The 57,671-nt window shown below is 54.5% G+C and carries 49 protein-coding genes (1 of these 49 running past the window's edge); 42 read left to right on the top strand and 7 right to left on the bottom strand.

Going from position 1 to position 57,671, the window contains the following annotated elements; translation table 11 throughout:
- The 3 genes from G516_RS0103215 to G516_RS0103205 all read left to right on the top strand — a co-directional run.
- Nucleotides 1–408, top strand: the 3' end of a protein-coding gene (locus G516_RS0103215) for a cupin domain-containing carboxymuconolactone decarboxylase family protein (RefSeq protein WP_028292443.1). The gene continues 756 nt to the left of window position 1, outside the view; the window shows 408 of its 1,164 coding nt (coding positions 757–1,164); its start codon lies beyond the left edge, outside the window; its stop codon occupies nt 406–408.
- A gap of 146 nt (nt 409–554) precedes the next feature.
- Nucleotides 555–1,175 carry a hypothetical protein gene (locus G516_RS0103210; RefSeq protein WP_245582598.1) on the top strand — a complete coding sequence of 207 codons (621 nt, stop codon included), beginning with the start codon at nt 555–557 and terminating at the stop codon, nt 1,173–1,175.
- A 164-nt stretch (nt 1,176–1,339) separates the two neighbouring features.
- On the top strand, nt 1,340–1,738 hold the full coding sequence (locus G516_RS0103205) for a YqaA family protein (protein ID WP_036534271.1): 399 nt from the start codon (nt 1,340–1,342) through the stop codon (nt 1,736–1,738).
- Between the two features lie 340 nt (nt 1,739–2,078).
- Here the strand turns inward: G516_RS0103205 and pabB are convergent, their stop codons facing one another.
- Complete coding sequence (gene pabB / locus G516_RS20815; RefSeq protein WP_156878931.1) at nt 2,079–3,431, bottom strand: aminodeoxychorismate synthase component I; 1,353 nt, start codon at nt 3,429–3,431, stop codon at nt 2,079–2,081.
- Between the two features lie 172 nt (nt 3,432–3,603).
- On the opposite strand from pabB, the gene G516_RS0103195 reads away from it, so the two are divergent.
- On the top strand, nt 3,604–4,452 hold the full coding sequence (locus G516_RS0103195) for an alpha/beta fold hydrolase (RefSeq protein ID WP_028292440.1): 849 nt from the start codon (nt 3,604–3,606) through the stop codon (nt 4,450–4,452).
- 285 nt (nt 4,453–4,737) lie between these two features.
- On the opposite strand, the gene ppsR is transcribed toward G516_RS0103195, so the two are convergent.
- The gene (ppsR, locus tag G516_RS0103190) at nt 4,738–5,556 is read right to left on the bottom strand and encodes a posphoenolpyruvate synthetase regulatory kinase/phosphorylase PpsR (RefSeq protein WP_028292439.1); all 819 of its coding nucleotides are present in this window, start codon (nt 5,554–5,556) and stop codon (nt 4,738–4,740) included.
- Nucleotides 5,557–5,903: 347 nt separating this feature from the next.
- Between ppsR and ppsA the strand changes: the two genes are divergently transcribed.
- The 4 genes from ppsA (at nt 5,904) to G516_RS0103170 (ending at nt 10,703) form a co-directional block, all read left to right on the top strand.
- Nucleotides 5,904–8,270: a phosphoenolpyruvate synthase gene (ppsA, locus tag G516_RS0103185; protein WP_028292438.1), complete on the top strand. Its 2,367-nt coding sequence runs from the start codon at nt 5,904–5,906 to the stop codon at nt 8,268–8,270.
- Between the two features lie 92 nt (nt 8,271–8,362).
- Nucleotides 8,363–9,355 (top strand): alpha/beta fold hydrolase, encoded by a 993-nt coding sequence (locus tag G516_RS0103180; protein WP_028292437.1) that lies wholly within the window; start codon nt 8,363–8,365, stop codon nt 9,353–9,355.
- A 178-nt stretch (nt 9,356–9,533) separates the two neighbouring features.
- Nucleotides 9,534–10,028, top strand: a complete 495-nt coding sequence (gene rraA, locus G516_RS0103175; protein WP_028292436.1) for a ribonuclease E activity regulator RraA — start codon at nt 9,534–9,536, stop codon at nt 10,026–10,028.
- A gap of 126 nt (nt 10,029–10,154) precedes the next feature.
- Nucleotides 10,155–10,703: a hypothetical protein gene (locus G516_RS0103170; protein ID WP_156878930.1), complete on the top strand. Its 549-nt coding sequence runs from the start codon at nt 10,155–10,157 to the stop codon at nt 10,701–10,703.
- A gap of 39 nt (nt 10,704–10,742) precedes the next feature.
- On the opposite strand, the gene cbiB is transcribed toward G516_RS0103170, so the two are convergent.
- Nucleotides 10,743–11,690, bottom strand: a complete 948-nt coding sequence (gene cbiB, locus G516_RS0103165; RefSeq protein ID WP_028292434.1) for an adenosylcobinamide-phosphate synthase CbiB — start codon at nt 11,688–11,690, stop codon at nt 10,743–10,745.
- A gap of 273 nt (nt 11,691–11,963) precedes the next feature.
- Here cbiB and G516_RS0103160 point away from each other — a divergent pair, with 273 nt between their 5' ends.
- From G516_RS0103160 to prpF, 6 genes are all read left to right on the top strand, one after another.
- Nucleotides 11,964–13,172, top strand: coding sequence for an MFS transporter (locus G516_RS0103160; RefSeq protein ID WP_036534264.1), 1,209 nt, complete (start codon nt 11,964–11,966; stop codon nt 13,170–13,172).
- 376 nt (nt 13,173–13,548) lie between these two features.
- Entirely contained in the window at nt 13,549–14,211 is a 663-nt protein-coding gene (locus G516_RS0103155; RefSeq protein WP_036534260.1) for a GntR family transcriptional regulator, read from the top strand.
- A 15-nt stretch (nt 14,212–14,226) separates the two neighbouring features.
- Nucleotides 14,227–15,108 (top strand): methylisocitrate lyase, encoded by an 882-nt coding sequence (prpB, locus tag G516_RS0103150; protein WP_028292431.1) that lies wholly within the window; start codon nt 14,227–14,229, stop codon nt 15,106–15,108.
- 235 nt (nt 15,109–15,343) lie between these two features.
- Nucleotides 15,344–16,477: a bifunctional 2-methylcitrate synthase/citrate synthase gene (prpC, locus tag G516_RS0103145; RefSeq protein WP_028292430.1), complete on the top strand. Its 1,134-nt coding sequence runs from the start codon at nt 15,344–15,346 to the stop codon at nt 16,475–16,477.
- 432 nt (nt 16,478–16,909) lie between these two features.
- Entirely contained in the window at nt 16,910–19,537 is a 2,628-nt protein-coding gene (gene acnD, locus G516_RS0103140; RefSeq protein ID WP_028292429.1) for a Fe/S-dependent 2-methylisocitrate dehydratase AcnD, read from the top strand.
- 334 nt (nt 19,538–19,871) lie between these two features.
- The gene (gene prpF / locus G516_RS0103135) at nt 19,872–21,071 is read left to right on the top strand and encodes a 2-methylaconitate cis-trans isomerase PrpF (protein WP_028292428.1); all 1,200 of its coding nucleotides are present in this window, start codon (nt 19,872–19,874) and stop codon (nt 21,069–21,071) included.
- Nucleotides 21,072–21,359: 288 nt separating this feature from the next.
- Here prpF and G516_RS0103130 read toward each other — a convergent pair whose 3' ends face one another.
- From G516_RS0103130 to G516_RS24850, 4 genes are all read right to left on the bottom strand, one after another.
- Nucleotides 21,360–24,848: an ATP-binding protein gene (locus G516_RS0103130; RefSeq protein WP_028292427.1), complete on the bottom strand. Its 3,489-nt coding sequence runs from the start codon at nt 24,846–24,848 to the stop codon at nt 21,360–21,362.
- Nucleotides 24,849–24,868: 20 nt separating this feature from the next.
- Nucleotides 24,869–25,915, bottom strand: coding sequence for an HD domain-containing phosphohydrolase (locus G516_RS0103125; RefSeq protein ID WP_028292426.1), 1,047 nt, complete (start codon nt 25,913–25,915; stop codon nt 24,869–24,871).
- 320 nt (nt 25,916–26,235) lie between these two features.
- A complete protein-coding gene (gene rne / locus G516_RS20810; protein ID WP_036534255.1) occupies nt 26,236–29,706 on the bottom strand; it encodes a ribonuclease E in 3,471 nt (1,156 codons plus the stop codon).
- 122 nt (nt 29,707–29,828) lie between these two features.
- The gene (locus tag G516_RS24850; RefSeq protein WP_169449489.1) at nt 29,829–30,359 is read right to left on the bottom strand and encodes a hypothetical protein; all 531 of its coding nucleotides are present in this window, start codon (nt 30,357–30,359) and stop codon (nt 29,829–29,831) included.
- Nucleotides 30,360–30,389: 30 nt separating this feature from the next.
- Here G516_RS24850 and G516_RS0103115 point away from each other — a divergent pair, with 30 nt between their 5' ends.
- From G516_RS0103115 to cas2e, 28 genes are all read left to right on the top strand, one after another.
- Entirely contained in the window at nt 30,390–31,358 is a 969-nt protein-coding gene (locus G516_RS0103115; protein WP_028292425.1) for an RluA family pseudouridine synthase, read from the top strand.
- Complete coding sequence (locus G516_RS0103110; RefSeq protein ID WP_028292424.1) at nt 31,348–31,998, top strand: HAD family hydrolase; 651 nt, start codon at nt 31,348–31,350, stop codon at nt 31,996–31,998. Before G516_RS0103115 ends, G516_RS0103110 begins: the two co-directional genes overlap by 11 nt.
- Nucleotides 31,999–32,045: 47 nt before the next feature.
- Nucleotides 32,046–32,999 carry a S49 family peptidase gene (locus G516_RS0103105; protein ID WP_245582597.1) on the top strand — a complete coding sequence of 318 codons (954 nt, stop codon included), beginning with the start codon at nt 32,046–32,048 and terminating at the stop codon, nt 32,997–32,999.
- An 89-nt stretch (nt 33,000–33,088) separates the two neighbouring features.
- Nucleotides 33,089–33,610 (top strand): YceD family protein, encoded by a 522-nt coding sequence (locus G516_RS24250; protein ID WP_028292422.1) that lies wholly within the window; start codon nt 33,089–33,091, stop codon nt 33,608–33,610.
- Nucleotides 33,611–33,624: 14 nt separating this feature from the next.
- Entirely contained in the window at nt 33,625–33,810 is a 186-nt protein-coding gene (gene rpmF, locus G516_RS0103095; protein ID WP_028292421.1) for a 50S ribosomal protein L32, read from the top strand.
- Nucleotides 33,776–34,822, top strand: a complete 1,047-nt coding sequence (plsX, locus tag G516_RS0103090; RefSeq protein ID WP_156878929.1) for a phosphate acyltransferase PlsX — start codon at nt 33,776–33,778, stop codon at nt 34,820–34,822. Before rpmF ends, plsX begins: the two co-directional genes overlap by 35 nt.
- Before the next feature lie 183 nt (nt 34,823–35,005).
- A complete protein-coding gene (gene fabD / locus G516_RS0103085) occupies nt 35,006–35,944 on the top strand; it encodes an ACP S-malonyltransferase (protein WP_028292419.1) in 939 nt (312 codons plus the stop codon).
- A 4-nt stretch (nt 35,945–35,948) separates the two neighbouring features.
- Nucleotides 35,949–36,689 carry a 3-oxoacyl-ACP reductase FabG gene (gene fabG, locus G516_RS0103080; RefSeq protein WP_028292418.1) on the top strand — a complete coding sequence of 247 codons (741 nt, stop codon included), beginning with the start codon at nt 35,949–35,951 and terminating at the stop codon, nt 36,687–36,689.
- 41 nt (nt 36,690–36,730) lie between these two features.
- Nucleotides 36,731–36,964, top strand: a complete 234-nt coding sequence (acpP, locus tag G516_RS0103075; protein WP_028292417.1) for an acyl carrier protein — start codon at nt 36,731–36,733, stop codon at nt 36,962–36,964.
- A gap of 74 nt (nt 36,965–37,038) precedes the next feature.
- Nucleotides 37,039–38,280: a beta-ketoacyl-ACP synthase II gene (fabF, locus tag G516_RS0103070; protein WP_028292416.1), complete on the top strand. Its 1,242-nt coding sequence runs from the start codon at nt 37,039–37,041 to the stop codon at nt 38,278–38,280.
- Nucleotides 38,281–38,285: 5 nt separating this feature from the next.
- Nucleotides 38,286–39,149 (top strand): aminodeoxychorismate lyase, encoded by an 864-nt coding sequence (gene pabC, locus G516_RS20805; protein WP_169449488.1) that lies wholly within the window; start codon nt 38,286–38,288, stop codon nt 39,147–39,149.
- The gene (gene mltG / locus G516_RS0103060; RefSeq protein ID WP_028292415.1) at nt 39,146–40,222 is read left to right on the top strand and encodes an endolytic transglycosylase MltG; all 1,077 of its coding nucleotides are present in this window, start codon (nt 39,146–39,148) and stop codon (nt 40,220–40,222) included. The genes pabC and mltG overlap by 4 nt, the downstream gene beginning before the upstream one ends.
- Nucleotides 40,219–40,869, top strand: coding sequence for a dTMP kinase (gene tmk, locus G516_RS0103055; RefSeq protein ID WP_028292414.1), 651 nt, complete (start codon nt 40,219–40,221; stop codon nt 40,867–40,869). Before mltG ends, tmk begins: the two co-directional genes overlap by 4 nt.
- Before the next feature lie 4 nt (nt 40,870–40,873).
- A complete protein-coding gene (holB, locus tag G516_RS23675; RefSeq protein WP_051218887.1) occupies nt 40,874–41,887 on the top strand; it encodes a DNA polymerase III subunit delta' in 1,014 nt (337 codons plus the stop codon).
- Complete coding sequence (locus tag G516_RS0103045; RefSeq protein WP_028292413.1) at nt 41,887–42,231, top strand: PilZ domain-containing protein; 345 nt, start codon at nt 41,887–41,889, stop codon at nt 42,229–42,231. The genes holB and G516_RS0103045 overlap by 1 nt, the downstream gene beginning before the upstream one ends.
- Nucleotides 42,232–42,522: 291 nt before the next feature.
- A complete protein-coding gene (locus G516_RS0103040; protein ID WP_036534245.1) occupies nt 42,523–45,420 on the top strand; it encodes an insulinase family protein in 2,898 nt (965 codons plus the stop codon).
- A 102-nt stretch (nt 45,421–45,522) separates the two neighbouring features.
- Nucleotides 45,523–45,882, top strand: coding sequence for a VanZ family protein (locus tag G516_RS23670; protein WP_051218886.1), 360 nt, complete (start codon nt 45,523–45,525; stop codon nt 45,880–45,882).
- A 399-nt stretch (nt 45,883–46,281) separates the two neighbouring features.
- Nucleotides 46,282–49,050 (top strand): CRISPR-associated helicase/endonuclease Cas3, encoded by a 2,769-nt coding sequence (locus tag G516_RS0103030; RefSeq protein WP_084644830.1) that lies wholly within the window; start codon nt 46,282–46,284, stop codon nt 49,048–49,050.
- A 328-nt stretch (nt 49,051–49,378) separates the two neighbouring features.
- A complete protein-coding gene (locus G516_RS20790) occupies nt 49,379–49,870 on the top strand; it encodes a hypothetical protein (protein ID WP_051218883.1) in 492 nt (163 codons plus the stop codon).
- A 494-nt stretch (nt 49,871–50,364) separates the two neighbouring features.
- Nucleotides 50,365–52,074: a type I-E CRISPR-associated protein Cse1/CasA gene (gene casA / locus G516_RS0103015; protein WP_245582596.1), complete on the top strand. Its 1,710-nt coding sequence runs from the start codon at nt 50,365–50,367 to the stop codon at nt 52,072–52,074.
- Nucleotides 52,075–52,199: 125 nt separating this feature from the next.
- Nucleotides 52,200–52,820: a type I-E CRISPR-associated protein Cse2/CasB gene (gene casB, locus G516_RS0103010; protein WP_028292409.1), complete on the top strand. Its 621-nt coding sequence runs from the start codon at nt 52,200–52,202 to the stop codon at nt 52,818–52,820.
- Nucleotides 52,821–52,838: 18 nt separating this feature from the next.
- Nucleotides 52,839–53,903 (top strand): type I-E CRISPR-associated protein Cas7/Cse4/CasC, encoded by a 1,065-nt coding sequence (cas7e, locus tag G516_RS0103005; protein WP_028292408.1) that lies wholly within the window; start codon nt 52,839–52,841, stop codon nt 53,901–53,903.
- A 1-nt stretch (nt 53,904) separates the two neighbouring features.
- Nucleotides 53,905–54,693, top strand: a complete 789-nt coding sequence (cas5e, locus tag G516_RS0103000) for a type I-E CRISPR-associated protein Cas5/CasD (protein WP_036534240.1) — start codon at nt 53,905–53,907, stop codon at nt 54,691–54,693.
- Nucleotides 54,693–55,448 carry a type I-E CRISPR-associated protein Cas6/Cse3/CasE gene (gene cas6e, locus G516_RS0102995; protein ID WP_028292406.1) on the top strand — a complete coding sequence of 252 codons (756 nt, stop codon included), beginning with the start codon at nt 54,693–54,695 and terminating at the stop codon, nt 55,446–55,448. Before cas5e ends, cas6e begins: the two co-directional genes overlap by 1 nt.
- A 57-nt stretch (nt 55,449–55,505) precedes the next feature.
- Complete coding sequence (locus tag G516_RS0102990) at nt 55,506–55,838, top strand: type II toxin-antitoxin system RelE/ParE family toxin (RefSeq protein ID WP_036534235.1); 333 nt, start codon at nt 55,506–55,508, stop codon at nt 55,836–55,838.
- Complete coding sequence (locus G516_RS0102985) at nt 55,819–56,103, top strand: addiction module antidote protein (protein WP_028292404.1); 285 nt, start codon at nt 55,819–55,821, stop codon at nt 56,101–56,103. Before G516_RS0102990 ends, G516_RS0102985 begins: the two co-directional genes overlap by 20 nt.
- Before the next feature lie 35 nt (nt 56,104–56,138).
- The gene (cas1e, locus tag G516_RS0102980) at nt 56,139–57,059 is read left to right on the top strand and encodes a type I-E CRISPR-associated endonuclease Cas1e (protein ID WP_028292403.1); all 921 of its coding nucleotides are present in this window, start codon (nt 56,139–56,141) and stop codon (nt 57,057–57,059) included.
- A gap of 2 nt (nt 57,060–57,061) precedes the next feature.
- Nucleotides 57,062–57,355: a type I-E CRISPR-associated endoribonuclease Cas2e gene (gene cas2e / locus G516_RS0102975; RefSeq protein WP_028292402.1), complete on the top strand. Its 294-nt coding sequence runs from the start codon at nt 57,062–57,064 to the stop codon at nt 57,353–57,355.
- Nucleotides 57,356–57,671 lie beyond the last annotated feature (316 nt).

Here is a 57,671-nt window from a genome sequence, read left to right as displayed (position 1 = left end):
GCAAGTGGTATCAAGGACGAAACCGGCCCGGAAGCGGATGAACTGCCAGCGCCGGAAAAAGCTCAGCAGATTGGCACTCAGGTGCAAACCGATCTGGTTGGCCGCAAGGTCGAAGGGCCGTTGTTTGATTTCGCTCCGGTGGCCAATACTTTTCTGCAAAAGCACCTGTTTGGTGATGTATTCGCACGCGGGCTACTGACCATTCAGGAACGCGAGGTGCTAACTGTGTCGATTCTGTCGGCCATCGACGGTACCGATTCGCAACTGGGGTCACACATTGGTGCATCGCTGAATGTGGGGCTGACCAAAGACGAGCTGACACAGCTGGGCGAGTTCTTGGGTCACAGGGTATCGGCTTCAAACGGTGTACGCGTTGCCGCCGCGATTGAGGCGCGCAGCTCGCGTTAACGCCTGTGGGCTTAGGAAGCATTAGCATCCCCTCGACCAAACAGAACCGCAACGACCAAACAGAACCGCCACGATTTGTCGTAACCAAGCAGTTGCTACACAGGCCCTATGGTACATTGGCGGTTTGAAAAATCGTGCGGTGAATTATGGAAACCCAGGCCTCGAGCCAACTGATGCAACTGCTGCTTAGCAAGGAAGCCTTCAGCGTGATCAGCATTCTGTTTACGCTGGCGGGCTTTTATCCATATATACGCGGCACGTTAAGTGGTGTGGTGCGTCCCCATGTGTTTTCCTGGGTCATTTGGGCCATTACCACGCTGGTGGTGTTTGCCGCACAGCTGTACGACGGCGGTGGGGCAGGAGCCTGGCCCATTGGCATTTCCGGCGTGATTACGGTGTTTATTGCCTGGCTTGCGTGGGTTAAGCGTCAGAGCATTTCTATCACCCGTTCGGATCGCTGGTTCTTTGCGGCAGCGGTGTCGTCGTTGCCGATCTGGTTTGTCACGTCTGACCCCATGTGGGCGGTGATCGTACTGACGTTTGTCGACGTGCTGGCGTTTTGGCCAACGGCCCGCAAAATTACCGAAGACCCGTATTCCGAGTCGATGGTGTTTTTTGTGATGGGCGCGACTCGCAACGTGTTCGCCATTATGGCGCTGGAACACTATTCCATTACCACAGCCCTGTTCCCGGCAGCGATTGGCTCGGGCGCGGTGTTGATGATTCTGTTGATGCTGGCTTACCGACCCAAGCGGTCATTGGGTTAAATCTTTGGGTCTAGGTGTTAGGCCTGGATGTTAGGTTGAGGTTTTGGCGAGAGGTGTTGGGTTAAACTGACGCTTTTACCGATCACGAGCTTCTGTTGGACTTCTTCGACTGCCTTGGGCAACTAACGACTGCTTCATGCCTGTTGCCGCTCGGATACAGCGGCATGTTTCTATCCGCCTTGATTGCGGCAACGCTGCTGCCAATGGGCTCCGAGCTGATTCTGCTGGCACTGATGGATCAAGGGCTGTCGCCATGGTGGCTCTGGTGTTGGGCCACCGTTGGCAACGTCGGCGGCTCGATGATCAATTACCTGATTGGCTACTGGGCCGGAGCAAGCCGGGTGAACCATTGGCGTAATCAGCGCTGGTGGCTGCGCGCTAATAGCTGGTTCAACCAATACGGTTACGGCACCTTACTGTTGGCCTGGCTGCCGGTGATTGGTGACCCGCTCACCTTGCTGGCTGGGTTAGCACGGCTGAAGTGGTACTGGGTACTGTTGCTGGTGTTTGTGGGCAAGGCCGGACGCTATGCCTTGCTGGTGTTGGGATGGGGTGCTGTTTAGAGCGCTGCTCTTATCTGTAGGAGGGATTTCAATCCCGACTCGGCCGCTGTGGGCGGCTATTATTGTGACGTTGCCAATTCGCGGATAAATCCGCTCCTACACGAGCCTGCTTTTATTTGTAGGAGGGATTTCAATCCCGATTCGGTCGCTGTGGGTGACCGTTGTTGTGTCGGGTACCACGTCGTCGGTTACTACTTCGCGGATAAATCCGCTCCTACACAAGCCTGCCTTTATTTGTAGGAGGGATTTCAATCCCGATTCGGCCGCTGCGGGCGGCTGTTGATGGAAAACGATGCTACTTCGCGGATAAATCTGCTCCTACACAAGCCTGAGCGCTGATTTACAGCGGCGCATCCATAATGCGTTGCACCTTGTTGAAGATTTCCTCGTACTCCGACTCCGCCGTTGAGTCTTTCACCACGCCGCCGCCGCCCCAGCATTCTGCGCCTTTTTCGGTCGCAACGATGGAGCGAATCAGAATGTTGAAGTCGGCTACGCCGCTGTCGCTGAAATAGCCAAACGAGCCGCAGTAAAGCCCACGCTGGCTGTGTTCCAGTTCTTGAATCACTTCCATGGCACGCTTCTTTGGTGCGCCAGTGATTGAACCGCCGGGGAAGGCATTTAGCACCGCATCCAGTGGGGTCAGCGTTGGCTGCACTTCGGCACTGATGGTGCTGACCATGTGATGCACGTTGGCGTGGGATTCAATATCAAACAGCTTGTCGACGCTCACGCTGCCGGGCCGTGCAGATCGGCCCAAATCGTTGCGCAGCAGGTCGACAATCATCAGGTTTTCGGCCTGGTTCTTTTCACTGCTGGCCAGCCATTGTTTGTTGGCTTCGTCTTCTTCGACCGTTGCGCCACGGGGGGCGGTGCCCTTGATCGGGCTGGTGACAATGCGGTGTTCTTCCAGCTTCACAAAACGTTCCGGGCTGACGCTGAACAGGGTCAGGGCATCGGATTTGAAGTAGCAGGAAAACGGTGCATCGAAATGTTGCAGCAACTCTGTCGGGTTGCGTTCGGTCAGGTTGGCTTGGCTATGGAAAGGCATGGTCAGGTTTACCTGATACACATCGCCTGCGTTGATGTATTCCTGCACGCGATCGAACGCCTGTTCGTAACGCTGATCATCCCAACCCGGCTTCCAGCTGGTTGGTTCTACAGCCACGTGGGCCGAGGCATCCAGCGCCTGTTGCAGCTGGGAGGTGATGTTGGCCACTTCGCTTTCCGTCATCGCTTGCGGTGCTCGCAGCTCGCACTGGTCAGAATCCAGGTCCAGTAAAATGCTGAAGGCGTAGCGATTGAATTCGGCGTACGGCAGCGCAGTTGTCGAGGTATCTGACTCAGTAATTGCACTGTTGGGCAAACCGGATACGGTAAAACGCCCGGCATCGTAACTGAAATACCCCATCCAGCCGCTGATAAACCGCTCGTGTGGTGCAGTCAGTCCAAGCTGGGTATGAAACCCTTGTTGGCCAAGGTCAGCGGTGAGCGCATTCCAGTCAATTGATGAGCGAACACAGCGTTGTTGGGTTGGCGCAAACGCCAGTACCGCCCAGCGTTTCTGGTCGGCAGCGTGCTCTCGCGGATGGCCACTCAAGCCGCTGTACAGCAGCGCCGGAGCAGGCAAACGATGGCAGGCAAACAACAAGGCTTGGGCGGAAAAAGACAGGGACTGGCAAAAATAAGGCATCAGGCCAAACAACACCGAAAATTCAAGAAAGCGATCAAGCGCGCTATTATCCGCCCCCGTAAAGTATCTTCACAACCCCTCGGGCAACGATTGTGGCGGTAAATTGCTATCCGGAGTCGCAAGGCGTCGTTTTTATCCCACTTTATGTTCGAACCAGCAGTCAGGAACTCCCTTGGAAAAGCATCCCGTAAACGTATCCACCGCCAGCGCCGACCAGCACGCCGTCATTTACAAATGCCCGGATAACCGCAACGGCCGTAAGCTGATTTTGTTGCACGGCGCGGGCATCGCCGGTGAATTGACCTGGACCTACGTGGTGAACTACCTGCAAGGCTGGAGCGAAATTCTGGTGCCAGATCTTGCGGGCATGGGAGGTTCCACATTCAAAGGCGTGGATCAGCCGATGGCGCAGGATTACGCCCGCCAGATAGAGGAGCTGATCGACAAGTTGGATTGGTGGGACGCCGATATTGCCGGTTATTCGTTTGGCGGCACCGTGGTGGGTGAACTGCTGAAGACCCACAGCTTCCCGCTTATTTACTTGCTGGAACCGGCCTGGTTGGCGGGCAATGACGCTGAGCATCTGGTTGAACGGCAGGAGCGCTATGCCGGATTGAGCGAACGCTTTGGCGCCGGGGACGATGCCGCTTATATCGACTTTCTGAATGCGGTATCGCCTAATCGCCGTGCAAATGCGATGGCCGACAAGGTTGCAATCAAACGCCTGAAAACCAACGCCAATGGCTTGCGTCAGGCGCTGCATGCAGTTAGTGAATCGCTTGGCAGCCAGCAGGAGTATTACCTGAACTGGGTCTCCGAGATTCCGGGGCTGAGCATGGTGGGAGAGAACAGCTCGCCGGATATGTACGCACGCCAGCAACGGTTGGAGCAGGAAAGTGCGGATTGGGTGTCGCAGTTGATTCCCGGAGCCGACCATTCGTTGGTATTTACCCACCCGAAGCAAGTCGCCCGGTTGATGAATGATCGTTTGAGTATGTTATTGGCCGATTTGGGCGAGTGATTTTACACAGCGTGTAGGGCGTGAATGTTGTGGGAGGGAATTTGTTTCTTACAGCAGTGTAGGTCTGATAAAGACGCGAAGCGGCTGCCATCTGACGTGTTGTATTCGCTGGCGCTGCGGCGTTGGATGGCACATCGCTGCGCTCGTTTATCCAACCTGTGTTGGTGGTTATGTAGGAGGGAATTTATTCCCGATAAGACCATCGAGAGCAAGCTCTCTCCCACACAATACTGACTCCCGACTCCCGACTCCCGACTCCCGACTCCCGACTCCCGACATTATGAATCAGGACTGCAATCGGCGCTGAAGGCCGGTTTCGGCCAATATCCGGGTGGAGATTTCCTCTACCGATTTGTCGGTGGTGCTGATGTATTTGATTTGCTCGCGCTCGAACAGGGCTTCTACTTCATCCACTTCGTGATAACACTGCTTTAACGACGCATAACGGCTGTTAGCGCGGCGTTCGTGGCGGATCACGGCCAGGCGGTCGGGGTCGATGGTGAGGCCAAATAACTTGCTGCGAAACTGCTCCAGTACCTTGGGTAATTTCAGGTCGGCCATGTCTTCTTCGGTCAGCGGGTAGTTGGCCGCGCGAATGCCGTATTGCATCGCCAGGTACAGGCAGGTTGGGGTTTTGCCGCAGCGCGATACCCCCACCAGAATAACGTCGGCGTCGCGGTAGTGACGGGTACGGGCACCGTCGTCGTTGTCGAGGGCGAAGTTCACCGAATCGATACGCGACAGGTAGGCCGGTGTAAGCGCTGAGTGGGATTTGCCGACGCTGTACGATGACGATACACCTAACGCTTGTTCCATCTTGCCCAGAAAGGTATCGAAAATATCAATCTTCAAGCCGTTGGCCTGTTCGATGATTTTGCGCAAATCGGCGTTGATCACGGTATCGAAAATAAGCGCCTGATGGCCGCTTTCTTCCGCTTGTTTGTTGATTTGCTCTACCGCTTTCTGGGCTTTTTCAACGGAGTCGACGTACGGAAAAGTGACCCGTTCGAAGTCAATGGTATCGAACTGTGCCAGCAGGCTGTTGCCCAGCATTTCTGCGGTAATGCCGGTGCCATCGGAAATAAAGTAGGCGAAGCGCTTCATATGGAAATTTGCGAGTCCTGCACTTAGTATTACGCGCACTTGCGGCCGACAACGGATGGTTGTTGAGAGCACAATAAGCAGGCTGCGTAACGTTGAACACGGAATAGAACACCATTCATCCAGTGCGGACGGTTCCGGATGCATCATTGCCGGGGTTGGTCGCTCAAGGTTGTGTTCAGGGTGGCCTGCATCAAAAACGATGATAAAGCCGCAAGTACAATCGACACAAAACAAGAGCCCGGATTTGGTCTGCGCACTCTGTTGAGCACTCAGAGCCCCCAATGCAGACACGTCGCCCGATGGTTCCGAATGGCTTCTAAAACGCTCGATAGTACAGGAGAACAACGTTGACTGACTATGTACTTTGGTTTGATCAGGTAGGCATGGGCGATGTAGACCGTGTCGGTGGCAAGAATGCGTCACTGGGTGAAATGATCAGCCATTTGGCCAATGCGGGCGTGACCGTCCCCAATGGTTTTGCTACCACCGCCGATGCTTATCGTGAGTTTCTGGCTTACGAAGGATTGGCCGGGCGCATTAACGAAGCGCTGCAAAACCTCAATGTCGATGATGTTCGTCAACTGGCAGACGTCGGCAGCACCATCCGTAAGTGGATTCTGGATGCGCCACTGCCACCAAAGCTGGAAGAAGCCATTCGCCAGTCTTTTGAAAAATTGCAGGACGGCAACGCCAACATGGCCGTTGCGGTTCGTTCATCTGCTACCGCAGAAGACCTGCCGGACGCCTCGTTTGCCGGCCAGCAGGAAACCCACCTGAACATCGTTGGCGTTGAAAACGTCTTGCACGCTGTACGCGACGTGTTTGCTTCTTTGTTTAACGATCGTGCGATTGCCTACCGCGAGCATCAGGGCTTTGACCATGCCCAGATTGCCTTGTCGGCTGGCGTCCAGCGCATGGTGCGCAGTGAAACCGCATCCAGCGGTGTGATGTTCACCATTGATACCGAATCCGGCTTCGATCAGGTGGTGTTTGTTACCTCGTCTTACGGCCTTGGTGAAACCGTGGTGCAGGGTGCTGTGAACCCGGATGAGTTCTATGTTCACAAGAACAATCTGAAAGAAGGTCGCCCGGCGATCCTGCGCCGCAACCTTGGTGCCAAAGCCATCAAAATGGTGTACTCCGAAGCCGCAGCCGTAGGCAAGTCGGTTGAGACCCAGCGCGTTGACCGTGAGCTGCGTCAGCAGTTTTCCATCAATGATGCGGAAGTGCAGCGTCTGGCCGAAATGGCACTGATTATTGAAAAACACTACGGCCGCCCAATGGACATTGAGTGGGCCAAAGACGGCGATGACCAGCAGTTGTACGTGGTGCAAGCCCGTCCTGAAACGGTTAAAAGCCGCGCCAGCAAAAACGTGATGGAGCGCTACCTGCTGAAAGAAACCGGCAAGGTTGCCGTTGAAGGCCGCTCTATTGGTCACCGGATTGGCTCCGGTAAAGTGCGTATTCTGCGCGACATCGACGAGATGGATCAGGTGCAGGAAGGCGATGTGCTGGTGGCCGACATGACCGACCCGGATTGGGAACCGATCATGAAGCGTTCCGCGGCCATCGTGACCAACCGGGGTGGACGTACCTGCCACGCGGCGATCATTGCGCGTGAACTGGGTATTCCGGCGGTCGTAGGCTGTGAAGACGCCACCGAGCGTTTGCAAGACGGTCAGGAAGTGACGGTTTCCTGTGCCGAAGGTGACACCGGTTTTGTTTACGAAGGTGCGCTGGACTTCGATATTCGCACCAACAGCGTTGAATCCATGCCGGATCTGCCGTTCAAAATCATGATGAACGTCGGTAACCCGGACCGTGCTTTCGACTTCCAGGGCCTGCCCAACGCCGGTGTTGGTCTGGCGCGTTTGGAGTTCATCATTAACCGCATGATTGGTGTGCATCCGAAGGCCTTGTTGAACTTCGACAACCTGCCGGAAGATCTCAAGCCAACCGTGCAACGTCGTTTCTCGGGCTATAACGGCCCGGTGGATTTCTACGTTGAAAAGCTGGTGGAAGGCATTTCCTCGTTGGCGGCGGCGTTCTGGCCAAAACGCGTGATCGTGCGTTTGTCGGACTTCAAATCGAACGAATACGCTAACCTGATTGGCGGCCGTTTGTACGAGCCGGAAGAAGAAAACCCGATGCTGGGTTTCCGTGGTGCTTCCCGTTACATCTCCAAGAACTTCCGTGATTGCTTCGAGTTGGAATGCCGGGCAATGCGCAAGGTGCGTGATGAAATGGGCTTCACCAACGTCGAAATCATGGTGCCGTTCGTGCGTACGCCGGGCGAAGCCGAGCAGGTAGTTGGCTTGCTGAAAGAGAATGGTCTGGAGCGTGGCGTTAATGATCTGAAACTGATCATGATGTGCGAACTGCCAGCCAATGCCCTGTTGGCCGAAGAATTTCTCGAACACTTCGACGGGTTCTCAATTGGCTCCAATGATTTGACCCAGTTGACGCTGGGACTGGACCGCGATTCAGGTATCATTGCTCACCTGTTTGATGAGCGTAACCCGGCAATCAAAAAACTGCTTGAAAATGCCATTCAGGCCTGTAAAAAACAGGGCAAATACGTTGGCATTTGCGGGCAAGGACCTTCCGACCACCCAGACTTCGCCCAGTGGCTGATGGAACACGGTATTGATAGTGTGTCCCTCAACCCGGATTCGGTACTGGATACCTGGTTCTTCCTCGCAGAAAAGGCATAATCGCGCTCCGCTGGCCAATGTCTGGTTAGCGCGCGGATTGTCGATGGGCTGTTTCGAAAGAAATGGCCCATTCTTGTTTGAGGCACTTTTGCATGAAAAGCAGCAGCGAGCTGTTTCCTGTCACACTGGCCAGAGCCGAGCACCTGGCCGGATTCACAGACGATGTGTATCTGATCAAGCACAACCTTGATCAGGATCGTACGGTTGAAATCGCCGTGACGCACCTGTCGTCTGGCACCTATGAAACCTCCCCGGCGCGGGACGGCCGTCATCCACCGGTGGTGCTGCTGCATGGCGCCTACAACAACCGTACCTTGTGGCTGCAACACAACGGCGAGGGACTGGCTGCCTGGCTGGTGCGTCAGGGGTTTGATGTATGGGTTATGGAAATGCGCGGCCACGGTTATTCGCCGCGTAATCTGGATTACAAGCTCAATACCGTTGAGCAATACGCGCTGTACGACATTCCGGCGGTACATGCTTTTGTGCGTGAAAAGTCGGGCGAGTACCCCAGCTGGGTAGGCCACTCGCTGGGTGGCGTGACGTTGTCGACGGCCATTGCCGCAGGCAAGCTGACGGCTGAAAACTGCCCGGGCGTGATGACGTTTGGCGCCCAGGTGTTCAAGCGACCATGGTACGTATGGATGCCGATGGGCGGCACCGCCGCGCGCATTATGATGTCGCGCAAGCAGGAGCTGGATGGTCGTAAGGCGGGCATTGGCCCGGAAAACGAACCGGTTGGCATCAAAAAGGAAATGCTGGCGCGCCAGACGTTGTTTGGTAAATGGCAGCTGCACGAGCAAAAAGAGCCGCTGCTACCAGGTTGGAAAGCCGCCCAGCTGCCGGTGTTTATGCTGATGGGCGCTGCCGACGAAATTGACCCGGTGAAATACTGTCAGCGTTTCTTCGATCATTACGGCGAAGATCACGGCAATGCGGTTGAAAAGCGCGCCCAGACTCTGGGCACCGCAACCGGCTTCACCATCGACTACAACCATCAGGAAATGATCCGCAGCGAATACGCCAGTAAGGAAATCTGGCCTCTGGTTGAAAGCTGGCTGGATGAGCGTGCCATCCTCAAATAACGGATATACGCATGTTCGCTTGATAACCTCGAAAGGGCACCTTTGGTGTCCTTTCTCGTTTTGGGGCTAAAAATCGTCCTTCTGAATAGCGCCCATTCACCAAAGTACCGTTCCCTGTGTTGGCTGGCTGGTTTATAACGGTAACGATTTTTAATGCATCTTCCAGAAGGAAATGGCCATGACCGACATTCTGACCCCAGACCTGTGTGACGCTTACGAAGGCGAAATTGAAGTGGTTGAGCCGCTGTTCAACAACTACGGTGGCCGCTCGTCGTTTGGTGGTGAAATCGTTACCATCAAGGCGTTTGAAGATAACTCCAAGGTTCGTGAACTGGTGGCGACGGAAGGCGCTGGCAAGGTGTTGGTGGTTGATGGCGGCGGTTCGCTACGTCATGCCATGCTGGGCGATATGCTGGCGGAAAAAGCCGAAAAGAACGGCTGGGAAGGCATCATCATCAACGGCTGTATTCGTGATGTGGACGCCATCATGGAAACTGACCTGGGTGTTCAGGCGCTGGCGACCATCCCTATCAAAACCGAAAAGCGTGGCCTGGGCGACGTTAACGTCGACGTAAAATTCGGCGGTGTTGTCTTCAAACCAGGTTGCTACGTGTATGCCGACAATAACGGCATTATTGTGTCGGCTAAACCGCTGGAAATGCCTGAGGGCTGATTTTTTCCTATTCTTCCAGGCCGTAATCATGGCTTATCGCGACGGCATGGCGAACGTGTCTGCCGTCGTTGATGTTGTGTTATCTTGGCGGTTCGTCTATCTACTGTCACTACTGTCAGGTACGCCATGTCGACGCGACTTTCCCAATTGCTCTCTTACTTCTCCCATAACGCCTTTGGCCTAAAACGCTGTGCTCCGCTTGTGATGCCTGTGCTGCTGCTTGCGTCTGTGTTTTGCGGCTCCGATGTATTGGCTCAACAGGCACTGGCTCAATCGGCCTCTAATGGTAAAGCGCTGGATCAGATCGCCAGTATTACGGTGAACGGTGAGGTGTATCTGAAGCAAGATCAGCTGTTGCAATGGCTCAAGCATCAGGGGGTTGCGGTTTCTCCGCCTGTAACGCCACCGGCATCCCAATCTGCCGCTCCGCAGGCAAGCGCGCCGAAATCCAATCCGCCAAGCCGTGAATATCAGGGCACTGCGAAAATTCGCCATGCCGTCGTGACAGGGCCAGCGTGGAATTGCAGTCTGAAACCACCATTTGCCGACAACTTCTTTGAAGCCACAGCGGCGACACGCCACCAAGCAACGAATTGGGTATCCGGGGAGTGCATGAAAGCGCTGCAAGACGCCGTGCAATGCCGTGAATCCCGCGTCGTGTGTTCAGAAGACTAAAAGGTTCAGAGGACTCAGACGTTCAGAGGACTCAGACGTTCAAAACATCAGGCTGACCGCTGCAAAGCAGCCAAAGCTGATGGCGGCAGCGGCATACATCAGCTGCACTGAAAGCTGAATATCTTGCGGGGTCGCGTCGCGGCCTTCGCCCCCAATCCAGGGTTTGTCGACAACTTCGCCAAAATAGACGTTCGGGCCGCCCATACGCATTCCCAGTGCGCCAGCCACCGCAGCTTCAGGCCAGGCGCAATTCGGACTCTTGTGGTTACGACGATCGCGCCAGCCAATCCGTAGTGCCTGCTGCCAGTTCAATTTCAACAGCAACGCCGCGATGGCGAAAAACATCAGACTCAAGCGGGCAGGGAGCCAATTGGCAAGGTCATCGAGCCGGGCTGATACAAAACCAAAGTGCCGGTACTTGTCGTTTTTATAGCCCACCATGGAATCCAGAGTGTTCACGGCTTTGTAGGCAACCATTGCCGGAATGCCACCAATAAACAGCCAGAACAAGGGCGCAATGACGCCATCAACGGTGTTTTCGGCCACGGTTTCGACCGTGGCGCGGGCAATGGCGGTTTCATCCAGCTGGCTGGTGTCGCGGCCGACAATCCAGGACAGCTTTTCACGACTGTCGGCCAGTGAGCCGGAATTTAATGCGTCCAATACCTGATGGGCCGCATCGGCCAGACTGCGGGTCGCCAGCAGCTGGTAAGCAATAACCACCTGCACCAGAACAGCCAGCAGCGGGTGCAAAGCAGCGGCCAGAAACAGCACGCCAAGGCATACCAGCACCGACAGTCCAACCACCCAACACCAGAGCACCAAGCCCGCGAGAAGTTGTTGCTGAGGGGCGGCGTCTGCTTTCAACAGCCAGCGTTCTGAAGCAGAAATCAGCTTGCCAATCCAGATAACCGGATGGGGCCAGTGGTGCGGGTCACCGAGTTTCAGGTCCAGCAGAAAAGCGCTTAACCAGTAGAGAACAGTCACAGTGTTGGGTCCAGGCAAAGAGGCTTGCACTGTGCCTGTGTGGGCCTCCGGATTCAATACATTGGGTACTACCAAAGGATTGATAATCCTGTGATGACAGCGCAGTCATTTTGTCGTCTACTCTGAATCGCAGGGTTTCCAGAAAAACCTGATTAATTCACTCGGGTTTGTTCTATGCCATGGACAAACCATCCTGAACGCCGCTGTAGCGTTGCAACCGTCCCGGCCTCATGCTGCGCGCCGTTTACATCCTTTTACTCGTTTGAGGTAACTATGACTGCTGATACGGCTACCAACCCGATCAAGGCGTTGAGCCCGCTGGCTGTTGGTTTGATTTTGCTGGCATTGACCATGGGGGGCTTTGGCATTGGCACCGGCGAGTTCGCCACCATGGGCCTGATGCCCTTTATGGCCAGTGACCTTGGCGTATCAGAACCCATGGTGGGGCATTTGATCAGTGCGTACGCTCTTGGCGTCGTGGTAGGTGCGCCGTTGGTGGCTTTCATGGGGGCCAGATTCAAGCGTCGAACCCTGCTGTTAATCCTGATGCTGTGTTTTGCGGCGGGCAACACAGCCAGTGCGCTGGCAGGGGATTACCAAACACTGATGATTTTCCGCTTTATTGCCGGTTTGCCTCACGGTGCTTATTTCGGCGTTGCGTCTTTAGTGGCTGCATCTTTGGTTGGGCCTGAAAAGCGTGCCAAGGCGGTTGCATCGGTACTGACGGGTCTTACGGTGGCGATGTTGATTGGCAACCCGCTCTCAAGCTGGGTAGGGCAGGTTATGAGCTGGCGACTGGCTTTTGGCTTTGTGGCAGCGATCGCGATCCTGACCGTAGTGATGATCTTTGTGTTTTTGCCACCCAACCCAACCGAGAAGCGCAGTAATCCGGCCAAGGAAATGCACGACTTCAACCGCACGAACGTTTGGCTGTCGCTGTTGATCGGCTCGATTGGTTTCTCCGGCATGTTCTGTGTGTTCAGCTACATTGCGCCCACCTTGCAGTACGTTACCAAGGCCCAGGATGGCTGGATTCCAGTCGCTATGGCGGCATTCGGTTTGGGAGGCATTGTTGGCAACCAGGCTGGTGGCTGGCTGTTCGACAAGCTGGGCTTTAAAGCCGTCGGATGGATTTTGCTGTGGAGTGCATTGGTATTGCTAGTGTTTCCGTTTACCGCGCAATCGCTGCCAGCGGTACTGGCTAGCTGCGTCGTGATCGGCACCATGGTAAGTCTGTCTGCACCGCTGCAAACCCACCTGATGGACATTGCTGGTGAAGCACAAACACTGGCGGCAGCGTCCAACCAGTCTGCTTTCAACGTTGCCAATGCCATTGGCCCATGGTTTGGTGGTATGGCGATTTCCGCAGGCCTGGGCTGGACCTCAACCGGTTATATTGGCGCAGCGACAGCCGTCGTGGCATTGGCGGTGTTCTGGTACGCCGACCGCCATCTCAACAAAGAAGCGGTAGCGGTTGGCTAAAGGTTAACCTTTCGTTGGGTAGGCATCTCGCACCCAACGAAACACCTGATTCGCAGGTTGGGCCCCGCCCATCTTCTGTTGGGCAGGGCCCAACCTACATCTGTAGGAGGGAATTTATTCCCGAACAGGGGCATCGAGAGCAAGCTCTCTCCCACAACTCGGTTGACCTCTGGCCCCAACTCCATCCTCTCCACTTCACTTCGTATACAAACCTGCTTGGCATTCCTGCTTAACCTGCCTTTTGTACGCTCGGGTTTCTATTTTGTATACAATCTACAACCAAGGTCGATTGAAAACGGTTTGAAAGGCCAATATTGTGACTACCCATAACAAGATTGTAGACAAACAGGGCGAACGCCTGTCGAGAGCATCATCCATGACTGAAACCCAAACGCTTGCTGAAAAAGTCTTTGCCGACGTCACCACCGAGATTGTTCGGGGTGAGCGCAAGCCGGGTGAGCGTATTTCGGAACAGATGCTGGTGGAGAAATACGGCGGCAGTCGGGCGCCTATGCGTGAAGCCATCCAGAAACTGGAAGCCCGCCATTTGGTGGTGCGTATTCCCCATGCCGGTGCCCGGGTAGTGTCTCTGTCGTTGGCTGAGCTGCGCGATATTTATGAGGTGCGGGTCGAGCTGGAAAGCATGGCCTGCCGATTGGCGGCCGAGCGCATGACCGACGATGAAATCGCCGAACTGCAACAGCTGCTGAAAAACCACGAAGATTCCATCGAAGCCGAGCAGGGCATGGCCTATTACCAAAAAGCCGGTGATCTGGATCTGCACTATCGGTTGATTCGTGGCAGCAAGAACGAACGCCTGCATCAGATGTTGTGCGGTGAGCTGTATCACCTGGTGCGTATGTATCGCTATCAAACCAGCACCAGTGAGAAACGGCCGTTGCAGGCACTGCAAGAACACCAACGCATTGTCGAGGCCATTGCCGCCCGCGATGCGGAGCTCGCTGAGCTGCTGATGCGACGCCATATTCAGACGTCGCTGCAGAACCTTGAATTCCTGTTGGAACAGTCGCAAGCATAAGAAAAGGAGGGTCGTATGACTCCGGGTCAGAAATTCCGTCAGGCGCTGGCGAACAACAAACCGCTGCAAATTGTCGGCACCACCAATGCCTATCACGCCATGATGGCCGAGCGTGTCGGTCATCAGGCTGTCTATCTTTCGGGCGGTGGCGTGGCCAATCATTCGTACGGTTTGCCGGATCTGGGCATGACGACCATGAACGATGTGCTGGAAGACGTTCGTCGTATCAGCAGTGCAGTTGAAACCCCGCTGCTGGTGGATATCGATACCGGCTGGGGTGGTGCTTTTAACATCGGCCGCACCATCAAGGAAATGATCAAGGCCGGTGCGGCGGCGGTGCACCTGGAAGATCAGGTGGCGCAAAAGCGTTGCGGCCATCGCCCGAACAAGGAAATCGTCTCCCTGGAAGAGATGGTGGATCGCGTTAAAGCCGCGGTAGACGCCAAAACCGACAGCGACTTCTTTGTGATTGCCCGTACCGATGCCTTTCAGCAAGAAGGTCTGAACGCTGCTGTAGAACGTGCCCAGGCATGTCTGGAAGCCGGTGCCGACGGCATTTTCGCCGAAGCCGTGCATACCCTTGAAGACTATCAGGCGTTCGCGGATGGCATTGGTGGGGCGCACTTGCTGGCCAACATTACCGAATTTGGTGCGACGCCGTTGTTCAATAAAAACGAATTGGCTGAACACGGTGCCACCATGGTGCTGTACCCGCTGTCGGCGTTTCGCGCGGCTAACAAGGCGGCCTTGAACGTGTTCGAACATATTCTGGCGGACGGTGACCAGAAAGCCGTGGTCGACACCATGCAGACCCGTATGGAGTTGTACGATTTTCTGAACTACCACGACTTTGAAGAAAAGCTGGATGCCTTGTTCAAGGAAGGCAAAAACAAATAATCACTGCTTTGCAAGTCATCAGAGGGTCGACCAAGGCCCACTGGTGCAATCATCGGCAACGCCGTAAAACGGCAAGCGGCAACACCGATGAACCGTAAAACAACAAGTTGGCTGAAGTCCCACTGCCAACCTGGTTGCAAGTTTGCACCGGCCAGGTAGAAAAGACTCCCCAAAACGCTGCGTCAGACAGCGAGTCAGGGGCTTCAGCCGGCATATAAACAACGGAGAACGTGACATGGCTGAAGCAAAAAAACTGGCAGGCGCTGGCCTGCGTGGCCAATCCGCAGGTGAAACCGCCTTATGCACCGTCGGCAAAACCGGCGCTGGCCTGACTTACCGTGGCTACGACATCAAGGAGTTGGCCGACAACGCCCAATTTGAAGAGGTTGCCTATCTACTGTTATACGGCAAATTGCCCAACCAGACCGAGCTGAGCGCCTACAAAGCACGCCTGAAAGGCATGCGTGCATTGCCCGCCGCACTGAAAACCGTGCTGGAACAGATTCCGGCCGACGCCCACCCAATGGACGTTATGCGTACCGGCGCTTCCATGCTGGGTAATCTGGAAGAAGAAAAAGACTTCTCTGAAGCCCAAGACAAAATCGACCGCATGCTGGCGGTTTTCCCGGGCATGATCAATTACTGGTACAACTTTACCCATAACGATGGCTTGCGCGTCGAGGTTGAAACCGAGGCGGATTCCATCGCCGAACAGTTCCTCTGGACCTTGCATAACAAGAAGCCCGAGCCGCTGCACGTAGACGTAATGCACGCCTCGCTGATCCTCTACGCCGAGCACGAATTCAACGCATCGACCTTCACCGCCCGTGTGTGTGCGTCGACCTTGTCGGACATTCACAGCTGCGTCACCGGTGCTATTGGCTCCCTGCGTGGCCCCCTGCATGGCGGCGCTAACGAAGCCGCGATGGCGATGATTCAGGATTGGCGCTCTGCCGATGAAGCTGAAGATAAGATCATGGGGATGCTGGCTCGCAAGGACAAGATCATGGGTTTTGGCCACGCCATCTACCGTGAGTCTGACCCGCGTAACGCCATCATCAAGGAATGGTCGAAAAAGCTCTCTGAGAATGTGGGGGATGAACACCTGTACGCCGTTTCAGAGCGTGTCGAAGCCGTGATGTGGCGCGAGAAAAAGCTGTTCTGTAACGCCGACTTCTTCCACGCCTCGGCGTATCACTTTATGGGCATTCCAACCAAGTTGTTCACGCCGATTTTTGTTTGTTCACGGGCTTCAGGCTGGTGTGCACACGTGTTAGAGCAGCGCGCTAACAACCGCATTATTCGTCCATCGGCGGACTACACTGGCCCTGAAAGTGCCGCGTGGGTGCCGATTGAAGAGCGCGGTTAATAGCCGCTCTTGAGCATGGCGATATCAAAAGGCGGTGTAGGCATTCATGTCCTGATGTCCTCTTCGGGGGTCTTACCCCCGGGCCGGACGGGCAAGCCCCCGCCTTGCGCTGACGGCTCACGGATTCGTTTTTTGCTGCATGCTCGCGACGGACTCGCTCAGATTCGGCATCCCTGCCTCAACTGAGCTGAGAAAACATCCATGTTTTCTCGTCCTGCACGCATTTGCGAAAAACGGTTCGCCGAATGCGCGATCGGTATACGCAAGGCCGGGGATAAGTTCCCCAGAAGGTCATAGGCTCTTCGACTTCCAGAACCCGTTACCCAGAACAATTGCCATAGGATGGGCGCTCGCGCCCATCAATAAAAAATGATGACTGGCACTCTCCAACCACCCAACGGAGAGATCAAAGCGACCAGAAGAGAGATCACCATGAACAGCAATTTCCGTAAACCGCTTGCCGGTACCGACCTCGACTACTTCGATACCCGCGCCGCGGTCGAAGCCATCGAGCCAAGCTCGTATGACGGCCTGCCATACACCTCCCGTATTCTGGCCGAACAGCTGGTGCGCAAGTGTGAGCCCGAGCTGCTTAACGACGCACTGGGCCAGCTGATTGAGCGCAAGCGTGATCTCGATTTTCCGTGGTATCCGGCCCGTGTGGTCTGCCACGACATCCTTGGCCAAACCGCGCTGGTGGATTTGGCGGGCTTGCGGGATGCCATTGCCGAGCAGGGCGGTGATCCGTCCAAAGTGAATCCAGTGGTGCCAACCCAGCTGATCGTCGATCACTCGTTAGCGGTGGAAGCACCGGGTTTTGATCCGGATGCCTTTGAGAAGAACCGCGCCATTGAAGACCGTCGCAATGAAGACCGTTTCCACTTTATTGAGTGGACCAAAACCGCATTTGAAAACGTCGATGTGATTCCGGCGGGTAACGGCATCATGCACCAGATCAATCTGGAGAAAATGTCACCGGTCGTGCAATCACGCGAAGGCGTGGCGTTTCCGGACACTTGCGTTGGTACCGACTCTCACACCCCACATGTTGATGCCCTGGGCGTAATTTCCGTTGGTGTGGGTGGTCTGGAAGCCGAAACCGTGATGCTAGGCCATCCGTCGATGATGCGTCTGCCGGATATCGTCGGTGTGAAACTGACTGGCAAGCGCCAGCCGGGCATTACAGCCACCGACATCGTACTGGCGTTGACCGAGTTTCTGCGTGCCGAACGGGTGGTAGGGGCTTACGTGGAATTCTTCGGTGAGGGAGCTAACAGCCTGTCTGTAGGGGACCGTGCCACCATTTCCAATATGACACCGGAATTTGGTGCCACGGCGGCCATGTTCTACATCGATGAACAAACCATCGATTACCTGAAGCTGACGGGTCGTGAACCTGAGCAAGTGGCTTTGGTAGAGCAATACGCCAAAGAGACCGGCCTGTGGGCGACGGCCCTTGAAGCTGCCGAGTACGAACGTGTGCTGGAATTCGATCTGTCGACCGTCGTGCGCAATATGGCCGGCCCATCCAACCCTCATCGCCGTCTGCCAACCACGGCGCTGGGTGAGCGTGGTATTGCTGATGCTCAAAAGCTTACCGAAGCCAAACAACACGAAGCGGATGGCCTGATGCCGGATGGCGCTGTGATCATCGCTGCGATCACTTCCTGCACCAATACTTCCAACCCGCGCAACGTCGTGGCTGCTGGCCTGTTGGCCAAAAAAGCCAACGAACTGGGGCTGGTGCGTAAGCCATGGGTAAAGACCTCGTTTGCTCCTGGCTCCAAGGTCGCCAAACTGTATCTGGAAGAATCCGGCTTGCTGCCTGAGTTGGAAAAACTCGGATTCGGTATCGTCGCCTACGCCTGTACCACCTGTAATGGTATGTCCGGTGCTTTGGACCCGGCGATTCAGCAGGAGATTATCGACCGCGACCTGTATTCCACCGCTGTACTGTCCGGTAACCGTAACTTCGATGGCCGTATTCATCCGTATGCCAAGCAAGCGTTTCTGGCTTCGCCGCCATTGGTTGTGGCTTACGCCATTGCCGGTACTGTACGTTTTGATATCGAGCAGGACGTTCTGGCTACTGTTGAGGTGGATGGAGAGGCCAAGGAAATCACCCTCAAAGATCTGTGGCCGTCGGATGAAGAAATCGACGCCATTGTTGCCGCCAGCGTCAAGCCAGAGCAGTTCAAACAGGTGTATATCCCGATGTTCGATCTGGGTGAAAAAGAGCAGGCTGAAAGCCCGCTGTACGCCTGGCGTGAGCAGTCCACCTATATCCGAAGACCGCCCTATTGGGAGGGCGCTTTGGCCGGCGACCGCACACTGACTAACATGCGTCCACTGGCGATTTTGCCAGACAACATCACCACGGATCACCTGTCGCCATCGAACGCCATTCTGATGAACAGCGCAGCGGGCGAATACCTGCACAAGATGGGTCTGCCGGAAGAAGACTTTAACTCCTACGCCACCCACCGTGGTGACCATTTGACCGCCCAACGCGCGACCTTGGCGAACCCGAAACTGATGAACGAAATGTGTCGCGATAGCCAGGGCAATGTGATTCAGGGATCGCTGGCTCGGGTTGAACCGGACAGCGAGCAAATGCGCATGTGGGAAGCCATCGAAACCTACATGAATCGCCGTCAGAACCTGATCATTGTTGCTGGTGCGGATTACGGTCAGGGCTCTTCCCGTGACTGGGCTGCCAAAGGCGTGCGCCTGGCGGGTGTTGAAGTGATTGTGGCGGAAGGCTTCGAACGTATTCACCGTACCAACCTGATCGGTATGGGTGTGTTGCCGGTGCAGTTCCACGAAGGCATCAACCGCCATACGCTGGAACTCGACGGCACTGAAACCTACAGCATCATTGGCGATGTTGCCCCTCGTGGCGAGTTAACGCTGGTGATTACCCGCACCTCGCTTGGCCACGAAGGTGAAATGGTGGAAGTGGGTGTTACCTGCCGTCTGGATACTGCGGCAGAAGTCGAGGTGTACAAGGCCGGTGGGGTATTGCAGAAGTTCGCCCGCGATTTTCTGCAAGGGGCCTGAAGCTATCTACAGCTGGGCGTCTGGGGTCGGATGGCGCTTCGCTTATTCGGCCTACGGTGAAATTGCAGGGTGATCCGTGTTCATGGGTCTGGAACGTAGGAGCTGGCTTGCCTGCGAAAAGGCGCTTGTGGTGCGCGGTGCACACCCTACGAAGGGAGAGTCGGATGGCGCTTCGCTTATTCGACCTACGAAGGGTGAGTCGGATGGCGCTTCGCTTATTCGACCTACGATGAATTGTAGGATGGGCCCGGCCCATCTTCTGTTGGGCGGGGCCCAACCTACGGAAATTACGTCGGCGTATCGTTTTTGGCGCCCGACGAAAAAGGTATAAACCATGGCTCATCTTCCTCAAATAAAAATCCCGGCGACTTACATTCGTGGCGGTACTTCCAAAGGCGTGTTTTTCCGTCGTGAAGATCTGCCTGAGGCAGCCCAGCAACCAGGGGCGATACGTGATGCGATTCTGATGCGGGTGGTCGGTAGCCCGGACCCGTACGGCCAACAGATTGATGGGATGGGCAATGCGTCGTCCAGCACGTCGAAGACGGTGATTGTGGATCGTCCGAGCGTGGCAGGACACGACGTTGACTATCTGTTCGGTCAGGTGGCCATCGACAAACCCTTTGTCGACTGGTCGGGTAACTGCGGCAATCTGACGGCGGCGGTGGGTGCATTTGCCATTATGTCGGGCTACGTCGCCGCTGAGAAAATCCCGCAAAACGGCATTTGCACCGTACATATTTGGCAGAAAAACATCAGTAAAACCATTGTCGCTCATGTGCCAATTACCAATGGCGAAGTGCAGGAAACCGGCGACTTTGAGCTGGACGGTGTGACCTTTCCAGCAGCGGAAGTCGTGATTGAATTTATGGACCCGGCCGATGGCGAGGGCTCCATGTTCCCAACCGGCAATGTGGTTGATCAGCTGGAAGTACCGGCCTTTGGCGACAAGCCCGCAGCGAGTTATCAGGCGACCATGATCAATGCCGGTATCCCGACCATCTTCCTGAATGCAGCGGATATCGGTTATAGCGGCACCGAGTTGCAAAAAGACCTCAACAGCAACGCCGAAGCCTTGGCCTGGTTTGAACACGTGCGTGCTCATGGGGCCATTAAAATGGGTTTGATCAAGGAATTGGACGAAGCCAAAACCCGTCAGCACACGCCCAAAATTGCTTTTGTTGCGCCAGCGAAGGCGTATACCTCATCGAGCGGTAAGGACATTGCCGAGGCTGATATTGATGTGTGTGTGCGGGCGCTGTCGATGGGTAAGTTGCACCACGCCATGATGGGCACAGCATCTGTGGCGATTGCCACGGCGGCAGCGGTTCCGGGGACTCTAGTGAATCTGGCGGCTGGTGGCGGTGATCGAACGTCCGTTACCTTTGGTCATCCATCCGGCACCTTGAAAGTCGGGGCGGAAGCTCGTCTGGTCGACGGCGATTGGACTGCCACCAAGGCGGTCATGAGCCGAAGTGCACGAGTGATGATGGAAGGCTGGGTGCGCGTACCCGGCGAGCTAGGGACCCTCTGAATAACTCTGCACTGCTCTGCGTGAGTCCTGCAGGTTGTCAGAACAAGGCGGCGAATGCAGTGAAATGACTTGTCCTTTCCAAATTCGCCAACACCGTTCTGGCAGTCTGCAGGCCGCGCCCTACGGGGATGACAGGGCATTGCTGACTCTGTGTCGCTGATTTTTGACTTGACCCGTCAGGCCTGCAAATCAGCTTCGTGATTCAGCTTCGCCTTGTCATCCAGAGCGGGCACCGAGTTATTCAGAGGGTCCCTATATCCGAGGCGGAATAAGTGGCCTGATGGCTGTTCACAGCGCCGACTTATACCGCTCCATTAAGGTCTCAATCAGCATGATGTCGAAGGTATCAATCGCCGCCAGCAGGTTGATACCAATTTCCTGAAATTCAACCAGTTGGTCTTTTTCAGACAGGTCAATGAGCTGTTCGGCAAAGGCTTTGGTGTCGTCCAGACTTTGGGTGGTGTTGGCTTTTTTGAACATCGGCGCCAGCTGCTGGGCCAGCTTACCGCGTTGTTCCGGGGTGCTACTGCCGGTATCGCCACCTGTATTGCTGCTACCGGTATTGCCAAGTCTGTCAGTCGGCTTGCCCGCTGATGATCCCGCGGAATGCCCCGGTCTGATGGTTGGGCTATCGACGGACTGGTGCGGTAGCCAGGGCTTCAGCATGGATACCAGCTCACGCCGCAATACGGGTTTGCGTAAATGGCCGTTGAACATGGCCAGCTGGCCCGGGTCTTCCGGGTTGTTGACCACCGAGGCGGTGAGGGCAATTACGGGTAAATCCGGGTGCTTGGCGCGTATCTGGCGAGTGGCTTCATAGCCGTCCATCACGGGCATTCGTATGTCCATCAATACGGCATCAACTTCTTGTGCATTACGCCCCAAAATGTCCACGGCTTGCTGGCCGTCCTCGGCTTCGATGATCCGAACGGAGGACTGGTCAAAAATCTGTTTGATCAGCTCCCGATTGTTGCTGATGTCGTCGACCACCATCACGCTGCAGGAGGTAAAAATACCGACGGTTTCGGCGGCTGGTGTGGCGGCGCGGTCGATGGCGTCGGCCATGTCGATGCTGGCGATATCCAGCGCTGGCAGCCTGACGATAAAGCAGGCGCCTTCTCCCGGCGTGCTTTCAACCGAAATCACCCCATTCATCATCTCTACCAGTCGTTTGGAAATGGCAAGGCCCAGTCCGGTGCCACTGGCATCGTTGGCTTGTTTGTCGACCAGTTGTTCGAATTCACCAAAAATCAGCTGCTGATCGTGTTCGGAGATGCCAATGCCAGTATCGCAGACCCGAATTTCGAGCCCGACTTTGGATAGGTGATCGTCAATGTGAAGAATTTTGGTTTCAATGGCGATGTGCCCTTCGGCGGTGAATTTGACGGCGTTGCCGACCAGGTTGATCAATACCTGACGCAAGCGAATGTTATCCACCAAGACGGCTCTGGGCAGACCGGGATCGGTGTTGACCACCAGATCCAGCCCTTTGGAGGTGGTCGTCAGCGAGAAAAACTCAGCAATCTCGTCCACCAGGTGATTGATGCTGGTGGGTGCAGTACGAATTTCCAGTTTGCCGGATTCAATTTTGGACAGATCCAGAATGTCGTTAATCAGCTGCAATAGCGACTCACCTGCTTTGTGTACGGTATCGACGTATGTACGCAGGCGTGGCTTGTCGAGTTGTTCACTGAGCAGTTCGGTAAAGCCAATGATGGCGTTCATCGGCGTGCGGATTTCATGGCTCATATTGGCCAGGAAGGTGGATTTTGCCCGGTTGGCTACTTCGGCTGCTTCCTTGGCGCGGGCCAACTCTGATGTCAGTCGTTTGGACTCGGTGATGTTGCGGAACACAGCATAAACGGCGGGTTTGCCTTCCAGCAGGATTTTGGTCAGTGAAATGTCGACCCACAGCTTATTGCCGTCGCTGTTGCAGACCATCAGTTCAAACTGATGGTTGCCTGCGTTCAAGCAGACTGAAAAAGCGCGCAACAAAAGCTCTTGGGTGTCCATGCCACCGGGTTGTAATGATGGTGCAAGGTCTTCCAGACGGCAGCCTTTCAGAGCATCTGGACCCGCCCGCCCGAACAGCTGCTCGGCGGCGTGGTTAAAGGCGATGCACTCCCCAAACAGGAATATCATGTTGCACTCGGTGGCTTCCTTGAACAGCGCCTTGAAGTTATCGCGTTCGGTTTGCAGCTGCATCTCGGCTTGTTTGCGCTGATCCACTTCTCGGGCCAGCTTGCGGTTCCAATGCAGGCTGGCTGCCACGTACAACACAAAGATCACCGCAATTTGAACCAGCAGGGTGTAGTCGACCTTTTCGGCAAACTCAACGTCGGTCCATTGTTGCAGCACCTTCAGACGTTCGGATTCGCTGATGGATATGTTGGCGCTCTCAATCGCGGTACGCAGCTGCGGTGACTGGCGGCTGATCATAATGGTTGGTTTGATCAGGATGCCGGTCTTGCCGACGACCTTGATGTTGCGGTGGTTGTCGACACGAAGCAGGTGATTGGCGGTGATCAGGGGCAGGGCAATGGCATCGAGTTCACCCCCTTCCAGCAGGTCGAGCCCCGCCTGATAACTGTCGAATGGGGTGATGACGCTATTCGGCACCTTGTCGCGCAGGGTGTATTGGTAGCTGGCGGCTTCGGGTACGCCTATGGTGAGGTTTTCCAGCGATTGCAGATCACCAACAAAGTCTGATCCTTGGGTTTTCAGGATCACCAGAGGTGTCGTCAAGAGCGTGGTGAGCGGTTCGTAATACTCACGGAAAGGGAACGAGTTGACGTCATCAACGACCACCACGGAACGGTTGCCATCGCTGGGTACAAAATGCACGCCCAGGCTTTGTTCGGCCTGGCCCAGATATTCGCCAGCCAAACCGTCGAGCTGGTCGTTTTCAACAAAGTAAACAGGCGGCATTGATGGGCCGCTGACACTGATGGTGGGGTTTGCCTTGAGCCACTCCACTTCACTGAGTGACAGGATAATGTCCTGATTGATGCCGTTTTGATCCGGTATCCAAAGCTGCATGCGCTGGTCCATGTCGGTGCGGCTGTAATCCGCCAGCGCGTCGTTGAGGATGTCGCGCAGAATGGGCATGTTCATCGGTACCGCCATGCGGAAATCTTCGGCGGTGAAGGACTTCAGCGGTTTGATGTTCAGAACGCCTTGCTGGCCCAGCACATAATGAACCGCAGGGTAGGGACCAATCAGCAAGTCGGCTTTGCCTTCCAGAACCATTTGTATGGATTCACTGACGTTGGCGGTTTTTACCAGTGTCATGCCTGGGTATTGGCGACGAACCAGTTCTGTCAGCGGATGGTTTTCGACGATGGCGAGCTTCAGGTTACTCAGGTAGGTTTCGCTGCTGCCGACCAGATCGCTGTGGCCAAACAGATAAATCCCCATGCGAATGTAGGGGGTGCTGAATAACAGATCATTGTTGAGAGACCAGCTTTTCACGCTGGTGGCCAGAATGTCTACCTCGCCGTTGCGGCTGGCTTCCAGCAAATCCGGCCAGTCGGCCATCACATAATTAACGTTTAAACCAGCGCGTTTGAGGATGTCACCCAGCAGGTTTTGGGAAAAGCCATCGGGTTCGCCTTTGCTGTTCACGAAGTCGTAAGGGGCGAGATCCCGCTGTACACCGACGGTGATGGTCTTCTGGGTGCTGACCCAGTATTTCTCTTCAGCGTTCAGTTCAAACGCACGACTGCCGCAGGACGCGGTCATCAGCAGCATCCAGACCAGCAGAACAAACGGACGCATGGGCGGATTCCTTTCCGGGATTATTGATTGACGATGGCGATGAATTCGTCGGCGTTTTGAAGGAATACATCCACCAGGCCGGGGTCGAAATGGCTACCGCGGTTTTCTTCGATGTAGCGGATGGCGTCGTCGGTGGTCCAGGCTTCCTTGTACACCCGTTTGTGCGTGAGGGCGTCGAACACATCGGCAATAGCGACAATGCGGCCATAGATATGAATGTCAGCGCCGCTGATCCCACGCGGGTAACCAGTGCCGTCCCAGCGCTCGTGATGTTGCCAGGCGATGATGTCGGCAGCTTTCAGCACCTTGCGTGACGAGGTTTGCAGAAACTGATGTGCCTTTTCCGTGTGCGTTTTCATGATTTCGTACTCGGAGGGCGATAGTTTGCCGGGCTTGTTGAGGATTTCCTTGGGAACAAACACCTTGCCAATATCGTGCATTGGCGAGGCATGAAAGATGATGTCTTCGTCTTCGCTTGAAAGCGATGGCTCGTGGTAGGCCAGCAGTCGGGAGATTTCTGCTACTCGTTTGATGTGGCGTCCGGTTTCGTCCGAGGTGAACTCCATCAGTTCGGTCAGCATGTGAATCATTTCCAGCTGGCTTTGTTCCAGCTCGGTCATCATGCGCTTTTCGGTCAGGTTAACCTTACGTTGCAGGCTGAGGTTGTTTTGCCGAAGCAGTTTGCGGGATGCGTGCAATTCGAGGTGGGTGCGAACCCGAGCCAGCAACTCGGCGGCGTGAAATGGTTTGACGATGTAATCGACCGCGCCGGCTTTAAAGCCGCGAGTAATGGCATCAACGTCTGAGCGGGCGGTGAGGAAAATAACCGGTGTGTCGCTGTGGCGAGGGTCTTGCTGAATAAATTCACACACCGCAAATCCGTCGATGCCCGGCATCATAATGTCGAGCAGGATCAGATCGAACTCCTGCGACTTCAGTAGTTGCTGGGCTTTCTCTCCGGATGTGGCGTAGGACAAATCGTAGCTTTCTTCTCGCAGAATGCTCATCGCAACCCGGATGTTATCAGCAACGTCGTCTACTACCAGAACTCGACAATTTCTATCCATGGATGACCCATCTATCAGAATGTCCTGATGTTCAGCTTAATCATTGTGTTTTTTATCTTCTACTACTCTGCGTTTATTGGCAGCTTTAGTCATAAAGGAAAAGTTTAGTACATCTTTGAGGTATATCGAACTGGCTTGAATGAGGCGCGACGGTGCGCTCAAAGACCAATAGAGATTAAGGCAGAGGGGTTTAAAGGGGCGGAAGCAGGGGGTTGGGCCAAGGGGTTAAGAAAGAGGAGGCCAAGAAAGAGGGGTGCGCGCTTGAACGCAGGCAATAAAAAAGCGGGCCGAAGCCCGCTTTTACACTGGATCAGTGTCTATCAGGAAGGAGTGCGAGTATCGGATTTCTCGCTGTCCTCGGTAGACGCTTCCTCTGTGCTTTCAGTTGATTCTGCTTCAGTCGCTGGGGCTTCGGAAGCCTCGGTGTCTGTAGAAGCAGCTTCTGCTGCAGGTGCCGTCAGGCTTTCGTTGGCTTCAGCTGTATCAGCAGTCTGGGTTTCGCTGGTTTCGACAACCGACGCTTCCGCGTCTGCTTTAGGCGCTTCTGCTTGTGGAGCAGCATCAGTTTCGACAGCAGTGCTTTCAACAGCTGCGCTTTCTGCGGTTGCTTCGGCCACTTCAGCTACCTGAGCATCAACAACCTCGGCAACAGGGTCTGCTTCAACCTGGGCTTTGGCCTTTTCAGCTTTAGCAGCTTTGCCTGAGTTGCGTGGGTCGTTAGGTGCACGACCACCGGCACGGCGACGACGACGGCGACCAGAAGACGCTTCTTCGGTATCTGATTCGTTGTCGGCTTTTGCCTCAACTTCTGGCTTGGCGTCTTCTGCTTTTTCGGCTTCTGCTTTCGCTTCAGGCTCAGATGTAGCTACTTCAGCAGGTTTTTCTGCTGCAGCTTCCTTTGCTTCTGAAGCTTCTTGGGCTTCCGCTACAGGAGCATCGGCCTTGGCGGCTTCCGCAACAGGTTCGCTGGTGGCAGCTTCGTCTGCTTTGGTTTCTGTAGCTGGGGCTTCGGCCGCGCTCTCAGTAACCGCAGTGTCTTCAGCGTTTGCATCAGCATCCTGCTTGTCGGCTGACTTGCGACGACGGCTGCGACGACGACGGCGAGTTGGTTTCTCTTCGTCGCCTTCTTCTGCATTTGCCTTTTCTGCGCCGGCCTTTTCAGCATTAGCTTCTTCAGCATTGGCGCTGCCTTCTTGTGCTTCGTCGGCAGAAGCAGTCGCTTCTTCAGACTTGGCTTCGGCTGGCTCTTCTGATTTTGCAGTGTCTGCTACTTCAGCTGTTGCTTCTGTCGCTTCGGCTGCAGTTTCAGTTACAGGCGCTTCTTCTACCTTGGCTGCTTCAGTGGCCTTGCTCTCAGTCGCTTCAGTTGCCGCTTCTGTGTTTGCATTGTCAGCATTCACGGTTTCGGCATTTGCAGTTTCTGAGTTGCTGGCTTCCGCATTGTCAGACTTGCGGCTGCGACGACGACGGCGACGACGACCTGGGCGCTCTTCGGCGTTGTCCTGGCCGCTGTTGTCAGCTGCAGCGGCTTGAGTTGCCTGTGCGTCTTCTGACTTGGCTGCCGGTGCTGCTACTGGCTTGTTCTCACCTTCTTCCGCACCTGGCTTTGGTGTTTCGCGACGGAACTCAGTGCTGCCGTTGCTGCGGTCGCGGCGAGGGCGACGACGACCGTTGGAGCGAGCTTCCTGAGTGTTCTCAGTGTTGCTGCTGTCGGTGTCTTTGCCGGTCTCTTCGCGACTATCGGCCTTACGATCTGCATTACGCTCGCTATTGCGGTCGTTGCCACGTTCGGCGCGGTCGTTGTTACGGTCATTGCTGCGATCGTTATTTCGATCGTTGTTACGACGACGGTTGCGGCTACGGCTGCGACCATTCTCGTTGTTACCGCTTTCGCTGTCGTCAGTACGCTCGGAAGAACGTTCAGAACGGTTGCCACGGTTATCAGACTTCTCGTCCTGATCACGGTTGTTGCGACGGTTGCGGCCATTGCCACGCTTGTTGCCGTTACCGTTGTTGCTGCGACCTTCTTCCTTGCGTGCCTTGTTGGCAGGCTTGGATTCCGCTGCTGGCTTTTCTTCTTCGGTGTTGCCACCGAACAGGCTGGACAGGAAACCAGCGACTTTTTCAATTACGCCCTGGGATTCTGCAGGGCTGGCTTTTTCGGCCGGTTTTGGCGCAGGTTGTTCGGCTACAGGCTGTGCTGCCGGGCGAACCACACCTTTAACAGCGGCTTCCTGAGCTTTGCTTGCAGGCGCAATGGTGGTGTCGATGCCATAATCTGGCTCGGCTTCGTCGAAGCGATGCTCGTAGGAAATCTCACCCACCAGGCTATCGTCCGGACGCAAGCGCAGCACTTCAAAGTGCGGAGTATCCAGTTGCGGATTTGGCAGAACCATCACACGAGTGTGGTGACGACGCTCAATCTGTTCGATCAGGGCGCGTTTTTCGTTCAGCAGGAAGCTGGCAACCACTACAGGTACGATGGCACGAACCTGTCCGGTGTTTTCCTTGGCGGCTTCTTCTTCAATCAGACGCAGGATGGACAAGCCGGTGGACTGAACATCACGGATAACGCCAGTACCGCTACAGCGTGGGCACACGTGGCCACTGGTTTCTTCCAGTGACGGACGCAGACGCTGACGGGACATTTCCATCAAACCAAAGCGGGAAATGCGGCCAATCTGAATGCGAGCACGGTCCATTTCCAGTGCTTTCTTCAGACGGGTTTCCACTTCACGTTGGTGCTTGTTGGACAGCATGTCGATGAAGTCGATAACCACCAGACCACCCATGTCACGCAGGCGCAGCTGGCGGGCAATTTCGTCGGCCGCTTCGAGGTTGGTATTGAAGGCAGTGTCTTCAATATCGGAACCTTTGGTGGCACGGGAAGAGTTGATGTCGATGGACACCAGTGCTTCGGTTGGGTCGATGACGATGGAACCGCCGGAAGGCAGCTTCACTTCACGCTGGAAGGCGCTTTCGATCTGCGACTCAATCTGGAAACGGTTGAACAGCGGTACGGTATCTTCGTAACGCTTGAACTTGTTGACGTACTGCGGCATCACCTGCTCAACAAACGCCAATGCTTCGGCGTGGGCAGCATCGGTGTCGATCAGTACTTCACCAACGTCCTGACGCAGGTAGTCGCGGATAGCACGGATGATGACGTTGCTTTCCTGCAGCAGCAGTTGAGGCGCAGCCACTTCGTCGTAAGCGCGCTGTACGGCTTCCCACAAACGCAGCAGGTAGTCTAGGTCGGATTGCAGTTCCTGACCCGTGCGGCCAATACCGGCAGTACGGACGATAACGCCCATCTTGTCCGGAATGGTCATTTCCTTCATGGCATCGCGCAGTTGTGAACGATCGTCACCTTCGATACGACGGGAAATACCACCGGCACGTGGGTTGTTTGGCATCAGTACCAGGTAGCGACCGGCCAGGCTGATCTGGGTGGTCAGGGCAGCGCCCTTGTTACCACGTTCTTCTTTGTCAACCTGAACAATGATTTCCTGGCCTTCCTTGATCACATCCTTGATGTTGATGCGACCTGGACCCGGGTCTTTGCGGAAGTATTCGCGGGAGATTTCCTTCAGTGGCAGGAAGCCATGACGCTCTGCACCGAAGTCTACAAAAGCGGCTTCGAGGCTAGGCTCGATGCGGGTGATCTTGCCTTTGTAAACGTTGGATTTCTTTTGCTCTCTGGAGCCGGATTCAATGTCCAGATCGTACAGTTTCTGGCCGTCGACCAGCGCTACGCGCAACTCTTCCGGTTGAGTTGCGTTAATCAGCATTCTTTTCATGCAGTACGGTTAGCTCTGTTGGGCATACGCACCACTGGCAATTCCGACGCTTGTAGGTCGGCCAATACCAAAATGTTTATGGGTGCTTTGAGAGGGCTGCACATCGGTACGTCTTAACTCGATGCCACAGGGCCTGCTGCATAGGTGCATTCCGGCACCAACACTCCAGACGGCGGCTGATTTTCTGTGGGGTCGGCGTTGTGTCGCGGACGCGCCATGCAAACCGGATTTTTCCCGGTATCAGACAGCCTGTCTTCCATAATTTGATAAAGCGAGATCGCCAGCAGTTGGGCTGCCTGGTTTATCTCACTGGCGGGGGCGTCGATATTGGCGCGAAACAGTGGGGCTATATTTCCCGCGGCGGCTTCGGTGTTTCTGGTCCATAAGCGGCCGTCTGACTGTTTCGCAGGCTCTGATATCTCGCAACCTGCCGGGTTAAATCTTGCGAAGAGTTTCTTGAAACCTCTTCTTCTTCTATACTCGCCGGCTTTGTTTCGGCGTTCATGCAGTGGCTCTAAAGATATACATGAGCCATACAGCAGTCGGAATATAGCAACAAAGTTTGGTGGCAGCAAAGCTTTGGACGCAAAGCGGCAACTCCACCTGAAATGATGAGGTTTTGCGGCCATTGGTTGGCTTGCCACTTGTCTGTTTCCGCCAGTTTTCGGAGTCCTATGGCCAGGTTTGAACTCGACACATCCAAAGTTAACTTCATTGAGGTAACCGAGGATAACGACGGTCAACGTATTGATAATTTCCTGATCACCGCCTTGGGCAAGGTGCCCAAGGCGTTGGTTTACCGCATTGTTCGCAAAGGCGAGGTGCGGGTGAATAAAAAGCGGGTCAAGGCCGACAGCCGAATTCACAGCGGCGATTTGATTCGGGTGCCGCCGATTCGCTTGCCGCAGGAGCAGGCGGCCGCTCATGCTTCCGATGACCTGCTGCAAGGCATTCGGGATGCCATTGTGTACGAAGATGATGCCATTATGGCGGTTAACAAACCGCACGGATTGGCTGTTCACGGGGGCAGTGGCGTCAGCCTGGGTTTGATTGAAGCCGTGCGCCAGATGTACCCGTCGCACACCTTTCTGGAGTTGGTGCACCGGCTTGATCGTGATACCTCGGGCATCATTCTGATTGCCAAGAAGCGTTCTGCACTGGTGGCGTTGCAAAAAATGCTGGTCAATAAAAGCGGTATCCAAAAGCGTTATCTGGCGCTGGTGCATGGCCGCTGGCCGGCATCCGTGAACGAAGTGAAAGCGCCACTGAAGAAATTCGAGCGCAAATCCGGCGAGCGTATTATGTTGGTGGACGGCGAGGGCAAAGCGTCACATACCCGTTACAAACTGGTGTCATCCGGCCCGCACTATTCGCTGGTCGAAGCCGAGCCGGTTACTGGACGTACTCATCAGATTCGGGTGCATTGCCAGTTTCAGGGGTATTCCATTGCCGGTGACGACAAGTACCGCGACAAGGCTCAGGTATTGATCGATCAGCAGCACGGTTGCCGTCGCCTGTTTCTGCACGCGCTGCAACTGGAGTTCCGTCATCCGATTTCGGGTGAGCATATGTCGTTGGTCGCCAAACCGAATAAAGACTTCGAGAAATTCCTTAATAAAGAAGGATGCCACTATGAGCTATGAGCTCATCATCTTTGATTGGGACGGAACCCTGGCCGATTCTACCGGCCGCATTGTTGATAGCATGCAGCATGCCGGGCGTCTGACCGGCTTGCCTGCGGTGACCGATGCTGAAGTACAAAACATCATTGGCCTGGGGCTTCCTGAAGCATTGCAAACCCTGTGGCCGGACATTACGGCTGAGCAGCTGGACGCCATGCGTGAAGCCTATGCCCGCAACTTTGTCTACGACAGCCAGGTTAAAATGACGCTATTCGAAGGCGCAGAGGTCTTGCTGGAAACCTTGCAGCAGCATGATCGCTTGCTGGCGGTGGCTACCGGTAAAAGCCGCCGTGGGCTGGATCGCATTCTGGATGATCTGGCGTTGCGCCATCGCTTCGCGGCAACGCGTTGTGCTGATGAAACCCGTTCCAAGCCCGATCCTTTGATGCTGCATCAGTTGCTCGAAGAGCTGAATGTTGCGGCCGATAAGGCCGTCATGATTGGTGATACCACTTATGATCTGGACATGGCCAATGCGGCGGGTATTGATTGTGTGGCAATGAGTCACGGCGCGCACGATGAAGACTTGCTACTGTCTTCCAATCCAAAAGCGTTGCTGCATTCTATTGCTGAGTTGCAGCAGTGGTTGTTGCAGCACTGATTAAATGGCGTAGCCAATTGTTGAAGTAATTCGTTATGGAAGAACCGATGAATCGACCTGAAGATTCCAGTAAAGAATGGAAGTTGATTGAAAAGCTGGTGATGGATCTGCAGAAGGAACAACGCAGAACCCGCCGCTGGGGCATATTCTTTCGCTCCTTGATGTTTATCTATCTGTTTGCCTTGCTTTGGTTTATTCGTTTGCCAGTAGACGATGCCATGGAAATGGCCGACGGCGAACCGTTTGCGGCTATTGTTGAAATCAACGGTGCTATTGCTGCTGATCAGGACGCCAATGCCGATACCATTATCACGGGTATTCGCAATGCCTTTGATAATGAGGCGGCCGCAGGGCTTATTCTAAGAATCAACTCGCCAGGTGGCAGTCCGGTGCAGGCGGGATACGTCTATGATGAAATCAAGCGCTTGAAGTCGCTGCGACCTGAATTCCCGGTCTACGCTGTCATTGTCGATCTGGGTGCTTCCGGTGCGTATTACATTGCCGCGGCAGCGGATGAGATATACGCCGACAAGGCCAGTCTGGTGGGTTCTATCGGTGTGGTTGGCTCTGGCTTCGGTTTTACCGGTATTATGGACAAAGTGGGTGTTGAGCGTCGGACTTATACGGCTGGCGATCACAAAGGCTTCCTGGACCCATTCCAGCCTGAGCGTGAAGACGAACGTGAATTCTGGCAAGGGGTGCTGAAGGTTACTCACAAACAGTTTATTGATCAGGTGAAGCAAGGGCGGGGCGACCGTTTGTCGGATGATCCTGATTTGTTCACTGGTTTGATCTGGTCTGGCGAGCAAGCGCTCGAGTTGGGCCTGATTGACGGACTGGCATCGTCCAGTCAGGTAGCCCGTGAACAATTGAATACGGAAGAGCTGGTGAACTTTACGCTGCGACCTGATCCAATTCAGGAATTGGTTGGCAAGCTGGGTGCATCACTGGGCAAGGGTATTGCCACCACAGTAATGGGGCAGGGAATTCAGCTGCGTTAAGGGTAATTTCATTAACGCATTGGTTTTTCTGGCTTTTTGATTAAATAATTTTGACAACGGGGGGCGAGGTATCTAATATCTCGCGCACTATGGCAGAGGCGCAGTTACCCCATCGAGTCGATGCGACTAAACTTGTTGAAATAAATCAACGGTTTAACGCTGAAATCGACAGTTCTGAACTCCTTCGTTTGAATGAATCCGTAGATCAGTGCCTGGCACCGGTTGCGGTAGATGTTTCATTTGATCGGGACCAGGAACGTCATCGAGTGATGATGGGAAAATGTTCCACTCGGGTTTCCATGATATGTCAACGCTGTCTTGGAACCGTGGATGTGGATGTAGAAAGTCAGTTTTCGCTGGGTTTGGTATTTAACGACGATCAGGCAAAAAATTTGCCCAGAAGTCTTGAACCGGTGGAAATGGACGAAAATGGCATTATCGATCTCTGGTCGGTAATGGAAGATGAAGTGCTTCTGGCGCTTCCGATGTTTCCAATGCACTCGGATAACGAATGCCGGATTCAACAGCAGCCCGAGCCGGAAAATACAACCAGCGGTAACGAAAAGCGGCCAAATCCGTTTGACGTTTTAGCACAGCTCAAACAGAAATAGTGTAGGAGCCAACAATGGCGGTTCAACAAAACAAAGTAACTCGTTCCAAGCGTGGTATGCGTCGTTCTCACGATGCACTGGACACTGGTTCCGTAGCCCTGTCTACTGATCCAACCACTGGTGAAAAGCATCGTCGTCACCACGTGACTGCTGACGGTTTCTACCGTGGCAAGAAAGTCGTGGAGACTGGCAACAGCTAAGATGTTAACCATCTCGGTAGATGCCATGGGCGGGGACTTAGGTCCCCGCGCTGCGTTCTGGGCCGTTAAAAAGGTTCTGGCAAGAAAGCGCGATATTGCTATCCGTTTATATGTCGAAGAATCTCTGGTTCAGGAAGCTACCGATATCATCGCTGATGGCAGTGGCCGGCTTCGGGTGATTGGATGCGGTGTCAGTGTCTCAGCGGATGATAAACCTTCCGTCGTTCTTAAACGGCGACAGTCTTCTTCCATGGTCAGGGCCTTGCTGTCTTGTCGTCATGGCGAATCCCAGGGCGTTCTGTCAGTTGGCAGCACTGGCGCACTGATGATTCTTTCCCGTCGCTTGCTGGGCGTTCTGCCCGGAATTGATCGGCCTGCGTTGGCCACCCAGATTCCCACTCGTGGTAAACCACTTTTATTGCTCGACCTTGGCGCATCGCTTGGAGCAACGGCTTCGCAGTTGGTGCAGTTTGCTGTGCTTGGTGTGGCCTGGTGTCGTTCGATGAATATCCATGAGCCAGAAGTTGGCATCCTTAATGTCGGTCATGAATCCGGTAAGGGAACGGAAGACATTCGTTCGGCCTCCGGTATCTTGCATGGGTTAATGCCGGCCAACTATCGCGGTTTCTTTGAAGGCGATGATCTGTATCGGGGTGACCTGGATGTCATGGTCTGTGACGGCTTTACCGGAAACGTTGCGTTGAAAACCAGTGAGGGGCTGACCCAGTGGTTGACCCAGATGGTAAAAGACGAGTTACGCGGACATTGGATTTTGAGACTTGTGTCACCCGTGCTGCGAGCAGCGTTTCGCCGCATACACCAACGCATTGCGCCGGCTCGTCATGGTGGTGCCATGCTGCTGGGTATTGATGGTGTGGTGGTGAAAACCCACGGCAAGTCGGATGAATCAACCTTCGAGCACGCCATGTGCTACCTGGCCAAGCAAGCGGTGAATCATGACCGTGAGGCACTAATTCGCCAAATTATGCCAATGCAGGCGGCGATTGCCTGAAACAAATTCAATAAAATTGTGCCTGTTGGTTGTTTACTGTGAGCGGACAGGGTCCTAGTATGGCGCCCGCCTTCGGGTTGCAGCATGTCTCTTGAGTTTTTATCCTTGCTGCAATTGGTATCCCGAGGGGCAACAGTCAGGTGTTTTGCTGTTGCTGAAACCAACCAGTCTGGTGGTCATTAAATGACAGATGTAATTGCGATTTTTCCGGGTCAGGGTGCACAAGCTGTTGGCATGCTGGCCGATCTGGCGGCTGAATACGATGTAATCGGCGAAACCTTTGCCGAAGCGTCCGACGCCATTGGTATGGATCTGTGGGCTCTGGTCCAGGACGGTCCAGCCGAAACCCTGAACCTTACCTATAACGCCCAGCCTGCGCTGCTGACTTCCAGCACTGCGGTTCTGCGTCTGATTCAATCCCAGTGTCCGGCACTGAACATTGTTGCTGCTGCAGGCCACTCCCTGGGCGAATATTCTGCTCTGGTTGCAGCTAACGCACTGGACTTCGCCGACGGCGTGAAGCTGGTACGTAAGCGTGGTCAGCTGATGGATCAGGCCGTTCCGGCCGGTCAAGGCGGTATGGCTGCCATCATTGGTCTGGACGAAGCCGCTGTGGCGCAGGTTTGCGAAGACGCAACCGCTGCTGCTGGCGTAGTAGAGCCAGCCAACTTCAACGCTCCGGGTCAGATTGTGATCGCGGGCGCTGCTGCCGGTATTGAAAAAGCCGTTGAACTTGCCAAGGCTGCCGGTGCCAAACGCGCACTGCCGCTGGCCGTAAGTGGTCCGTTCCACTCCAGCCTGATGAAAGCCGCTGCGGAAGACTTCAAGGAAGCACTGGCCGCCGTTAGCTGGCGTGCTCCGGCATTCCCGGTATTCCACAACGTTGATAACGCTCCGGCTCCTGTGGCTGAAGTTCAGGAAAAACTGTTGGCTCAGCTGTACAGCCCGGTTAACTGGACGGGTGCAGTTCAGGCCGTACGTGGCAAAGCCGATGTGGCAGTAGAATTTGGTCCGGGCAAGGTATTGGCCGGTCTCAACAAGCGTATTGATAAAACGTTGGCAACTCACGGTACTGGCGATCTGGCCAGCGCCAAAGCTGTCATCGAAATGATTCAAGGATAATTACATGTCTGAACAAGCATTGGCGCTGGTAACCGGCGCGTCACGTGGTATTGGCCGTGCTGTGGCCGAGACACTGGCCAAGCAGGGTTACAAGGTGGTTGGTACTGCAACCAGCGAATCCGGCGCAGCTTCCATTCGCGAAGCGCTGCAGGCTGTTGGCGCTGGCAACGATGCCATCGTACTGAACATTGCTGACGCTGAACAAACAGCAGAAGCATTGAAAGCCTTCCTGGCTGAACACGGCACTCCGGCGGTATTGGTAAACAACGCCGGTATCACCCGTGACAATCTGTTCCTGCGCATGAGCGATGAGGAATGGAACGCTGTTATCAACACCAACCTGAGCGGTGTGTTCCGCGTCTGCAAGGCAATGGTCAAGCCTATGATCAAAGCCAAAGCCGGTGCGATTGTGAACATCAGTTCAATTATTGGTACCACTGGTAACGCGGGTCAGGCAAACTACGCCGCGGCCAAGGCCGGTCTGGAAGGTTTCACTCGCTCTCTGGCGCAAGAAGTGGCTGCACGCAATATCACTGTTAATTGCGTTGCACCGGGTTTTATCAAAACTGATATGACCGACGTCTTGCCTGAAGCGCAAAAAGACGCCATTCTGTCGACCATTCCGAGCAAGCGCTTGGGTCAGCCAGAAGAGATTGCCGGCGCTGTAGCCTTCCTGGCCAGTGACGCTGCAAAATACATCACAGGTCAGACCATTCATGTGAATGGCGGCATGAATATGGGTTAAGGTCGTCACGACCTTGGAATCATTAAACGGTAGGAAAAACCATGAGCAACATCGAAGAACGCGTAAAGAAAATCGTCTGTGAACAGCTGGGTGTTAAAGAAGAAGAAGTTAAGCCAGCTTCCTCTTTCGTAGACGATCTGGGTGCAGACTCTCTGGACACTGTTGAGCTGGTAATGGCTCTGGAAGAAGAATTCGAAACCGAAATTCCAGACGAAGATGCCGAGAAGCTGACTACCGTTCAGGAAGCAATCGACTACATCGTTGCGAATCTGTAATAATCGCAACGTCTGAAAGCCGCCTCTTCGGACGCGGCTTTTTTTGTGTCTGTAATGGGGAAATTTGAACAGTGATGACAAAACGACGTGTAGTGGTAACGGGCCTTGGCACTGTTAATCCGCTGGGTCTGGATGTAGAAACCACTTGGCAAGCACTGTGTCAGGGAAAGTCCGGTATCGGACCCATCACTCATTTCGACGCCAGCAGTTACTCCACTCAAATTGTCGGTCTGGTAAAGGATTTTGACGTTACATCGGTAATGTCTGCCAAAGAAGCACGCAAGCTTGACCTGTTTTTGCAATACGCGCTGGTCGCTGCCGATCAGGCACTGAAAGATGCCGCTTTGCCAGAAGATACTGACTTCGACCGCGTGGGTGTGGCCGCAGGCTCCGGTATCGGTGGTCTGAATACAATCGAACAAAATTATCAGCAGCTGGAAAAGAGCGGCCCTCGTCGGGTGTCGCCATTCCTGGTGCCTGCTGCGGTTATCAATATGGCCGCAGGTAACATCGCCATTCGTCATGGTCTGCGAGGCCCTAACTTCGCAATCACGACCGCCTGTACCACAGGCACCCACAACATTGGCTACGCGGCTCGTACCATCGCCTATGGCGATGCCGATGTGATGCTGGCCGGTGGTGCGGAAGGTTCTTCATCGCCGCTGGGTATTGCTGGCTTCGCCGCTGCCCGCGCCATGAGTACCCGTAACGACGAGCCGGAAAAGGCCAGTCGTCCATGGGACAAGGATCGTGACGGTTTTGTGCTGAGTGACGGCGCTGCCATGTTGGTGCTGGAGTCACTGGAACATGCGCAGGCTCGCGGTGCCAAGATCTATGGTGAAGTGGTTGGTCTGGGTATGAGCGACGACGCTCACCACGTAACCAGTCCTCCAGAAGACGGTTCCGGCGCTCGCAAAGCAATGGAAAACGCTCTACGTGATGCCGGTGTTGCGCCAGAGCAAGTGGGCTACATTAACGCTCACGGCACCTCTACCCAAGTAGGTGATATTGCTGAAACCCAGGCCATCAAAACCTTGTTTGGTGACCACGCCTACAAACTGGCGGTGTCTTCCACCAAGTCGATGACTGGCCATTTGTTGGGTGCAGCTGGTGCAATCGAAGCCATGATCACGGTTCTGGCGTTGCAGAATGGCAAGATTCCACCCACCATCAACCTCGATAACCCGGACGAAGGCTGTGATCTGGACTATGTGCCACACACTGCCCGCGATGCCGATATCGAATACGCCATTTCCAACTCCTTTGGTTTTGGCGGCACCAACGGCAGTCTGCTGTTTAAACGCTTCGACGGATAATGCCCGTGAGTCGGGTATTGTGCCGGGTAGCCGGTCAGTGGGTCGACCACTGGCCAGCTACTGACCGAGGTCTTCAATACGGCGATGGTTTGTTCGAAACCATGCGCCTCGTTCGTGTTTCCGATGCTTCCAGGAAAGCTGGCCGTTCCGGCGGTGATGTGCCGTTGTGGCAGTTCCACGCTGAACGCTTGCAGCAGGGCCTGAATGCCTTGTTGTTTCCTGCTGATTCCTTCGCTGTGATATGCGACGCCATGGGCGAGCTGGCCGATGAGGTCGATTTGTCGGCCTACAGTGCGGCCAAATTACTGGTGTCTCGCGGCGTTGGCCAGCGCGGTTATGGCTTGCCGGATCATCCGGAAATCAATATCCAGATTCAGCTGATGGACGCCCCGCCATGGTCGTGGTCGCAATTACACCCTGGTGGTGTTTGCATTGGCGTCAGCGCCGTTCGCTTGGGCGCCCAGCCGCGTCTGGCAGGCATCAAACATCTGAACCGGTTGGAACAGGTGTTAGCCCGTGCTGAGTTTGAGCCAGACTGGCAAGAAGCCGTGATGCTGGACACCGCAGGTAACGTCACAGAAGGTTGTTATTCCAATCTGTATATTGCGCACAAGGGTCAATGGCTGACGCCAATTATTGATCAATGTGGCGTTAACGGCGTGATTCGTCGCTGGCTGATCGCCGAAGGGCAGGTGAAAGAAGCGCAGATTTCGCTGGCTCAACTGGAGCAAGCGGACGCCATTGCGCTGTCGAACAGCCTGACGGGCATTGTGCCAGTGAAGCAGCTGCAACAGCGGCTGTTCGATACCAGCCATTCCATGTGGCAGCCCATGAAACGGATGCAGCAAAGACTGGAGAGTCTGTTTTGAAAAAACTGATAGCGGCAGCGGTGGCGCTGCCAGTCGTCGCACTGGCTGTGTTTGCCGCCCTATGGACCATGCCCATGAACAATGAGCAAGCGGTCCGAATTCATATTGAACAGGGTGAAACCCTGGGTCAGAAAGCGCGCCAGTGGGAACAACAAGGCTGGCTGCCATCGGCTTTGCTGCTGCGCGTACAGGCGCGTTTGTTGAAGCAGGAACACTTGAAAGCCGGTGAGTTTGATGTACCCGCAGGTCTGGATGGCACCGCTTTGTTGACGTTTCTGCAAACCGCTCAGCCGATCAGCTACAAGGTATCGCTGATTGAAGGTACAACGCTGGCAGAGGCGCTGAAAAACATCGCCAATGCCGAGCGCCTGAAGCAGGACGTTGATCCACTGACCCCGGAGGGTGTTGCCAGCTTGCTCGGCATTGAGGGCAACCCGGAAGGGTGGCTGTACCCGGACACCTATGTGTATCAGGGCGGTTCCAAAGCCTCGGCGGTACTCAAACAATCGTATCAGCGCATGCAAACCCAATTGCAACAAGCGTGGGATAACCAGGCCGAAGGCCTGCCGTACAAGTCCGCCTACGATGCGTTGATCATGGCATCGATCGTCGAGAAAGAAACCGCGGTGCCTGCCGAGCGCCCGGAAATCGCGGGTGTGTTTGTCCAGCGCTTGAAAAAGAACATGCGGCTGGAAACCGACCCAACCGTCATATACGGCATGGGCGATGCTTACAAGGGCAATATTCGCAAGCGTGACCTGTTGAACCGATCCAACCCTTACAACACCTACCGCATCAAAGGACTGCCGCCGACGCCGATTGCGCTGGCTGGCCGTGAAGCGCTGGATGCGGCGTTGAATCCTGCCGCCACCAAGGCGCTGTTTTTTGTCGCCCGTGGCGATGGCTCGCACGTTTTTTCAGAAACCCTGGAACAACACAACAAAGCGGTGCGTCAGTATCAGATTCGCAACCGTAAATCGGATTACCGCTCAACGCCGCTGAAACCAGCGCCGGAAGCTTCTGCCTCCGAGACGGAATCCACCGCTAACCAGGCTTCGGGAGAAGGTCAATGAGCAGAAAATTCGCTGGCAAGTTCATCACCTTTGAAGGCGGTGAAGGCGTCGGAAAATCCACCAATATCCAGTGGTGCGCCGACCAGTTGAACGAGCAGGGCATCGAAGTGGTGGTAACCCGTGAACCGGGTGGTACGCCCATTGCCGAGCTGATTCGCAACAAACTGCTGAAAGCCCATCACCCGGAACCAATGACACCAATGGCCGAACTGCTGTTGATGTTCGCAGCCCGTAACCAACATCTGGAACAAGTGATTATTCCAGCACTGGAGCGCGGCGCCTGGGTGCTGTGTGACCGCTTTACCGATTCGACCATCGCCTATCAGGGCTTTGGTCGCGGTTTGGACTTGAGCGCCATTGAACAGCTCAAGAGCCTGGCGCAGGGTGATGTCGAACCCGACTGCACCTTCTTGCTGGATGCGCCGGTGGAAGTGGGCATGGCCCGCGCCCGCGGTCGCTCAGAAACCACAGGCGAAGCGACTGACCGCTTTGAAACCGAAGCACTGGCGTTTTTCGAACGGGTGAAAGACGGCTTTCACTCGCTGGCGGCGATGCACTCCCGCTTTGTGATTGTTGATGCAACACAGACGCTGGACGACGTTCAAACCGAACTGTCTGTGCGCCTTAGCATGCTGAAGGGCGACTGACAGCATGAGCGGTTGGAACCACGTTTATCCATGGCAACAGAACGTTTGGTCGGACTTGATCAAGCGCCATCATGTTCATGGTTTGCCCCATGCGCTGATGTTTACCGGCCCCAAAGGGGTGGGCAAACACGCGCTGTCGTTACAGGTGGCCCAGTGGCTGCTGTGCTCTCGTCGGGTTTCCGACAATCTGGAAGTCGCCTGTGGTCAGTGTCATAGCTGCCAGTTGTGGGCAGCGGGTAATCATCCGGATTTTCAGCAATGCAAGCCGGAAGACGGCAGCCGCCAAATCCGCATCGACGGCGTGCGTAAGGTCAATGAATTTCTGGTGCAAACGCCACAAATCAGCCCCTGTCAGGTGGTGATTCTGGCGCCGGTGGAAGTGTTGAACAACAACGCCGCCAACGCCTTGCTGAAAACGCTGGAAGAGCCGCCGGGCGAAAGCTTTATTTTACTGGAAACCGAACGTCTGGGTTCGGTGATGCCTACCATTCGCAGTCGCTGTCAGCGTCTGACGCTGGTTGCGCCGCCGACGGCTGATTCCATTCAGTGGTTGCAGCAGCAGGGATGTGACGAACACAGTGCTGCGCAAGCTCTGCGCATGAACCAGAACGCACCGCTGGCGGCTCTGGAATGGATTCAGAACGATGCCCATGGCCAGCACCGGAAGTGGTTGGCGGCTTTGCAGCAGTGGTCGACCGGTCAGGCGCCGCTGGATAGCACTCTGGCGGTTTGGAAAACCGACGACCTGGGCGACGTGCTCGAGTGGTTGTCACAGCTGTTGTCCGACCTGATGCGCGCCAGCATGGGGGCGACTGTCGAACAGCTGATCGAGCCGGAAGTGCTGGGCTGTTTTGATGTGGCTATTCTGGATAAGGCAAAGCTGTTAGCCTTGCACGAACGCATTACAGTTGCGCTGGGCCAGATTCGCTCGGGAGCGAGCTTTCACAACCGCCAGTTGCTGCTGGAATCTTTGATGATCGAGTGGCAGTCACTCGTCACAATTGCAGGGAGATCTTGATGTCCAATGCCGGACGTAGCGGTATTTTGACCTTGACCATCAAGGACAAGCCGACGCTGTATCACGCTTATATGCCGTTCATTAAAGACGGTGGCCTGTTCATTCCTACCACTCGAAGCTATCAGCTCGGTGACGAAGTGTTCCTGTTGCTGAAGCTGCTCGACGACCCGGAAAAAATCCCGGTGGCAGGCAAGGTTATCTGGATCACACCGGCCGGTGCCCAAAGCAACAAACAGCAGGGCATTGGGGTGCAGTTCAGCAGCGATAACCCGATGGCCCGTGACCGCATTGAAACCCAATTGGCGGGAGCCATTAAATCGGATCGACCAACCCACACCATGTGACCCCGGTTGTCTCTGAAAAAAAGCACGGAAAAAACCACGGAAAGAATCACGGATTGATTGCCTATCAGCGCCATTGACAGCATCCATGGCGCTGTTCCACTGATGCGATATTCTATTCTCAACATTCACACCTGAATTTTCGCATCGGACAGCAATCTCACCGATACTGAATACACAATAGTCACTGCTTCTTGCGATTGAAGTCCCGAAAGGGCTGGCCGACACAAGCATTCGTTTTATCGGTGTTTGCCAGCAACAAGAACAGCGAAAGAACAACACAAGGTTCTGATTATGTCTGCAAACACTTTTCGCCTGATTGGCTCCACGCCGGTCGAATCCCTGAATATCGAAGTACAACATTACGAACACATAGCCACTGGCGCTGTTCACTATCACCTGGTCAGTGAACACGACGAAAAAGCCTTTATGGTGGCGGTTCGCACCATGCCAAAAGACAGCACCGGTGTGGCACATATTCTGGAGCACTCGGTACTGTGTGGTTCTGAAAAGTACCCGGTACGCGACCCCTTCTTCATGATGACGCGTCGCTCGCTGAACACCTTTATGAACGCCATGACCAGCAGTGACTGGACGGCGTACCCGTTCGCCTCGCAGAACGACAAGGACTTCAACAACCTGCTGGACGTCTATCTGGACGCCGTGTTCTTCTCGCGCCTGCACCCGCTGGACTTCGCTCAGGAGGGTCATCGCATTGAGCCAAAAGACCCGAACGACTCGGATTCTCCACTGGAATTCAAAGGCGTGGTGTTCAACGAAATGAAAGGCGCCATGTCATCGCCGGTATCCCAGCTGTGGCAGGGCATCAGCTCTTACCTGTTCCCAACCACCACCTACCACTACAACAGTGGCGGTGAGCCAGCTGAAATTACCTCGCTGACCTACGACCAGCTGATGAGCTTCTACAAGAGCCATTACCACCCAAGCAACGCCATCTTCATGACGTTCGGTAACCTCGACGTCAGCGAACTGCAAGACAAGCTGGAAAGCCAGGTGCTGAGCCGTTTCGAGCGTCAGAACCAAACCTGGAGCGTACCGGCGGAACAACGCTACGCAGCACCGGTGGCGGTACAGGAGCACTACGGCGTCGACAGCGACGACCTGAGCGGCAAAACCCACCACGTACTGGGCTGGCTGCTGGGTTTCAGCACCGATCTGGATGCCCAACTGGAAGGTAACCTGCTGAGCCAGATTCTGCTGGACAACTCCGCCTCGCCACTGCGTCGTGCGCTTGAACAAACCGATCTGGGCAGCTCGCCATCGCCTCTGTGTGGCATGGAAGAATCCAACCGTGAAATGAGCTTTATGTGCGGCCTTGAGGGCAGTGAGCCAGAAAACGCCGAAGCGTTTGAAAAACTGGTGCTGGACACTCTCAACGACGTTGCTGAAAACGGCGTCGACAGCGAACTGGTGGAATCTGCCTTGCACCAGCTGGAACTGCACCAGCGTGAGATCGGTGGCGACCATTACCCATACGGCCTGCAACTGATCTTCAACGCACTGCCAGCGGCAACCCACTACGGTGATCCGGTTGGCATGTTGAACCTCGACCCGGCGTTGCAACGTCTGCGCGAGAAAGTCAGCCAGCCAGGCTGGATTCAGGAAGCCGTGAAACGCCTGCTGCTGAACAACCGCCACCGCGTACGTTACAGCCTGCTGCCGGATGCTGGCCTTAACGCCGAAAGCAAACGTCTGGAACAGCAGCGTCTGGACACCATTGTGGCTAACCTCAGCGACGAACAGCTGGCGGCGATCAAACAACAGGCGCTGGACCTGCAAGAGCGCCAGGCTCAGGAAGACGATCCGGGCATGTTGCCGCAGGTAACGCTGGAAGACGTTAAACCGGACATTAACTACACCGCGCCAACCGGCAAAACCGACACTGGCCTGCCAACCACCGAATACGTGACTGGCACCAACGGCATTTTGTACCAACAACTGGTGGTCGACCTGCCAACATTGGATGCCGAACAACTGAGCTGGCTGCCGCTGTTCACCAACGCCTGGACCGAAGTGGGCGCGGGCGACAACGACTATCTGGCCCAGCAAATCAAACAAACGGCGCTGGTTGGCAGCTTGTCGAGCTACGCCAGTATCCGCAGCCAGGTTACCAGCTGTGACCAGCTGGACGGCTATCTGGTCATGACCGGTAAAGCACTGGGCACCAAAGCCGACGAGTTTTCAGCCCTGATGAAAGAAACCTGGCAGCAAGCCCGTTTCGACGAAAGCGGCCGCTTGCTTGATCTGTTGGCGCAACTGACCGCTCGCAAAGAACACGGCATTACCGGCGGTGGCCACAGCTTTGCGATGGCAGCTGCCGCTGCCAGCCTGAACCCGGCAGCGAACGTATCCAACACCCTCAGTGGTATGCCGCAATTGGCCAAACTGAAAGCCTTCCTGAAACAAGCACAGCAGGACGGTGGCAAGTCGATTTCCGATGCACTGGCCGGACTGGCAACCGCCATTGGCCAAAGCCCGCAGGAATCGGTAGCGGTTCACGACGAGGCGCACCGCGATGCCCACATGGCCTCACTGGCTAACGAGTGGCGGTCTGTCACACCAGCCACTGGCAGCCAGCTGCAATGGGCCATGCAAGACAGCGCCAGCTACTGGATGGTGGATTCTCAGGTGAACTTCTGTGCCTGGGCGCTGCCATCGACCACGTTGGTAGACGAAGACGCCGCTGCTCTGTCCGTACTGGCAGGGGTGCTGCGCAACGGTTATCTGCACACAGCTATTCGTGAGAAGGGCGGTGCGTACGGTGCAGGTGCTACTCAAGACAACGCTAACGGCTGTTTCAAGTTCTACTCCTACCGCGATCCACGGGTAGAAGGCACCTTTGCCGACTTTGAAAAATCCGTCGACTGGGTACTGGAACGCGCCACCGGCGACGACCTGGTAGAACAAGCCGTACTGGGCCTTATTGGCGGTATGGACCGCCCGGGATCACCGGCGGGCGAAGCCAAACAAGCATTCCATATGGACCGTGGCGGCCGCACGCGTGAAATTCGTCAGAACTTCCGCGAGCGTCTGCTATCTACAAGCTGGGCCGATGTTCAGCGCGTTGCCAACCAGTACCTGAAAGGTCAGGCCGGTAGCAAAGCCGTTATTGCACCACGCGGCAGCGCCGACGTGGCAGAAAAACTGGGCCTGAAGGCACAGGACTTCTAAAACCCGGCTCACACCGCGCGAAAACACCACCCGCCACGGCGGGTGGTTTTACATTTGCTGCTCACACATCCCAAAACGAGCGTCTAAACGACACGGACACCAATGACCAAACTGCTGTACATCGCCCGCATCCTCCTACTGATTGTTTTGGTTGTCGTTATCTGGGCATCACTGAAAGCCACCGGCAACACCCTGGCTGGCTCCGACAAAATCGCCCACTTCATGGCCTACGGCGCCCTCGCCGGACTCGGCCTAATCAGCTTCCGCCGCCCCAAAAACAAAGCACTCTTCATGCTCTTCTGCCTGATCCTGGGCGGCACCATGGAAATCCTTCAAGGCCGACTGCCACACCGCGTAATGGGCTGGGACGACATGCTCGCCAACGCCCTTGGCGTGCTCGCCGCCATAGTGGTTTATTGGCCGCTGAGACGCTGGATTGACAAAATCCTCGGCCGAGTGTGAGGCGCAGGTAGCGACTCTGCCCGTTGCGCATGTCACACCGCAAGCCGGCTTTTCTTGTAGCGTGTCGTAGCAAAACCCGTCATGCGTTACTCCGGTGAAAACCTCTGGCATTCGATGTAATACGCCGTTGGCTACTAGCATCCTACGGGTGTGCTGAACACGGCCAGTTCAATGTTTTGAAAGTCGTGCCGTAAGGTGTGCACTGCGCACCACACAACAGTGGCAATCCATGCATATAGATAGTAGAAGCCCAGCGGCCAGAGCATTTCCATGCGGTACTCATGTCTTCAATCCCGATGGGTAATTTTTCTGGAATTCTTTTAGGACGCTTTTGCCAGCCATCCGGTAATGCGAACTGGTTCCTGTGTTAGGCTCTGGATGGAAGTCAAGGAGGATTAGATGGACGGCAGTAATAACCAATCAGGTCAGATGTATTTTCGATACCTTGGGAAGTGTCATTCGGACTCGTCTGGCTTGAAATTCCATCGACTGGTTTATCACTGTCTGGACGTTGCTGCGGTAGGGCGGCAACTGCTTCTCTCTGGTAAGCAGGAACTTCTGTCCGATCTCTCTGAATTGCTGCAAATCCCAAAGCCTCAACTACTAAATCTTTTGACCTTTCTGTTGGCCTTGCATGATCTTGGCAAGTTTTCGGCGGCATTTCAGCATTTGCCTGTTTTTAAGGAGGCGAACGGTGGACTGCTGGAGCCACGGAAATCCTATGACGCACAGAATTTTCGTCACGATTGTTTGGGGTTTTATCTGGTTAAGGCTCTGTTCAAGTCTGACCAGATAGATGAGTTTGGTTGGAATCGTCCCTTTCAATCGGATCGAAAACTATTCGCCAAACTTCAGCAGTTATTTGATGGGGTGCTTGGGCATCATGGGCGGCCCGTCAGCCAAGCCGCTAATTCGATGAAGCACTACTTCAAGCCAGAAAACGCTCATGACGCCGCCGAATTTGCTGGCCAGCTGTATGAGTTGCTTGAAGTTGAATGGCCGATTCAGCAGATGTTAGAGGATGATTGGCAAGATCGTTTTAAGCTGGCCAGTTGGAGTTTGGCAGGCTGGGCGGTGATTTCAGATTGGCTGGGTTCGGATCGTGAGTATTTTACGTACCCTATACCAGAAATGTCCATGCGCGATTACTGGCACCAGCACGCGTTACCCAAGGCGCAACAAGCGCTTGATGCCACTGATTTGCTGGCGGATTTTGAGGCAGCACCGTTTTCTGGCTTCAAAGATGTTTTTAATTTCGAGCCGACGCCTTTGCAGTACTGGGCTGAAACTGTGCCGATTTCGGATTCTCCTCAGCTTTTTATTCTCGAAGACATCACTGGCTCGGGTAAAACCGAAGCTGCTTTAACTCTGGTTCATCGTTTGATGGCGGAGGGGCAAGCCAGAGGTTTTTATTTCGGGCTGCCGACCATGGCGACGTCTAATGCCATGTTTCATCGCTTGGCTGATCATTATCAGAAGATGTTCAAGCCGGGTGAGAAAAAGCCCTCGCTGGTGTTGGCGCATTCCGCGCGTGAAATGGACGAGCGGTTTCGTGAAGCCGTAGGCACCAGCGCTCAGCAGGACAAGCCCTACGCTGCTTCTGATGACACTGCCAGTTTGTACTGCAATGCCTGGCTGGCGGATTCCCGCAAAAAGGCGCTATTGGCTCCGGTTGGTGTCGGTACGGTCGATCAAGTCTTGTTGGGCGTATTGCCGAAAAAGCATCAAAGTCTTCGTGTGTTGGGATTACATCACAAGGTTTTTCTGTTTGATGAAGCGCACTCCGCCGATGAGTATCAGCTCCAGCTGCTCGCTACCTTGTTGAAACTGCATAAGCATCAGGGTGGCCATGCGGTGCTGTTAACCGCGACCTTGAGCTTTGCTGCTCGTGAGCGTTTGTGTCGTGTCTGGGCCGGGCTGGCAGATAAGTGGGAGTCGGCAAATGAACTTCCGCCCAAACAGGATTGGCTCACGCAAAAGCACAGTCAAAAGGATTTTCCATTGGCGACGCGACTGGAGGTGGGAGAATCTATTGTCGAACAGCCGCTAGAAAGCCGGGCTGAGGTTTCTCGCTCGGTAGTCGTGGAATTTGTTCATGATTACCAGAAGATCATTGAGCAGGTGGTTGATGCGGCAGAAGCCGGTGATGCAGTGGCTTGGGTGAGGAATACGGTTGGTGATGCCCAGCAAGCCTATGACGACATTCTGAAAAAACTGGGATCAAGCGCAACTGATTCAGTGCTGCTGTTTCATAGTCGCTTCACCCTTCAGGATCGAAAAGCCATAGAAGGCAAGGTGCTCGACTGGATAGGAAAAGAGAGCACACCAGCCATAAGAGCCGGAAAAATCATTATCTGTACCCAGGTTTTTCAGGAATCTCTCGATGCAGACGCGGACCTGATGGTCTCGGATTTATGCCCAATCGACGACCTGATTCAGCGTGCAGGGCGTTTGCATCGCCACGCTCGTGAGCGCCCGAATACTCAATCGCCCTTGTTGCTGGTTAATGCACCAGAGTGGTCGGAAGCTCCTGCAGTGAACTGGCTGGCTGAAAGTTTTCGTGGCACCGCTGCCGTATACAAAAGTCCGGCGCAATTATGGAAAGCCATGAAAGTTCTGCGTGAAGGCAGCGGCTATAGCATGCCGGGCGATGCCCGCAAATTAATCGAGTCGGTCTACGGTGATCTGGCCCCTGCAACGCCGGAGGCATTCCTGGAGGCAGAGTTTGCCTATAACCAGGCCGTAAGAGAAAAAAGCAGCAGCGGTGAAAGCCGTGTTATCTCGGTCGACAAGGGGTACAGCTTGATGACCGAAGATGGTGATTGGTCAGGCGAAGAATCTGAACTGAGCACCCGCTATCAGGAAATGGAATATTGCAATCTGGTTCTGGTCAGGCGCAAAGCGAGCAGGCTGGAGCCCTGGTGTGATGACCCAAAATTCGCCATCCAGCTCAGCAGCCTCAAAATCGCCAAAAATAAACACGACAAGCTAACCGCTCGGCTGGAAGCATCAGACGGTCAGTCGGGCTCAGCGGAAGTGTTGGATTTTGTTAAACGCTATAGAGGGGCCAAATACCAAACCTTGTGGTTGGCAGAAGAAGAAAGCCGAATGCAATACAGCGAGAAACTCGGTGCTTATGAAGTGACCGATACCGGGTCGGCTGAATAAAACAATAATATGATTGTGGACAAAAGTCCACATCTCGATTAGTTTGGAAAGAGGCAGAAACGGATGTCACCCAAGAAGCACCCCAATAAGGTCATTCGGGAAGCGATCGAACATGCGCTGGCCAACGGTTGGCATATGGTCGAAGCTGGAAGTTCTGCTCATTGCTTTTGCCGATTACGATGCGGTATTCCTGAGCATTCTGGCCACATGATGAGTATCTGGAGTACCCCAAAGAACCCGGAGAATCATGCTCGGCAGATTCTCCGCAAAGTGCGGCAGTGTCGACCGATGGAGTTGCGTCCAAAAGACTCCGAGTAGGGAGAGGAAAATGAATTATCAATTTACCCTGGTGCTCAGCGGCGCATCGCCCGACACGCCGGATTTTGAAGACAAGCTGTGCGAAGCTGGCTGCGACGATGCACTCGTTTGCTTTTGTGGCAATACTCCCTATCTGGAATTTGACCGCGCCGCTGATTCAGCCACAAAGGCCATCAGCTCTGCCATCGAAGCGGTGCAGTCTGCTGGTTATCGAGTGGTTTCCATCGAGCAAGCCGGGTTCGTTACTCTGACAGCTGCCGCCAAACTGGCAGACATTAACAAGCAGACTCTTAACAACTACACCAAAGGCATTCGCGGGCCGGGGGATTTCCCATCGCCGCGCTACGGCCTGCAAAGTGGCACGCCTCTGTATTATTGGCCGGAAGTCGCCTGTTGGCTGGTGGAGCAAGGCAAGGTTGAAGCTGTAATGGGGGAAATTGCAGAAGCGGCAGTCGCATCGAGCAGTAAGCTGGAGCAGGATGCGCAGGCGGTTACTTTGTGAGGGGGCTGAATTGGAGGTAGAGACGAGCTACTTCCATGTAGCAAAATCCCCGAGGGTGCGGGGAACATTTTTCAACCGAGTGCGTTTGTCGGTTTATCTCCAGCAGGCTGGAGGAGCCGCTAAGACTAATGTTTTTCTGGTGTTAGAGAAAGTGCTAGTTAGCAAGATAAATGTACTCTTTTAAATTTTAATAAGACAAAAGCATCTGGTTATAAAACATTGATTGGTGTGGTGTTCTGTGTTTTGATGTTGCTCGTACCAGCTATTGGGGCATTTTGAGCTGTAGTGTCGGCGGCTGGGCATTTCTATTGGCAACCTTCGGAGATTTAATGCCATTGCTTAGCATCACTATTGAGATACACCAACATCCCAAGTGTCCACTCAAAAGAGTGGACGAAACCGTTAGTAAAAAGAAACCCTTGCTTCCTCGAGCAGTGATGGTTTCAGTGATCAGTTTTTTGTTGGCCAAACTGGCTGAGTGGCTCTCGTAGGAATTGCACCAAGGCAAGGATGCCTTTCCTTTCTTGTTGGCAATGGATGTAATCAAAGGATGGAATTCTATGAATATTCTTGCAACGACTTGGCTCCCCGTTATCTGTTCAAACGGTGAAGCCAAAACCATTTCACTCGCTGATATCGGCGACCCCAAAATTACCAATCTGAATCTACCTCGCGCTGATTTTCAGGGCGCTGCCTATCAGCTCATTGTCGGTGTGCTGCAAACTGTATTGGCTCCAGAAGACTCGGACGATTGGCTCGACAAATTCGAAGAACCGCCTTCTCCCGAAGAATTTTCAAAAGCCTTCAGCCAGATTGAGCATGCTTTTAATTTGATCGGTGAAAAGCCGGAAAGCCCACTGTTTATGCAGGATTTTGATCCTCTGGAGTCTGCTAAGCCCAGTGCGGCGACTTCGTTGTTGATCGAAGCGCCGGGTGATAACGGCATCAAGTTGAATACCGATTTCTTCATCAAGCGCGGCTTTGTGGAACAAATGTCGTTGCCGATGGCGGCACTGGCGCTGTTTACCTTGCAGATCAACGCGCCATCTGGCGGGCAGGGCCACCGAACTGGCTTGAGAGGCGGTGGCCCCTTATCGACCCTGGTGCTATCCAACCAGCCGGATGCCTGTTTATGGCAAAAGCTTTGGCTGAACGTGATGAGCAAGGAATGGCTGGCTGACAACAGCAAGGCGGATTGGACAAATCCGGATTTTAGCGATGGCTCGGTTTTCCCCTGGTTGGCCCCGACTGTTACCAGCGAAAAGAAGGCGGTGATTCTGCCCACAGATGTCCATCCATTACATCGCTATTGGGCTATGCCACGACGTATTCGTTTGAATATCGAAGACCGCTCAGGCAGTTGTGATATTTCCGGCGAAGCAGCCGCACAGCTGGTCAGTAGCTATCGCACGCAGAATTACGGCAATAACTACAGCGGCGACTGGCGGACACATCCTTTTACGCCCTATCGAGGCGACCCGAAAAAGCCGGACGATGAATACCTCTCTATCAAGGGCCAGCCAGGCGGTATTACCTACAAGCAGTGGGAAATCCTGCGTTTTGCTCGACCAGACAGTCAGGCGCATAACTCGGCGCTGGTGGTGAGCCATATGCATCAGCTCTCAGAGTATCTGGACGATGACCTGAAAGCCCAGCTGCGGCTTTGGTCGTTTGCCTACGATATGGACAACATGAAACCGCGTGGTTTTTACAGCACCGAAATGCCCTTTGCGGCTATGCCAGCTGGACTGGAAGAGGACTTCTTTAGTGAGGTGTCTGCGCTGCAAACACTGGCGCACGACATGGGCAAGCAGGTGCGAACGCAAGTGAAAAGAGCCTGGTTCAAACGCTCTGACGATGCGAAAGGGGACTTCAGTTTTATCGATTTGATGTTCTGGCAGCGTACCGAGCCGGTGTTTTTTCAGGCTGTAAGTTCTCTGGCGGATCAAGCCAGCGCCAAACCGGATGAATTGATTTTGACGCCCGAGATGGCCAAGCGCTGGTTGTTGGCCATGCAGGCCATTTCGCTGGAAATCTTCGATGAACTGGTGCTTTCCAGTGAACCCGAACCCAGAGAAATGAGCGAAAAAATAGAGGCCCGCAATATCCTGCGGGGCTGGTTATATCGTAGTAAAAAACCCATTCAACAATTCAAAACCGACTACAAAATTGTATCCGAGCAAACACAGGGGGTGTCTGCATGACGCAAGATACAGAGGTGAAAACCAATCAGAAGGTAAATAAAAAGCCAAACCCCAATGACAGGGTTCCGTACTGCCAACACCTCACCAAACATGAGTCTGACCAGCTCAGAAAGTGGCATTTCGCTATGAACGCCAGTATCACTGAGCTACGCGATAAGAACATGGCTCCGGCACCTTCAGGTCAACGAGCACGCCTGTGTCGGGCCGACACCTTGCCAACCTTGATGATGACCGATGGCTATCGTGCGCTTTGGTTCGCCATCAATCCGGAAGTAGATGAGAATGCGCCGGAAGCGGACCAGGAGACAGATAAGACGAAGCCAGAGTCGTCGGCCTACGTGAAAAAACACTTTGCGCCGTTGGCCTGGGCCTGTATCGCCGGGGTGATTGCCGATGTTCGCAACGACATTACGCCGCCTTTCGGCAGTGACAAAAAAGAAGATAAAGCCATGCGCTCGATTGCCAGCATGGCGGGTACGCCGGTTGAGAACAGCAGCCGATCTCATCTCAGTGAGTTGAGGTTCCAGCAGCTGCAAACCGCAGACACGGACGAAGAATTTCTGATGCTGATGCGCCGACTGGTGAAACGTCTGAAGCGTAATGCGCCCATTGCCCGTCTTGCCGACGATATTCTCTGCTGGTTTGCCGAATACCATGACCGCATTCCACGCGAAGTTGAAAAACGCATTGCCCTGAAATGGGCTTCCGAATACTACGCCGCTGCCAGTGCCAAACCATCCAAATAAATGTAAAAGGAATTCATCATGAGCCAATTTATCCAACTGCATATCCTGACTTCATACCCGCCAAGCAACCTGAACCGTGACGACATGGGTCGCCCAAAAACGGCTCGCATGGGGGGTTTTGAGCGCCTGCGCGTTAGCTCCCAAAGCCTGAAGCGCCATTGGCGTACTTCCGATCTGTTTGAAGAAGCCTTGGGGGCAAACAAGGGTATTCGTACCAAGCAAATCGGCCCGATCGTCTTCGATATTCTATCCAAGGGCGGTGTTGCAGAGAAAAAGGCTGTTGAGTGGTCGTTAGCCATTGCCAATGTGTTTGGTAAAGCCAAGGGTAAAAAGAAAGAAGAGCTGGAAATCGAACAGCTGGTTCACGTTAGTCAGGCCGAGTTGGATGCTGTTAAGGCATTGGCTGCGAAGCTGGCGGAAGAACAACGGGAGCCGGAAAAAGAAGAGCTGGAGCTGCTGCGCAAAGACCGTATGGATGTCGATATCGCGCTGTTTGGTCGGATGCTGGCGTCCCGCCCGGATCAAAATGTCGACGCCGCCTGTCAGGTAGCTCACGCCATCAGCGTGCATTCGGTTGCTATCGAAGACGATTACTTCACCGCTGTGGATGACCTGAACGACGGCAAAGACGACCTGGGTGCCTCTCATATTGGCGAACGCGGTTTTGCGGCGGCGCTGTTCTACAACTACCTCTGCATCAATACCGATCAGTTGCTGGACAACCTGAATGGTAATGTTGAGTTGGCCAATCAGGCGATTCAATCTCTTACCGAAGCGGCGGTAAAAGTCTCTCCGACCGGTTATCAAAACAGCTTCGCCAGCCGGGCTTACGCCAGTTATGTGCTGGCGGAAAAAGGCGCGCAGCAACCGCGTTCCTTGTCGGTCTCGTTCCTGAAACCAACCGAAGGCCGTGGCGACGGTATGGCCGTCAATGCCGTTGAGGCGCTGAACAATCAGGCCGGGATTTTTGATCGCGTTTACGGCGACTGTGCCGATGATCGTTACCAGCTGAACGCAGTAACTGGCTCCGGTTCGCTTAAAGAACTGCTGGAATTTGTCGGTGCCTGTCGCGCGGAGAACTGATATGGACTATCTGGTTTTCCGGCTCTATGGGCCGATGGCCAGTTGGGGGCAAGCTGCTGTAGGCGGTGAGCGCCCCACCGGCATGGCTCCGGGGCGAGCGGCTATTTTAGGATTAATTGGCGCGGCGATGGGTATCGAACGCGAAGATGATGCAGGTCAGCAGCAGTTGTTTGACGAGCTTCAAATCGCCGTAAAGCAGCTCAGCGCGGGCACCCTGATGCGAGATTACCAAACGGTTCAGGCTCCCTCGACGGATAAAAAGCACCGTCACTTCACCCGCAAAAGTGAACTGTCGGTCGATAAGCTGAACACCGTGTTATCCAGTCGTCACTACCGTCAGGATGGTATCTGGATCGTGGCGGTGTATTTAAAAGACGGTGCTCAGAATCTGACCCTGAAGCAAATACAGGAATACTTCAAGCGCCCGGTGTTCCCTCTGTATCTGGGGCGTAAATCCTGTCCGCCTGCCTTGCCGCTGATGCCGACATTGGTAACAACCGACTCGCTGAAGCAGGCGTTGGACACTAAATTCCCGGATGTCACCGCAACCACTTTGGAGGTGGAAGAGGAGAGAAGCGGGAAGGGGAAATCAACCTGGTCAGCTGACAAGTATTGCCTCGCCCTGAAAGGCCAAAGTACCTATTACTGGCAGGGTGAACTGAATGGACTGGACGGCACCGAGCATGACGCCACCCTGACTTATCACCCCTGGGATGACCCGATCAGCCGCACCCGTTGGCAGTTTGGCCAACGCCAGCAGCATCAGCTCACGCTTATGGAGGAGCGCTAATGTATTTTTCCAAAGTGACCGTGGCCAATGCGCTGGAGTTGTCGACGCTGTTGGCAGATTTCAAAAATCGGGACTCCTACATTATCCACCAGCTGCTGTGGCAATTGTTTCCGGGTTATACCAAGAGCTGGACCCAACAACCGTCGAAAGCAAAAGAACAGCTTCAACGCCCGTTTCTGTACCGGGAAGAAACTAATTCTCAGGGCTTCCCTGAATTTTATGTGCTGTCTGAACACCCGCCGGAAGCAAAGGGCACGCCCTTCAACTGCCAGACCAAACACTATGAACCCAGACTCTCGGCTGGCGATCGGTTGGCGTTCAAACTCCGGGTTAATCCGGTCACCAGTAGCCGGGATGAGCAGGGCATTCGCAAGCGGCATGACGTACTTATGGATGCCAAGCGCAAGGTCGATCCTGAAGGGCTTTCACCAGAGCGCCTCAAGGAAGCCAAAAAACTGGCCGCTGAGCACGCTGCTCAGGCCTGGATTTCCAGCCCTGAGAGATTGGCTGATTGGGGAGTTCAACTGGATAGTCAACCGGAGATTGAAAGTTATACCCAGCATCGATTAGCCCGCAAAAAGGCTCTGGAAGGTGAGCGTAAAAACGAACAAGGGCGGCCCATTCGTTATTCCTCGGTCGATTATCAGGGCTTGTTGACTGTGACTGATCCAGAGCGATTTTTACAGGCACTGTACAAAGGTGTCGGAAAATCCAAAGGTTTTGGCTGCGGGATGTGGTTGGTGAGGCGGGTTTGATATCCAGGTAGGATGTAGTTTTAAAACTACAATCAGGACGCATTCAAGGATAGAATTATGGCCATACGAGTTGTTCAGTCTGATCTGTTCAAACGCTGGTTGAAAAAGCTCAAGGATGAGCGCGGCAAGGCAAAGATTATCTCGCGGGTTCATCAGTTCGCGTGTGGTTGGCCGGGTGATGTGAAGTATCTTGGTAAAGGGGTGTCCGAACTGCGGATTCACTTTGGGCCTGGTTACCGAGTGTATTTTCACCAAAGCGGCGATGAGTTGGTGTTGCTACTAATCGCAGGCAGCAAGTCCACCCAGTCGAGAGACATAACCAAGGCTCAGTCTTTATTGATGGACTGGCAAGCTGATGGAGACAATTCCCATGACCCAAACATTCACTGAATTTGATCCAGCAGAGTTTCTGGAAACTCCGGAATCCATTGCCGAGTTTTTGAACGAAGCCCTGGCTGTTGCGGATGCGGCCTATATTGCCAAAGCCCTGGGCGTGGTGGCCCGCGCTAAAGGCATGAGCAGTGTAGCCGATCAAACTGGCTTATCGCGGGAGCAACTGTATAAAACATTCAGTGAACAGGGTAATCCGACGCTGAAAACCCTGCTGGCACTTACTCAAGTGCTCAATCTGAATCTGAGTGTTACACCGCGCTAGACGCAATCACTGTTCATTCTCGCAAGGACGCGATCATGAGTTTTATTCCTCTCAAACCCATCCCCATAAAAGACCGTAATTCCATGATCTTTGTTGGTATGGGCCGTATTGACGTGCGTGACGGTGCCTTCGTTGTTATCGACGAGGTGCACGGCGAGCGTATGCACATTCCTGTGGGTTCTATCGCCTGTTTGATGTTGGAGCCGGGTACGCGGATCAGTCATGCCGCCGTTAAACTCGCAGCGACAACAGGCACTTTGCTTATCTGGGTGGGAGAGGCGGGAGTCAGGTTGTATTCCGTCGGTCAGCCCGGTGGCGCACGCTCCGACAAGTTGCTCTATCAGGCAAAGCTTGCACTGGATGAAGAATTGCGTCTGAAAGTCGTACGCAAAATGTTCGAAATTCGCTTTGGTGAACCAGCTCCGCAACGCCGCAGTGTCGATCAGCTACGTGGGATCGAAGGCGCTCGTGTCCGCAAAATCTATCAGCAACTGGCCAAGCAGTATGGTGTTGATTGGCGAGGGCGAGACTACGACGTTAGAGATTGGGACAAGGGAGATACCATTAACCAATGCCTGAGTGCTGCGACCTCTTGTCTGTATGGTGTGACCGAGGCCGCGGTACTGGCTGCGGGGTACGCACCCGCGATTGGGTTCGTACACTCCGGTAAGCCGCTGTCGTTCGTCTATGACATTGCCGACCTGGTGAAATTCGACGGAGTGGTGCCCATTGCCTTCCGGATTGCGGCCAAAAATCCGCCTAGGCCCGACCGTGAAATTCGGGTCGCCTGTCGCGAACATTTCCGCTCCAGCAAATTGCTAAAACAGCTGATTCCGTTGATTGAAGAAGTGTTGTCTGCTGGTGAGATTGAACCGCCCAAGCCTCCCGAAGATGCCCAGCCACCGGCGATACCTGAACCGCCATCTGTTGGTGATGAAGGTCACAGGAGTAAATAACCATGAGCATGATAGTGGTGGTGACGGAAGCCGTACCCGACCGACTGCGCGGGCGACTGGCAGTTTGGTTATTGGAAATCCGTGCTGGTGTGTATGTGGGAGATGTATCGCGACGGATACGAGAAATGATCTGGCAGCAGGTCGACGCTCTGGCAGAAGACGGAAATGTGGTGATGGCTTGGGCCACTAATACGGAGTCTGGATTTGACTTCGTGACCTACGGAAAAAATCGCCGTATGCCAGTGGATTTGGACGGATTAAGACTGGTGAAATTCACTCCCGATCAGGCTGATTGACTCACGTCGAACGCCTGTCCAAAAGCTCCTTAATAATGCGGAAATTGTTGGTAGATTTTCGGAGAAGATATTTTCTTTTGAAAATCAACCATATACATTTAGAGCGTTCCCCGTACCCACGGGGATAAACCGCGATACGTCTGCAAATGCCATGGAGCTGGTAGGCGTTCCCCGTACCCACGGGGATAAACCGCGATTCCCGCTGAGGCGCGGGAACCAGATCGAGCGTTCCCCGTACCCACGGGGATAAACCGGGCTACATGAATTCCGATGCGCTGATCACTGTGCGTTCCCCGTACCCACGGGGATAAACCGG

The sequence above is a fragment of the Oceanobacter kriegii DSM 6294 genome, from assembly GCF_000422845.1.
GTDB classification, from domain to species: Bacteria; Pseudomonadota; Gammaproteobacteria; order Pseudomonadales; family Oceanobacteraceae; genus Oceanobacter; species Oceanobacter kriegii.
Note: the sequence above shows the minus strand (reverse complement) of the source record. Positions and strands in the feature narration are given on the sequence as shown.

Bases quoted from the DNA above. Each gene is read 5' to 3' on its own strand.
- G516_RS0103130 (WP_028292427.1), bottom strand. From the start codon at position 24,848: ATGCGTCCGTTTGTTCTGCTGGTCTGGATGCTGCTGATGACCGCGTCC.
- cas5e (WP_036534240.1), top strand. From the start codon at position 53,905: ATGGACTATCTGGTTTTCCGGCTCTATGGGCCGATGGCCAGTTGGGGG.
- G516_RS0103205 (WP_036534271.1), top strand. From the start codon at position 1,340: ATGTTTCTATCCGCCTTGATTGCGGCAACGCTGCTGCCAATGGGCTCC.
- G516_RS0103210 (WP_245582598.1), top strand. From the start codon at position 555: ATGGAAACCCAGGCCTCGAGCCAACTGATGCAACTGCTGCTTAGCAAG.
- prpB (WP_028292431.1), top strand. From the start codon at position 14,227: ATGACTCCGGGTCAGAAATTCCGTCAGGCGCTGGCGAACAACAAACCG.
- G516_RS0103115 (WP_028292425.1), top strand. From the start codon at position 30,390: ATGGCCAGGTTTGAACTCGACACATCCAAAGTTAACTTCATTGAGGTA.
- fabD (WP_028292419.1), top strand. From the start codon at position 35,006: ATGACAGATGTAATTGCGATTTTTCCGGGTCAGGGTGCACAAGCTGTT.
- rpmF (WP_028292421.1), top strand. From the start codon at position 33,625: ATGGCGGTTCAACAAAACAAAGTAACTCGTTCCAAGCGTGGTATGCGT.
- ppsR (WP_028292439.1), bottom strand. From the start codon at position 5,556: ATGAAGCGCTTCGCCTACTTTATTTCCGATGGCACCGGCATTACCGCA.
- G516_RS23670 (WP_051218886.1), top strand. From the start codon at position 45,523: ATGACCAAACTGCTGTACATCGCCCGCATCCTCCTACTGATTGTTTTG.
- cas6e (WP_028292406.1), top strand. From the start codon at position 54,693: ATGTATTTTTCCAAAGTGACCGTGGCCAATGCGCTGGAGTTGTCGACG.
- rne (WP_036534255.1), bottom strand. From the start codon at position 29,706: ATGCTGATTAACGCAACTCAACCGGAAGAGTTGCGCGTAGCGCTGGTC.
- rraA (WP_028292436.1), top strand. From the start codon at position 9,534: ATGACCGACATTCTGACCCCAGACCTGTGTGACGCTTACGAAGGCGAA.
- G516_RS0103030 (WP_084644830.1), top strand. From the start codon at position 46,282: ATGGACGGCAGTAATAACCAATCAGGTCAGATGTATTTTCGATACCTT.
- cas7e (WP_028292408.1), top strand. From the start codon at position 52,839: ATGAGCCAATTTATCCAACTGCATATCCTGACTTCATACCCGCCAAGC.
- G516_RS24250 (WP_028292422.1), top strand. From the start codon at position 33,089: ATGGCAGAGGCGCAGTTACCCCATCGAGTCGATGCGACTAAACTTGTT.
- acpP (WP_028292417.1), top strand. From the start codon at position 36,731: ATGAGCAACATCGAAGAACGCGTAAAGAAAATCGTCTGTGAACAGCTG.
- prpC (WP_028292430.1), top strand. From the start codon at position 15,344: ATGGCTGAAGCAAAAAAACTGGCAGGCGCTGGCCTGCGTGGCCAATCC.
- G516_RS20790 (WP_051218883.1), top strand. From the start codon at position 49,379: ATGAATTATCAATTTACCCTGGTGCTCAGCGGCGCATCGCCCGACACG.
- G516_RS0103045 (WP_028292413.1), top strand. From the start codon at position 41,887: ATGTCCAATGCCGGACGTAGCGGTATTTTGACCTTGACCATCAAGGAC.
- G516_RS0103125 (WP_028292426.1), bottom strand. From the start codon at position 25,915: ATGGATAGAAATTGTCGAGTTCTGGTAGTAGACGACGTTGCTGATAAC.
- holB (WP_051218887.1), top strand. From the start codon at position 40,874: ATGAGCGGTTGGAACCACGTTTATCCATGGCAACAGAACGTTTGGTCG.
- pabB (WP_156878931.1), bottom strand. From the start codon at position 3,431: ATGCCTTATTTTTGCCAGTCCCTGTCTTTTTCCGCCCAAGCCTTGTTG.
- G516_RS0103170 (WP_156878930.1), top strand. From the start codon at position 10,155: ATGTCGACGCGACTTTCCCAATTGCTCTCTTACTTCTCCCATAACGCC.
- G516_RS0103155 (WP_036534260.1), top strand. From the start codon at position 13,549: ATGACTGAAACCCAAACGCTTGCTGAAAAAGTCTTTGCCGACGTCACC.
- G516_RS0102990 (WP_036534235.1), top strand. From the start codon at position 55,506: ATGGCCATACGAGTTGTTCAGTCTGATCTGTTCAAACGCTGGTTGAAA.
- G516_RS0103160 (WP_036534264.1), top strand. From the start codon at position 11,964: ATGACTGCTGATACGGCTACCAACCCGATCAAGGCGTTGAGCCCGCTG.
- G516_RS0103110 (WP_028292424.1), top strand. From the start codon at position 31,348: ATGAGCTATGAGCTCATCATCTTTGATTGGGACGGAACCCTGGCCGAT.
- cas2e (WP_028292402.1), top strand. From the start codon at position 57,062: ATGAGCATGATAGTGGTGGTGACGGAAGCCGTACCCGACCGACTGCGC.
- acnD (WP_028292429.1), top strand. From the start codon at position 16,910: ATGAACAGCAATTTCCGTAAACCGCTTGCCGGTACCGACCTCGACTAC.
- G516_RS0103105 (WP_245582597.1), top strand. From the start codon at position 32,046: ATGAATCGACCTGAAGATTCCAGTAAAGAATGGAAGTTGATTGAAAAG.
- cas1e (WP_028292403.1), top strand. From the start codon at position 56,139: ATGAGTTTTATTCCTCTCAAACCCATCCCCATAAAAGACCGTAATTCC.
- G516_RS0103180 (WP_028292437.1), top strand. From the start codon at position 8,363: ATGAAAAGCAGCAGCGAGCTGTTTCCTGTCACACTGGCCAGAGCCGAG.
- fabG (WP_028292418.1), top strand. From the start codon at position 35,949: ATGTCTGAACAAGCATTGGCGCTGGTAACCGGCGCGTCACGTGGTATT.
- fabF (WP_028292416.1), top strand. From the start codon at position 37,039: ATGACAAAACGACGTGTAGTGGTAACGGGCCTTGGCACTGTTAATCCG.
- prpF (WP_028292428.1), top strand. From the start codon at position 19,872: ATGGCTCATCTTCCTCAAATAAAAATCCCGGCGACTTACATTCGTGGC.
- casB (WP_028292409.1), top strand. From the start codon at position 52,200: ATGAACGCCAGTATCACTGAGCTACGCGATAAGAACATGGCTCCGGCA.
- G516_RS0103040 (WP_036534245.1), top strand. From the start codon at position 42,523: ATGTCTGCAAACACTTTTCGCCTGATTGGCTCCACGCCGGTCGAATCC.
- tmk (WP_028292414.1), top strand. From the start codon at position 40,219: ATGAGCAGAAAATTCGCTGGCAAGTTCATCACCTTTGAAGGCGGTGAA.
- G516_RS0102985 (WP_028292404.1), top strand. From the start codon at position 55,819: ATGACCCAAACATTCACTGAATTTGATCCAGCAGAGTTTCTGGAAACT.